Annotated in this window: 55 protein-coding genes (2 of these 55 running past the window's edge); 36 read left to right on the forward strand and 19 right to left on the reverse strand. The window is 63.7% G+C overall.

All coding sequences use genetic code 11. The features are described 5' to 3' along the window. From QCE73_RS22210 to QCE73_RS22230, 5 genes are all read left to right on the forward strand, one after another. Positions 1–462, forward strand: the 3' portion of a protein-coding gene (locus QCE73_RS22210) for a MarC family protein (protein ID WP_035504517.1). The gene continues 204 nt to the left of window position 1, outside the view; the window shows 462 of its 666 coding nt (coding positions 205–666); the start codon falls outside the window, past its left edge; the stop codon is at positions 460–462. A gap of 66 nt (positions 463–528) precedes the next feature. Continuing rightward, entirely contained in the window at positions 529–2292 is a 1764-nt protein-coding gene (araD, locus tag QCE73_RS22215) for an L-arabinonate dehydratase (RefSeq protein WP_309883599.1), read from the forward strand. A 13-nt stretch (positions 2293–2305) separates the two neighbouring features. Then, complete coding sequence (locus QCE73_RS22220) at positions 2306–3037, forward strand: ribonuclease activity regulator RraA (RefSeq protein ID WP_309883600.1); 732 nt, start codon at positions 2306–2308, stop codon at positions 3035–3037. 85 nt (positions 3038–3122) lie between these two features. After that, positions 3123–4382: an MFS transporter gene (locus QCE73_RS22225; protein WP_404989808.1), complete on the forward strand. Its 1260-nt coding sequence runs from the start codon at positions 3123–3125 to the stop codon at positions 4380–4382. 4 nt (positions 4383–4386) lie between these two features. Continuing rightward, the gene (locus tag QCE73_RS22230) at positions 4387–5427 is read left to right on the forward strand and encodes a LacI family DNA-binding transcriptional regulator (RefSeq protein WP_309883602.1); all 1041 of its coding nucleotides are present in this window, start codon (positions 4387–4389) and stop codon (positions 5425–5427) included. Here the strand turns inward: QCE73_RS22230 and QCE73_RS22235 are convergent, their stop codons facing one another. Both QCE73_RS22235 and nudC read right to left on the reverse strand, forming a co-directional pair. Continuing rightward, positions 5428–6012 carry a histidine phosphatase family protein gene (locus QCE73_RS22235; RefSeq protein ID WP_309883603.1) on the reverse strand — a complete coding sequence of 195 codons (585 nt, stop codon included), beginning with the start codon at positions 6010–6012 and terminating at the stop codon, positions 5428–5430. A 97-nt stretch (positions 6013–6109) separates the two neighbouring features. Next, positions 6110–7027: an NAD(+) diphosphatase gene (nudC, locus tag QCE73_RS22240; RefSeq protein WP_309883604.1), complete on the reverse strand. Its 918-nt coding sequence runs from the start codon at positions 7025–7027 to the stop codon at positions 6110–6112. 132 nt (positions 7028–7159) lie between these two features. On the opposite strand from nudC, the gene QCE73_RS22245 reads away from it, so the two are divergent. Further along, on the forward strand, positions 7160–7864 hold the full coding sequence (locus QCE73_RS22245; RefSeq protein ID WP_309883605.1) for a glutathione S-transferase family protein: 705 nt from the start codon (positions 7160–7162) through the stop codon (positions 7862–7864). Between the two features lie 3 nt (positions 7865–7867). On the opposite strand, the gene QCE73_RS22250 is transcribed toward QCE73_RS22245, so the two are convergent. Then, positions 7868–8575, reverse strand: a complete 708-nt coding sequence (locus QCE73_RS22250; protein ID WP_035504470.1) for an MgtC/SapB family protein — start codon at positions 8573–8575, stop codon at positions 7868–7870. 92 nt (positions 8576–8667) lie between these two features. Continuing rightward, positions 8668–9180 carry a response regulator gene (locus QCE73_RS22255; protein ID WP_309883606.1) on the reverse strand — a complete coding sequence of 171 codons (513 nt, stop codon included), beginning with the start codon at positions 9178–9180 and terminating at the stop codon, positions 8668–8670. Between the two features lie 227 nt (positions 9181–9407). Between QCE73_RS22255 and QCE73_RS22260 the strand changes: the two genes are divergently transcribed. The 4 genes from QCE73_RS22260 to QCE73_RS22275 all read left to right on the forward strand — a co-directional run bounded on the left by QCE73_RS22260 (position 9408) and on the right by QCE73_RS22275 (position 12701). Then, positions 9408–10067, forward strand: coding sequence for a glutathione S-transferase family protein (locus QCE73_RS22260; protein ID WP_309883607.1), 660 nt, complete (start codon positions 9408–9410; stop codon positions 10065–10067). A 26-nt stretch (positions 10068–10093) separates the two neighbouring features. Then, complete coding sequence (locus QCE73_RS22265; protein ID WP_238294552.1) at positions 10094–10810, forward strand: DUF899 family protein; 717 nt, start codon at positions 10094–10096, stop codon at positions 10808–10810. Positions 10811–10970: 160 nt separating this feature from the next. Continuing rightward, entirely contained in the window at positions 10971–11573 is a 603-nt protein-coding gene (locus QCE73_RS22270) for a septal ring lytic transglycosylase RlpA family protein (RefSeq protein WP_404989809.1), read from the forward strand. Positions 11574–11639: 66 nt separating this feature from the next. Next, positions 11640–12701, forward strand: a complete 1062-nt coding sequence (locus tag QCE73_RS22275) for a phytoene/squalene synthase family protein (RefSeq protein ID WP_309883609.1) — start codon at positions 11640–11642, stop codon at positions 12699–12701. Here the strand turns inward: QCE73_RS22275 and QCE73_RS22280 are convergent. After that, the gene (locus QCE73_RS22280; protein WP_035504475.1) at positions 12679–13530 is read right to left on the reverse strand and encodes a LysR substrate-binding domain-containing protein; all 852 of its coding nucleotides are present in this window, start codon (positions 13528–13530) and stop codon (positions 12679–12681) included. The two genes, QCE73_RS22275 and QCE73_RS22280, sit on opposite strands and share 23 nt — an antisense overlap. Positions 13531–13635: 105 nt before the next feature. Between QCE73_RS22280 and QCE73_RS22285 the strand changes: the two genes are divergently transcribed. After that, positions 13636–14505: an alpha/beta fold hydrolase gene (locus QCE73_RS22285; RefSeq protein WP_238210934.1), complete on the forward strand. Its 870-nt coding sequence runs from the start codon at positions 13636–13638 to the stop codon at positions 14503–14505. Positions 14506–14517: 12 nt separating this feature from the next. Here the strand turns inward: QCE73_RS22285 and QCE73_RS22290 are convergent, their stop codons facing one another. Beyond that, positions 14518–16170: a D-alanyl-D-alanine carboxypeptidase gene (locus tag QCE73_RS22290; RefSeq protein WP_309883610.1), complete on the reverse strand. Its 1653-nt coding sequence runs from the start codon at positions 16168–16170 to the stop codon at positions 14518–14520. Positions 16171–16482: 312 nt separating this feature from the next. Here QCE73_RS22290 and QCE73_RS22295 point away from each other — a divergent pair, with 312 nt between their 5' ends. Continuing rightward, positions 16483–16896, forward strand: a complete 414-nt coding sequence (locus tag QCE73_RS22295) for a hypothetical protein (RefSeq protein WP_309883611.1) — start codon at positions 16483–16485, stop codon at positions 16894–16896. A gap of 180 nt (positions 16897–17076) precedes the next feature. Further along, positions 17077–17979 carry a fructose bisphosphate aldolase gene (locus tag QCE73_RS22300; RefSeq protein WP_222946395.1) on the forward strand — a complete coding sequence of 301 codons (903 nt, stop codon included), beginning with the start codon at positions 17077–17079 and terminating at the stop codon, positions 17977–17979. A gap of 11 nt (positions 17980–17990) precedes the next feature. Here the strand turns inward: QCE73_RS22300 and QCE73_RS22305 are convergent, their stop codons facing one another. After that, entirely contained in the window at positions 17991–19220 is a 1230-nt protein-coding gene (locus QCE73_RS22305; protein WP_309883612.1) for an FAD-dependent oxidoreductase, read from the reverse strand. 259 nt (positions 19221–19479) lie between these two features. Between QCE73_RS22305 and QCE73_RS22310 the strand changes: the two genes are divergently transcribed. Continuing rightward, complete coding sequence (locus QCE73_RS22310; protein ID WP_309883613.1) at positions 19480–19797, forward strand: DUF4148 domain-containing protein; 318 nt, start codon at positions 19480–19482, stop codon at positions 19795–19797. 68 nt (positions 19798–19865) lie between these two features. Here the strand turns inward: QCE73_RS22310 and QCE73_RS22315 are convergent, their stop codons facing one another. After that, positions 19866–20807, reverse strand: coding sequence for a LysR family transcriptional regulator (locus QCE73_RS22315; RefSeq protein WP_309884182.1), 942 nt, complete (start codon positions 20805–20807; stop codon positions 19866–19868). Between the two features lie 111 nt (positions 20808–20918). On the opposite strand from QCE73_RS22315, the gene QCE73_RS22320 reads away from it, so the two are divergent. The 8 genes from QCE73_RS22320 to QCE73_RS22355 all read left to right on the forward strand — a co-directional run bounded on the left by QCE73_RS22320 (position 20919) and on the right by QCE73_RS22355 (position 29230). Further along, entirely contained in the window at positions 20919–22430 is a 1512-nt protein-coding gene (locus QCE73_RS22320; RefSeq protein WP_309883614.1) for a CoA-acylating methylmalonate-semialdehyde dehydrogenase, read from the forward strand. Positions 22431–22610: 180 nt separating this feature from the next. After that, positions 22611–23525 carry a LysR family transcriptional regulator gene (locus QCE73_RS22325; RefSeq protein ID WP_309883615.1) on the forward strand — a complete coding sequence of 305 codons (915 nt, stop codon included), beginning with the start codon at positions 22611–22613 and terminating at the stop codon, positions 23523–23525. 29 nt (positions 23526–23554) lie between these two features. Further along, positions 23555–24646 (forward strand): nitronate monooxygenase, encoded by a 1092-nt coding sequence (locus QCE73_RS22330; RefSeq protein ID WP_309883616.1) that lies wholly within the window; start codon positions 23555–23557, stop codon positions 24644–24646. A gap of 117 nt (positions 24647–24763) precedes the next feature. Next, positions 24764–25702, forward strand: a complete 939-nt coding sequence (locus QCE73_RS22335) for a TauD/TfdA family dioxygenase (RefSeq protein WP_309883617.1) — start codon at positions 24764–24766, stop codon at positions 25700–25702. Positions 25703–25742: 40 nt separating this feature from the next. Continuing rightward, positions 25743–26828 carry an ABC transporter substrate-binding protein gene (locus tag QCE73_RS22340; RefSeq protein ID WP_035504486.1) on the forward strand — a complete coding sequence of 362 codons (1086 nt, stop codon included), beginning with the start codon at positions 25743–25745 and terminating at the stop codon, positions 26826–26828. Then, positions 26829–27653: an ABC transporter permease gene (locus QCE73_RS22345; protein WP_309883618.1), complete on the forward strand. Its 825-nt coding sequence runs from the start codon at positions 26829–26831 to the stop codon at positions 27651–27653. A 10-nt stretch (positions 27654–27663) separates the two neighbouring features. Beyond that, the gene (locus tag QCE73_RS22350) at positions 27664–28446 is read left to right on the forward strand and encodes an ABC transporter permease (protein ID WP_309883619.1); all 783 of its coding nucleotides are present in this window, start codon (positions 27664–27666) and stop codon (positions 28444–28446) included. A gap of 13 nt (positions 28447–28459) precedes the next feature. Continuing rightward, positions 28460–29230 (forward strand): ABC transporter ATP-binding protein, encoded by a 771-nt coding sequence (locus QCE73_RS22355; protein ID WP_309883620.1) that lies wholly within the window; start codon positions 28460–28462, stop codon positions 29228–29230. Here the strand turns inward: QCE73_RS22355 and QCE73_RS22360 are convergent. Further along, positions 29227–29601 (reverse strand): ester cyclase, encoded by a 375-nt coding sequence (locus tag QCE73_RS22360; protein ID WP_309883621.1) that lies wholly within the window; start codon positions 29599–29601, stop codon positions 29227–29229. The two genes, QCE73_RS22355 and QCE73_RS22360, sit on opposite strands and share 4 nt — an antisense overlap. Positions 29602–29756: 155 nt before the next feature. Between QCE73_RS22360 and QCE73_RS22365 the strand changes: the two genes are divergently transcribed. The 12 genes from QCE73_RS22365 to QCE73_RS22420 all read left to right on the forward strand — a co-directional run bounded on the left by QCE73_RS22365 (position 29757) and on the right by QCE73_RS22420 (position 42876). Beyond that, entirely contained in the window at positions 29757–30566 is an 810-nt protein-coding gene (locus QCE73_RS22365) for a DeoR/GlpR family DNA-binding transcription regulator (RefSeq protein WP_309883622.1), read from the forward strand. Between the two features lie 81 nt (positions 30567–30647). After that, positions 30648–31634, forward strand: a complete 987-nt coding sequence (locus QCE73_RS22370) for a sugar kinase (protein WP_309883623.1) — start codon at positions 30648–30650, stop codon at positions 31632–31634. Next, complete coding sequence (locus QCE73_RS22375; protein WP_309883624.1) at positions 31627–32910, forward strand: D-tagatose-bisphosphate aldolase, class II, non-catalytic subunit; 1284 nt, start codon at positions 31627–31629, stop codon at positions 32908–32910. The genes QCE73_RS22370 and QCE73_RS22375 overlap by 8 nt, the downstream gene beginning before the upstream one ends. Before the next feature lie 125 nt (positions 32911–33035). Beyond that, complete coding sequence (locus tag QCE73_RS22380) at positions 33036–34040, forward strand: ABC transporter permease (protein WP_187603900.1); 1005 nt, start codon at positions 33036–33038, stop codon at positions 34038–34040. Positions 34041–34072: 32 nt separating this feature from the next. After that, the gene (locus QCE73_RS22385) at positions 34073–35020 is read left to right on the forward strand and encodes a sugar-binding protein (protein WP_035504494.1); all 948 of its coding nucleotides are present in this window, start codon (positions 34073–34075) and stop codon (positions 35018–35020) included. Positions 35021–35080: 60 nt separating this feature from the next. Beyond that, complete coding sequence (locus tag QCE73_RS22390; protein ID WP_309883625.1) at positions 35081–36622, forward strand: sugar ABC transporter ATP-binding protein; 1542 nt, start codon at positions 35081–35083, stop codon at positions 36620–36622. 36 nt (positions 36623–36658) lie between these two features. Then, complete coding sequence (locus QCE73_RS22395; protein WP_309883626.1) at positions 36659–37531, forward strand: sugar phosphate isomerase/epimerase family protein; 873 nt, start codon at positions 36659–36661, stop codon at positions 37529–37531. 262 nt (positions 37532–37793) lie between these two features. Continuing rightward, complete coding sequence (locus QCE73_RS22400) at positions 37794–39086, forward strand: gallate dioxygenase (protein WP_309883627.1); 1293 nt, start codon at positions 37794–37796, stop codon at positions 39084–39086. A gap of 25 nt (positions 39087–39111) precedes the next feature. Beyond that, positions 39112–40461, forward strand: coding sequence for an aromatic acid/H+ symport family MFS transporter (locus QCE73_RS22405; RefSeq protein ID WP_309883628.1), 1350 nt, complete (start codon positions 39112–39114; stop codon positions 40459–40461). A gap of 15 nt (positions 40462–40476) precedes the next feature. Then, entirely contained in the window at positions 40477–41502 is a 1026-nt protein-coding gene (locus QCE73_RS22410) for an amidohydrolase family protein (RefSeq protein WP_309883629.1), read from the forward strand. 1 nt (position 41503) lies between these two features. Next, a complete protein-coding gene (gene ligK, locus QCE73_RS22415; RefSeq protein ID WP_309883630.1) occupies positions 41504–42187 on the forward strand; it encodes a 4-carboxy-4-hydroxy-2-oxoadipate aldolase/oxaloacetate decarboxylase in 684 nt (227 codons plus the stop codon). A gap of 5 nt (positions 42188–42192) precedes the next feature. Then, positions 42193–42876: a substrate-binding domain-containing protein gene (locus tag QCE73_RS22420; RefSeq protein WP_309883631.1), complete on the forward strand. Its 684-nt coding sequence runs from the start codon at positions 42193–42195 to the stop codon at positions 42874–42876. A 13-nt stretch (positions 42877–42889) separates the two neighbouring features. Here QCE73_RS22420 and QCE73_RS22425 read toward each other — a convergent pair whose 3' ends face one another. Next, complete coding sequence (locus tag QCE73_RS22425) at positions 42890–43990, reverse strand: NADH:flavin oxidoreductase/NADH oxidase (RefSeq protein ID WP_238210972.1); 1101 nt, start codon at positions 43988–43990, stop codon at positions 42890–42892. A gap of 95 nt (positions 43991–44085) precedes the next feature. Here QCE73_RS22425 and QCE73_RS22430 point away from each other — a divergent pair, with 95 nt between their 5' ends. After that, entirely contained in the window at positions 44086–44997 is a 912-nt protein-coding gene (locus QCE73_RS22430; protein WP_309884183.1) for a LysR family transcriptional regulator, read from the forward strand. On the opposite strand, the gene QCE73_RS22435 is transcribed toward QCE73_RS22430, so the two are convergent. From QCE73_RS22435 to QCE73_RS22455, 5 genes are read right to left on the reverse strand one after another with little or no spacing between them, the layout of a single operon-like run. Next, positions 44998–45918 carry a dihydrodipicolinate synthase family protein gene (locus QCE73_RS22435; RefSeq protein WP_309883632.1) on the reverse strand — a complete coding sequence of 307 codons (921 nt, stop codon included), beginning with the start codon at positions 45916–45918 and terminating at the stop codon, positions 44998–45000. 24 nt (positions 45919–45942) lie between these two features. Next, positions 45943–46899 carry an amidohydrolase family protein gene (locus QCE73_RS22440; RefSeq protein ID WP_309883633.1) on the reverse strand — a complete coding sequence of 319 codons (957 nt, stop codon included), beginning with the start codon at positions 46897–46899 and terminating at the stop codon, positions 45943–45945. Positions 46900–46904: 5 nt separating this feature from the next. Next, the gene (locus tag QCE73_RS22445) at positions 46905–47906 is read right to left on the reverse strand and encodes a 4-hydroxythreonine-4-phosphate dehydrogenase PdxA (protein WP_309883634.1); all 1002 of its coding nucleotides are present in this window, start codon (positions 47904–47906) and stop codon (positions 46905–46907) included. 24 nt (positions 47907–47930) lie between these two features. After that, complete coding sequence (locus tag QCE73_RS22450; protein WP_309883635.1) at positions 47931–49229, reverse strand: MFS transporter; 1299 nt, start codon at positions 49227–49229, stop codon at positions 47931–47933. A 47-nt stretch (positions 49230–49276) separates the two neighbouring features. Next, a complete protein-coding gene (locus tag QCE73_RS22455; RefSeq protein WP_035501207.1) occupies positions 49277–50452 on the reverse strand; it encodes an L-rhamnonate dehydratase in 1176 nt (391 codons plus the stop codon). A gap of 143 nt (positions 50453–50595) precedes the next feature. Between QCE73_RS22455 and QCE73_RS22460 the strand changes: the two genes are divergently transcribed. After that, positions 50596–51519, forward strand: a complete 924-nt coding sequence (locus QCE73_RS22460; protein ID WP_035501209.1) for a LysR family transcriptional regulator — start codon at positions 50596–50598, stop codon at positions 51517–51519. A gap of 659 nt (positions 51520–52178) precedes the next feature. Here QCE73_RS22460 and QCE73_RS22465 read toward each other — a convergent pair. From QCE73_RS22465 to QCE73_RS22480, 4 genes are all read right to left on the reverse strand, one after another. Continuing rightward, positions 52179–53489 (reverse strand): MFS transporter, encoded by a 1311-nt coding sequence (locus QCE73_RS22465; protein ID WP_035501211.1) that lies wholly within the window; start codon positions 53487–53489, stop codon positions 52179–52181. 208 nt (positions 53490–53697) lie between these two features. Then, positions 53698–55254 carry a methyl-accepting chemotaxis protein gene (locus tag QCE73_RS22470; RefSeq protein WP_309883636.1) on the reverse strand — a complete coding sequence of 519 codons (1557 nt, stop codon included), beginning with the start codon at positions 55252–55254 and terminating at the stop codon, positions 53698–53700. 207 nt (positions 55255–55461) lie between these two features. Beyond that, entirely contained in the window at positions 55462–55866 is a 405-nt protein-coding gene (locus QCE73_RS22475) for a histidine kinase (RefSeq protein ID WP_309883637.1), read from the reverse strand. Positions 55867–55886: 20 nt separating this feature from the next. After that, positions 55887–56371 carry the 3' portion of a hypothetical protein gene (locus QCE73_RS22480; RefSeq protein ID WP_309884184.1) on the reverse strand. 280 nt of this gene lie beyond the right edge of the window, so only the last 485 of its 765 coding nucleotides appear in the window; its start codon lies off the right edge, out of view; it ends in the stop codon at positions 55887–55889.

Below are 56371 nucleotides of genomic sequence, written 5' to 3' on the forward strand. Positions count from 1 at the left end.
TTCTTCGGCATTTCGATTCCGGTGTTGCGCGTGGCGGGCGGCCTGGTCGTCGCGATGGCGGGCTGGAATCTGCTCCAGGCACCCGATGACGACGACGCCGCCGAAACCGCGCCCAAGCCGCGCAGCGACGCGACGCTGCGCGCGAAGGCCTTCTATCCGCTGACACTGCCGATCACCGTCGGGCCGGGCGCGATCGCGGTCGCCATCGCGCTCGGCACCGGCTCGCCGCGTCATGGCCTGCAGCCGGTGCATCTGGCGGGCGTGGCCGTCGCGCTGGCGATCCTGTGCGCGAGCATCTATGTGTGCGTGCGCTTCGCCGGGCATCTCGAACGCCTGCTCGGCACCGCCGGCACGCAGGTCGCGATGCGCCTCTTCGCGTTCGTCATCTTCTGCATCGGCGTGGAGATACTCTGGCTCGGACTGTCGGAGCTGATCGCGTCGATACATCTCACCGTCAAATAGCGCAATTCCCCGGACAAACCCCAAGCGACGCTCGCGGATGACAGCGCTACCATCTGTCGGCATCGAATGGTAACGCTACCATCAAGGAGACGCTGCTTGACTCTGATTCGCAAGAAGCCGGAAGAACTGCGCAGTCACCGCTGGTACGGCGTGAACGACCTGCGCTCGTTCGGCCATCGCTCGCGCACGGCGCAGATGGGCTACCACGCGTCCGATTACATGGGTAAGCCGGTCATTGCCGTGCTCAACACGTGGAGCGAAATCAATTCGTGCCACACGCACTTCAAGCAGCGCGTCGAGGAAGTGAAGCGCGGCATCTGGCAGGCGGGCGGCTTTCCCGTCGAAATGCCGGTGATGACGCTCGCCGAGCCGTTCCAGAAGCCGACGACCATGCTCTACCGCAATTTCCTCGCGATGGAAGTCGAGGAAGTGCTGCGCTCGTATCCGTTCGATGGCTGCGTGCTGATGGGCGGCTGCGACAAGACCACGCCCGGCCTTCTGATGGGCGCGATCAGCATGAACCTGCCCGCGATCTATCTGCCCGCCGGCCCGATGCTGCGCGGCGACTGGAACGGCCGCACGCTCGGCAGCGGCTCCGATACGTGGAAGTACTGGGCGGAACTGCGCGCGGGCAAGATCACCGAGGACGAGTGGAAGGGCGTGGAAAGCGGCATCGCGCGCTCGCCGGGCCATTGCATGACGATGGGCACCGCATCGACGATGACGAGCGCCGCCGAAGCGCTCGGCATGACGCTGCCGGGCTTCGCGTCGATTCCCGCGGTGGATTCGCGGCACGCGCAGCACGCATCGCTGACGGGACAGCGCATCGTCGAGATGGTGTGGACGGACCTGAAGCCGTCGGACATTCTCACGCCGAAATCCTTCGACAACGCGGTGACGACCGTGCTCGCGCTATCCGGCTCGACCAACGCGATCGTGCATCTCGTGGCGGTCGCGCGACGCGCGGGCGTGCCGCTCACGACCGCGCGCTTCGATGCGCTCGCGCGCGTGACGCCGGTGCTCGGCAACATCCGCCCGGCGGGCAAGTATCTGATGGAGGATTTTTTCTACGCGGGCGGCCTGCGCGCGCTGCTTGCCGAGCTGGGCGATCTGATCGATGGCTCGCAACTGACCGTCAATGGCGCGACGCTCGGCGAGAACATCGCGGGCGCGGAAATTTTCAACGACGACGTGATTCGCCGCCGCGCCAATCCGCTGGTGCCGAACGACGGCCTCGCCGTGCTCACGGGCAACCTCGCGCCGGACGGCGCCGTGATCAAGCCGGCGGCGATGGAAGCGCATCTGCTCAGGCATCGCGGGCCGGCGGTCGTGTTCAGCGATTACGCCGACATGGCCGCGCGCATCGACGACGAAGCGCTCGACGTCACCGCCGATTCGGTGATCGTGCTTCAGCACGCGGGTCCGGTCGGCGCGCCGGGCATGCCGGAGTGGGGCCAGTTGCCGATTCCGCAGAAGCTTTTGAAAGAGGGCGTGCGCGACATGGTCCGCATCTCGGATGCGCGCATGAGCGGCACGAGCTACGGCGCGTGCGTGCTGCACGTGGCGCCGGAATCGTTCGTCGGCGGGCCGCTCGCGTTGGTGAAGAACGGCGATATCGTCGAGCTGGACGTGCCCGCGCGCCGCCTGCATCTCGACATCGGCGATGACGAGCTCTCCGCGCGCAAGGCCGCATGGAAAGCGCCGAAGCGGCCGTTCGAGCGCGGCTTCGGCGTGATGCATCAACTGCATGTGACGCAGGCCGACAAGGGCTGCGATTTCGATTTCCTCGAAGAAAAGACCGCGACCGCCGGCGAGCCGGACATTCACTGAGACGCGCAAGATCATGACGACACAAGACATCGCCATTTCCGACGAAACGATCGAGCTGCTGCGCCACGTCAGCACCGCGACGCTCACGACGCAACTCTTCAAGCGCGGCCTGCGCAACGTGTTCCTGCAAGGCGTCGCGCCGCTCGTGAAACCCGCGAAAGGCGCGCCGAACATGGTCGGGCCGGCGTTCACGCTGCGCAATATTCCGGCGCGCGAGGATATCGATCACGTCGGCGTGTTTCAGGACCCGGATCATCCGCAGCGCAAGGCCGTCGAGAGCGCGCCGCCGGGCAGCGTGCTCGTGCAGGATTGCCGCGGCGATCGCAGCGTCGCGTCGACGGGCTCGATCCTCACGACGCGTCTCAAGATTCGCGGCGTCGCGGGCATGGTGTCGGACGGCTGCGTGCGCGATTCGGGCACGATCGGCGATATCGGACTGCCGCTTTTCTGCGCGGGCGCGAGCGCGCCGCTCAATCTCGCGAAGCATCACGCGGTCGATATGAACGTGCCGATCGCATGCGGCGGCGTGGCGGTGTATCCGGGCGATATCGTCGTCGGCGATGTGGATGGCGTCGTGATCGTGCCGCGCTATATGGCCGGCGAAGTCGCGAAGGACGCGACCGAGCAGGAAGTCATGGAGGAGTTTCTGTCGTCGCGCGTGGAAGGCGGCGCGATGCTGCGCGGCACGTATCCGCCGAACGAGGAAACGCTCGCGGCGTACAAGGAATGGCGCAAGCAGCGCTGATCGAGGAGACGCCGTGAATTCGCTTTCGCCAACGCACGCCAGTGTCGATGAGCAGCGCCTCATCAATCGCCTCGCATGGCGGTTGATGCCGCTCGTCGGCCTGCTGTATCTCGTCGCGTACATCGACCGCTCGAATATCGGCTTCGCCAAGCTGCAGATGCTCGGCAGTCTCGGCATGTCGGAAGTCGCGTACGGGCTCGGCGCGTCGCTGTTTTTCATCGGCTATCTGATCTTCGAGATCCCGAGCAACGTGATGCTGCACAAGTACGGCGCGCCGCGCTGGATCGCGCGCATCATGCTGACGTGGGGCATCGTCACGATTCTTCTCGCGTTCACGAAGAACGCGACGATGTTCTACGTGCTGCGCTTTCTGCTCGGCGCGTCCGAGGCGGGGCTTTATCCCGGCGTGATCTATTACCTGACGCTGTGGTTTCCGCAGCGGCATCGCGTGCGGATGCTCGGGTACTTCACGCTCGGCAGCAGCATCGGCAACATGGTCGGCGCGCCGATCTGCGGCTATCTGCTCGACAAGAACTGGTTCGATCTTCAGGGCTGGCAACTCGTGTTCATCGTGACGGGCCTGCCTTCGGTCCTGCTGACCGTGGTCGTGCTGCTGTGGCTGCCGGCATCGCCGCTGAAGGCCGCGTTCCTTTCCGACGACGAAAAAAAGTGGCTCGGCGATACGCTCGAAACCGAGCGCCTTCAGGCCGCGAAAGTCGAGAAGAGCGGCTCGCATGTGCTGCGCGTGCTCGCGGAGCCGCGCGTGATCGGCATGGCGTTGTACTACATGATGCTGTCGATGTCGGTGTACGGCGTGAGCTACTGGCTGCCGACGCTCGTGAAGGGCTTCGGCGTGACGAACACGGTCAACGGCCTCTTGAACATCGTGCCGTGGCTCGCCGCGACGATCGTGCTCGCCTGGCTGCCGTCGAAGCTGCGCAAGGGCAGTCGCACGACGGCCGCGATGCTGGCCGCCGCGCTGATCGGCGTCGTGTTCTTTCTCGGCAGCGTGTTCTTGCCGACCAATACGTTGCGCTTCATTGCGCTGTGTCTGGGCGCGCCGTGCATGTATCTGCTGCTGCCGTGCTTCTGGACGATACCGCCGAAGTTTCTCACCGGCGCGCGCGCGGCGGCGGGCATTGCGGCGATCAATTCGCTCGGCAATGTCGGCGGATTCATCGCGCAGAATCTCGTGCCCTGGGTTCGGCAGACGAGCGGCTCCGTCAAGGCGCCGATGCTCATTCCCGCCGCCTGCTTGCTGATCTTTGCCATCGTGACGATGGTTCTGATGCGGCGCGAGGCGGCTGCGCGAGCCGATGTCGCCGCGTTCGAGTCCCGGGCCTAGCATCATGGCGGCCTCGAAATCCGTCGATGCGGCGCCCACGCGCCGCGCACGCTCGGGCGCCAAAGGCGTGCGAATCACCGACGTGGCGGCCATCGCGGGCGTATCGCCCATCACCGTGTCGCGCGTGTTCAACGCGCCCGACACCGTGGCGCCCGAAACGCTCGCCCGCGTGCGCCACGCCGTCGCGGAACTGGGCTACGTGCCGAACCGGCTGGCGGGCGGGTTGTCATCGGCGAAATCGCGGCTGATCGCGGCGATCGTGCCGACCGTCGCGCATTCGCTCTTCTCCGAAACCGTGCAGGTTTTCAGCGATACGATGTCGCGCGCCGGCTATCAGGTGCTGCTCGGCCTGTCCGGCTACAGCGACGAAGACGAAGCCCCGTTGCTCGACGCCGTGCTGAGCCGCCGCCCCGAAGGCGTGTTCCTCACGGGCGTCGCGCACACGCCGACGCTGCGCGAACGCCTGCGCAAGATCGGCATTCCGATCGTCGAGACGTGGGACATGAGCGACGATCCTATCGACATGCTCGTCGGCTTTTCGCATTACCGTATCGGCGTGATGGTGGCCGAGCGCTTTCTCGCGCGCGGCACGCGTCGCCCGGCGCTCGTGTCCGCGAACGATCAGCGTGCGCTCGCGCGGCGGCGCGGCTTCGTGGAGACGCTCGCGAAACACGGCGTGAACGATGTCGCCGAAATGCTGATGCCGCCGCCCAGCTCGATCGCGCTCGGCAAGGAAGGCTTGCGGCGCGTGCTCGAGATGCGCGCGGGCGTCGATGCGATCTTCTGCAGTTCCGATCTGCTCGCGCTCGGCGTCGTGTCCGAGGCGCGCCGGCTCGCGATCGACATTCCCGGGCGCATCGCCGTGTGCGGCTTCGGCGATCTCGAATTCACCGCCGACGCGATCCCCGCGCTCACGACCGTGCGCGTGGACGGCAAGCGCATCGGCGCGACGGCGGCGCGCTGTCTCATCGACAGGCTTGGCGGCGCGACGGACAAAACGCTCGTCGATGTGGGCTTCGAAATGGTCGAGCGCGAGACGCTTTGATTACGGCAGAAGATTCCACTTGATGATCGCGCGCACGTCGCGCTCGAAGCCGAGCACGCTCATCGCGGCGGTGTCCATCGCGAGATGCGCGCCGAGCGCAGGCGAGCCCGTCGCCCATTGCGCGCCGAACACGCGCGAGAAATGCGCGTGCGAAAAGAGCGCGATGTGCGTCGCGTTCGTGGCGAGCAGCTTGTCGATGAGCGCCTGCGCGCGTCTGCCGACATCGGCGAGACTCTCGCCTTCGGGAATCGGCGATGTCCATACCGACCAGTCCGGCACGTCCTCGCGGATATCCTGCGTTTTGCGGCCTTCGTAGATGCCGTAATTCCACTCGTGCAGTTCCGGCTCGACCTGCGCGTGTTCGGAGAGACCCGCGAGGCGGCAGGTTTCGATCGCGCGGTTCATCGGGCTCGTCAGCACGAGATCGAAAGATTGCGATGCGAGCACCGGCGCGAGCGCGGTCGCCTGCTTGCGCCCTTCGTCGGTGAGCGGGATGTCGGTCGTGCCGGTGTGCTGGCCCGACTTGCTCCATTCGGTTTCGCCGTGCCGGATCAGCCAGATATGGACGCCGCCTTTCATGTTCATGTCGTTCACCCGGTGTCTGAGGAATGCGGTTGCGCGCCCGCGCGTCAGAGCCTCGAATTCTGCGCCGATCGCCGAAGTCGCGCCAGGACGCTGCCGGTCAGTCCAGCTCGCCGGTCGCGAACGCCTTCAGCAGATGATGCGCGATCGCGAACGGCTTCGGCGCCGACAGTTCCTGTTCGTGCGTGCCGTCGAGCATCGCGGCGACTTCGCGGCGCGTGAACCAGCGCGCGTCTTCGAGTTCGTTCTTGTCGACGGTGAGCTCGGTCGTGGCCGCACGCGCGAAACAGCCGATCATCAGCGACGACGGAAACGGCCACGGCTGCGACGCGTAATAGCGCACGTCCGTGCAGCGGATGCCCGCTTCCTCCAGCACCTCGCGATACACCGCGTGCTCGAAGGTTTCGCCCGGCTCGATGAAGCCCGCCAGCGCCGAATACATGCCCGGCACGAATTGCGGCTGGCGGCCGAGCAGACACCGCTCGCCATCGGTGACGAGCATGATCACGACCGGATCGACGCGCGGAAAATGCTGCGCCTTGCAATTCGGACAGATGCGCCGCCAGCCCGCGCCGGCGGAATCGGTCGGCTGGCCGCAGTTCGCGCAGAAGCGGTGACGGCGATGCCAGTCGAGCATCGAGCGTGCTTCGCCGAGCGCGCTGACGAGCGGCGGCGCGACGAGCCCTTGCATCGCGATGGGGCGAAGCTCGATCGCTTCGACTTCGCTAAGGCTTTCCGGGTTGTCGTCGAAAGAGGCTGCGAAGAGCGCGCGCTCTTCGGCGTCGCGGCCGAGAAACACCGTTTGCAAGGGCGCGCCGTGCGCCGCCGCTTGGTGTGTGCTGAAGAGCGGATCGTGCCCGTCGGCGCGCTTGAAGAGCGGCACGTTGTTCACGAACAGCAGAAAGCGCGTGGACGGATCGTCGCGCAGGCTGGCGACGAACGCATCGTCGTCGCGCTTTTCCGACACGCGATCGAGCGGATCGAGCGTAAAACCGATGGCATGAGGCGGCGTGGGCATAGTATTTTTCGTGTGTGGCGGCGCGCGCCGGGCGAATGCCGGAACGCGGGCCGCGTGACGGGAAGGTGCAAGGCCAATCGGGAATCGTAGCGAAGTTGGCGCGTCCTTGCAGGGCGACGCCCGGAGACGTCGATGATCACGCTCTATTCGTATCCTCAGTTGTTCGGCCTCGAAGACAACAATCCGTTCGGGTTGAAAGTGTTCGCGTTTCTGAAGCTCGCGGGGCTGCCGTTCGAGCATCGTCATGTGCTCGACACGAGCGCCGCGCCGCGCGGCCAGCTTCCGTATCTCGTCGATGACGATGAAACCATCGGCGACAGCGATGCGATCATCGCGCATCTGAAACGCAAACACGCGCTGACCCTCGACGACGCGCTCGCCGGCGCGCAACGCGATCTCGATCTGCTGATTCGCCGCACGCTCGACGATCTCTACTGGGTGATGTCGTATTCGCGCTGGCGCGACGACCGCTACTGGCCGCAGTTCCGCGATGCGCTCATGCGGCAGCATCCGGATATCGGCGGGGAAGCGCTGGAAGGCGCGCGCAAATACAACTTCGAGCGCTATCGGTATCAGGGCATCGGGCGATACGAGCCGGACGCCGCGTATGCGCGCGGCATCGCGAGTCTTCAGGCGCTGGCGAATCTGCTCGGCGACAAGCCGTTCATGTTCGGCGATGCGCCCGCGAGCATCGATTGCGCGTTGTACGGGTTCGTCGCGAGTATCTGGTTTTATGAGATCGATACGCCGCTCAAACGATTCGTGGCCACGCAGCGCAATCTCGTCGCGCATTGCGGCGCATTGCGCGAGCGCATGGGGCAAAGCGCGGCGCCGTGAGCCTCACTCCGGCGCCGTCTCCACCTCCTTGCCCGCCCAACTGATGCTCGACACGCCGCGCTCCATGCTCATGCGGCTCGCCATGCGTTCGAGCTTCGCCTGATCTTTCGGATGCATGCGCACGGTCGCCGTGACCTTGATGCGCGGCGGCTCGCTGTCGACGTCCTCGCTCGTGAGGCTCTGAAACGAAAGCGGCTGCGCGTCCATCGCGTTCGAAAGCAGCGTGCGGATGTGAATCTCGTCTTCCTGCCGTCCGATCACGGTCAGCACGTATTCACGCACGATGTCCGCGCTCGATACGGGCGTCGCGTTGATCGCGCGGCTCACTTCGCGCAGCAGCGTGTTGGTCGCGAGCACGACGCCCGTGCCCGCGATCGCCGGGCCGTAATGCCCGGTGCCGCACAGCACGCCGACGGCCGCCGAGCACCACAGCGTCGCCGCCGTGTTGATGCCCTGAATCGAGCCCTTGTCGCGCATGATCACGCCGCCGCCCAAGAAGCCGACGCCGGACACGACATACGCGGCGATCTGCGTGACGCCCGCGACGCCGTTGCCCGTCAGCATGCCGAGCGTGACGAAGAGGCACGCGCCGCTCGCGACGAGCGTGATCGTGCGCAATCCCGCCGTACGCTGGCGCAACTGCCGTTCGAGACCAATGGCGACGCCGCACGCGAACGCGGCGAAGAGACGCAAGGCGAAATCGACGCTCATCGGCTAAAGGCGATGCCTTTTCTGGACATAAACCGAAAAGCATCTCACCGGCGGATGTCGCTGGTGTGAAAGCGGGATCGGATTTTCGCCCGTCAGGGAACGACAATGAACTGCCGCACGCTCATGCGCACGGGATCGTAATCGGGCGCCGCATCGAACGAAACCGTGGAACCGGCGGCATTGCAGCAGCTTGCGATACGCGGCGAGACGATCTTCTCCGCGCCGGAAAGCACGCGCTCGCACACGCGTTCGAACGCGCGCGCTTCCTCGCGCGGACTCACAAGGCCCGACGCGCCCGCATGCTGCATGTCGACGAGCGTGTGCGCGTCGGTTTCTTCGGTGAAGACGACGACGGGCGTCTCCGGAAACGACCGGCGCAATTCGCGCAGAAGCGCGAAATCGTCCGCATGGGAGCCTTCCAGGCCGCGGCCCAGCACGATCACGTCGTGGCGCGCGGCCTTCAGCCTCGCGAGCAGTTGACCGGCGTTCTTGACGCATGCCGTCACCCGAAACCGCTCGTGTGCCTCGAACCAGCTTTGCAGCCCGTATAGAACGACGGGGCGATCGTCTGCAACGACGATACTAATTTTATCTGTGCGCTTCATTCTCTTCGGCCGGCGCGACGGACAATGTATCCGGCGGCGGCGCATCGGTTGCCAGGGGCCGCGCACGTTAGCAAATCGTCAACCGTCACGCTGCGCCGCACAACAAAATATATCGATTCGTTGTCGATTGGCCGCGTCTTCGCTCGTCGTTCAGGTATCCGGCGCTGCAATCGTCGTCTGCGCATCGCGCCGCGTTCCGAACTGCTCGACGACCTGGAGGCTGTCAGATGAGCTTGCAACTCTACGCACACCCGTTTTCCTCTTATTGCCAGAAAGTTCTCGTGGCGCTGTATGAGAACGGCACGCCTTTCGAATGGCGCGCGCTCAGGCCGGAGACGCCGCAATCGATGGCCGAACTCACCGAAATCTGGCCGATGAAGCGCTTTCCCGTGCTCGTCGATGACGGCCGGCCGGTGATCGAATCGACGGTGATCATCGAATATCTGGGACTGTTTCATCCTGGCCCGGTGCGCCTCATTCCTGACGATCCGCGCGCCGCGCTCGAAACGCGCTGGATGGATCGATTCTTCGACAACTATCTGTCGACGCCGCAGCAGAAGATCGTGTTCGACGCGATGCGCGATCCGAACGAACGCGATGTGCGCGGCGTCGCCGATGCCCGCGCGATGCTCGACACGTCCTACGCCTTTCTCGATCGCAAGATGGCCGCGCGCGAATGGGCGGCGGGCGACGCGTTCAGCCTCGCCGATTGCGGCGCCGCGCCGTTCCTGTTCTATGCGGACTGGTGTCATCGAATCGGGGACGCGTATCCGAACGTGATCGCGTATCGCAAGCGCCTGCTCGCGCGGCCGTCGTTCGCGCGCGCGGTCGATGAGGCGCGGCCGCATCGGGCGCTGTTTCCGCTCGGCGCGCCGGATCGCGATTGAGCTACCTGAGCCAAAGGAGATCGGATATGAGCACGACCACGAACTACGTTCCCGCCGATGAACTCGCGAAGCGCGCGACGATGAGGTTTCCGAACGAAAGCGCCGAATATCGGCAGGCGCGCACCGCGTTGCTCGCGGAGGAAATCGAACTGCGTCGGCACATCGAGCGCGTCGCGCAGATGCGTCGCGCGCTACCGCCCGGCGGCGAAGTGAAGGGCGATTATCGATTCGAAGGCGAGCGCGGCGCGGTCGATTTCGCGGGTCTTTTCGGCGACAAGGACACGCTCGTCACCTATAGCTACATGTTCGGGCCGCAGCGCGAACGGCCGTGCCCGATGTGCACGTCGCTCTTGTCGGCGTGGGAAGGCGAGGCGCGCGACATCGAGCAGCGCGTGGCGCTCGCGGTGATCGCGCGCTCGCCGCTCGCGAAGCTCTTGGCGTTCAAGACGGAGCGCGGCTGGCGCGATCTCCGGCTTTTTTCCGATACGAACGGCGCGTTCAGCCGCGACTATCACGCGATATCGAAGGAAGGCGGCGACGATCCCGCGCTCAACGTTTTCACGCGACGCGACGGCGTGATCCGGCATTTCTGGAGCGGCGAGATGGATTTCGGTACCGCCGATCCCGGCGAGGACCCGCGCGGCGCGCCCGATCTGATGCCGCTCTGGACCGTGCTCGACATGACGCCCGAAGGGCGGGGGACGGACTGGTATCCGAAGCTGGATTACGGGCCGAGAGGCTAGGCGAATTCGGCGCGACGACAGCGGAAGTGTCGTCTGTAAAGATGAGTCATATCTTCGCCGCACAGGTCAACTTCGAACCGAGGCAGACGTTGTGAGCGAGTCGATGGAATGCGTCGGCATTTCATGGAGAGACTCGCTCATGCAGGACAACAGACCCATCATGCAGTGGCAGGCGGCCGGCGTGGCCGCCATCGCGGCTTCCGGCGCGTGCGCGACGCTCGGCGGATGCGCCGTTCATCCGCACGAGGCGCCGAAGGAAGCGGGCACGCCGTCGGTGCTGACCGAAGGCGCGCGCATCGCCGATTCGATGCGCGCTCATGAAAACCATTCCCTCGACGGCCAGCCGCTCGACTACCGCGACGCCACGACGAAGACCGTTCCGAATATCGGCTGGGCGTCGTATTACGGCAAGAAGTTTCATGGGCGCAAAACGGCCAGCGGCGAACGCTACGACATGCACGCGTTCACGGCGGCGCATCGCACGTTGCCGCTCGGTTCGTATGTGCGCGTCAGCAATCTCGCGAAGACGCGGTCGGTCGTCGTGCGCATCAACGATCGCGGTCCTTTCACGAGAGGCCGCATGATCGATGTGTCGTTCGCGGCGGCGGTCGAACTCGGTCTGCAACGATCGGGAACCGCGCAGGTGATCCTCGAACCGGTCGATCGACCCATCGCGCTCGCGTCGACGTCACGCGCGCCCGAACGCATGATGCTGCGCATCGCGCCTCATCCGCGACACAAGAAGCACACGCATCGTCATTGACGCCGGACGGATACAATGCTGCGGCGCGCGATCATCGCGCCTCAAGCCGAAGCCATCCGCCAAGTCATGAACAATTCGCCCCGGGCCTTTTTGCTGGGCCCGCTTCTCAAGCGCGTGTCGCGTTCGTTCTACCTCACGCTGCGCATTCTGCCGACGGCCATGCGCGATCCCATCGGGCTCGCGTATCTGCTGGCGCGCGCCGCCGATACGATCGCGGATACATCGCTGATCTCGCCGCAACGTCGTCTGGAACTGCTGCTCTCGCTGCGCGCGCAAATCAACGGCGCATCCGATGACGGCGCGCTCGCGCGCATCGCGGGCGAAGTCGCCGGGCAGCAGGCGCAGCCGGACGAGCGCGCGTTGCTCGAAAGCCTGCGCGACGCGCTCGCGATCCTGCCGCAACTGGGCGTGCAGGATCAGGCAGCGGTTCGCGATATCGTCACGACGCTCAGCACCGGCATGGAGTTCGATCTGCGCACGTTCCCCGACGAGACGTCGGGCGAGATCGTCGCACTGAAGGAATTCGAAGAGCTGGACCGCTACACGTATCTCGTCGCGGGCTGCGTCGGCGAGTTCTGGACGAAGATGACGTACGCGCATATGCCCGGCACGCTCAAGGCCGCGCCCGATACGATGCTCGCGCTCGGCGTGCGCTTCGGCAAGGCGCTGCAGATGACCAACGTGCTGCGCGATTGCGCGCGCGATCTGCGCATCGGCCGCTGCTATCTGCCCGAATCGATGCTCGCGCGTCACGGCCTCACGCCGCAGGATTTGTTGCGGCCGGAATCGTCGGCGCGCGCGCGGCCCGTGCTCTTCGAATTGCTGCGCACGTCGCTCGCGCTGTTTCGCGATGCGGTCGATTACACGCTCGCGATTCCCTCGGGCGCCATCCGTCTGCGGCTCGCCTGCCTCTGGCCGATCATGATCGGCCTCGACACGCTCGTGCTGCTCGCGCGTAACGATGCATGGCTCGATCCCGACAAAATCTCGAAGGTCCGGCGCAACGACGTGTATCGGATCATGGCCGCATCGTTGCCGATGGTCGCATCGAACGGCATGCTGCGCGCGTGGACCTCGCGCCGCATCCGCGCGATAGAAGCGGAAATCAGCGCCGCAGTTCGGCCATGATGCGTTCGGCGAGAAAGTCGCAAGGCGGGCGTTTCGACGCCGCGCTGCGCGCGAGCACCACTTCGAGCGTGCCGATATCCGGCAGACCCTGCGCCGGCCCGAGCAGCGTGAAGTGAGACGGCACCGCGCATTTCGCGAGCGGCGTCACGGCGAGGCCCGCTTCGGCCATCGTCAAGAGACCGAGCAGACTCGGGCTTTCATACGACGTGCGATAGCCGATACGCGCGCGTTCGAGGCTCCGGATCGCGTTCTCGCGAGCGACGCTGCCCGGCAAGAACACCGCGATCGGCAAGGGCCGCTCCTTCCAGATTTCGGTTTCGCCGGGCGCGGCGGCCCAGACCATCGGCTCATGGCGCAGAAATTCGCCGGATAAGCCCTTCACGCGCGTCGCGCAGACGAGATCGACCGAGCCGTCCTTCACCATCGGCGCGAGCGCGAGGCTCGGCAGGCCGACCACCTGAATCTCGACCTTCGGATACGTCGCCGAAAATTTCTTGAGGATCGGCGGAAACAGCGACGACGCGTAATCGTCCGGCACGCCGATCACCACGCGCCCGGTCACATCCGGCCGCACGACCGCCGCCCACGCCTCGTCGCGCAGCGCGATCATGCGGCGCGCGTAGGTGAGCAGCACCTCGCCGTCCTGCGTCGGCACCACGCTGCGCGGCTTGCGCACGAAAAGCGGCTTGCCGAGCGCGGTCTCCAGCGTCTTGATCTGCATGCTCACCGCCGATTGCGAGCGATGCACGAGCTCCGCCGCGCGGCTGATGTTGCCCGTGTCCGCGACGGCGACGATCATCGAGAGGACATCCAGATCCAGCGCTTTCATGGGTGAACGACCGTTTGGTATCAGAAAATCTGAACGATTCTATCAAAATTATGCGTTTTTCTTTTGCTTCGGCGCGGCGCATAGTCGCATCCAAGGAGCTTATTCATGAACGCGCGAACCGATCTTTCCGTCCTCACCGCCGTGCAAGGCCTGCCCGAACCGTCGTTCGCCACGACGGCGTCGGGGGTTTCGGTGCCGTATATCGAGTGCGGCGAGGGCGAGCCGCTCGTGTTCGTGCATGGGTCGCTGTGCGACTACCGCTACTGGAACGCGCAGATTCTGCCGCTTGCGAAGCAGTTTCGTTGCATCGCGCCGAGCCTGTCGCATTACTGGCCCGCCGTCGATGCCTTCGTGCAAGGCGAATTCGGCTGGGAAACGCATGTCGCGGAAATGGCCGAGTTCATCGTCTCGCTCGATCTCGCGCCGGTGCATCTCGTCGGGCATTCGCGCGGCGGCTGTATCGCGTTTCATCTGGCGCGCGAGTATCCGCGGCTCGTGAAGACGCTCACGCTCGCCGATCCGGGCGGCCCGCTGCAAACGACGCCGCAGCCCGTGCCCGCCACGCTGCCGCCCGCGACCAACGCATTGCGCGCACGCGTGGCCGAACTGATCGAACAGGGCGAGTTCGATCGCGGGCTGGAACTGTTCGTGGATTCGGTCAGCATGCCCGGCTTCTGGAAGAAGAGCACGGAGAGCTTCCGGCGCATGGCGCTCGACAACGCGCTCACGCTGCCCAGGCAATTCCGCGATCCCTTGCCCGCCTACACGCGCGAGGCGGCGCGCGACATCAAGTGCCGCACGCTGCTCATCGACGGACAGAAGAGCCCGCGCATGTTCCGCAACAACGTCGAGAAGCTGGAAGAGTGGATCGAGTTCGCCGAGCGTCAGACGATCGCGGGCGCATCGCACGGGATGAACGCCGCCAGCCCCGGCGCGTTCAATCGCGCGGTGCTGGCGTTCGCCGGCGCGTGGTGAAGCGAACGCGGCTTATTGCAGCTTCCAGATATTCGCCGCGATCGTGCCCTGGTCGTTGAACACGTTGAGGATGTCGGGCACGCTGGCGATCGGCACGTTGTTCACCATCAACGCAAACGCGAGGCGCCGTCCGCTCTTCGCGTCGATATAGCCCGCGAGCGCCTGTCCCTTGAGCGTCGTCTGCACCTGACCGTTCGGCAGTTCGGTGCCGGTCGCGTAAGTGCCCGTTTTCGCGTAGACCTTGCCTTTCGCGCCCGCGAGCGTCGGATCGTTTTCGAAGTCGGTCGTGCTCGCGAGCGAGCCATCGACGCCGAGGAACGGCATCGAATCCACATACGCCGGGAAGGCCGGACGGCCGTTCATCGCGCGCAGCATGGCGATGACCGCGAGCGGCGTCGCTGTCGTCTCGCCGCCGCCGCTGCCGTCGATGAAATGCGTCTGGGTCATCGGCACACTGAACGGCGCGGCCGACAGCTTCGCGCTCTCCGCGGCCAGCGCCGCATTCAGCGTGGTCGAGCCGTTGTTCGCGACGCCGAAGAGCATCAGGCTCGTGTCCGCGCCGATGTTGTAGCTCACCTTCAAAATCCACTTCGAATATTCGCCGTACGGCTGCGACGTGAGTTGCGCGACGCGCGTATCGGCGGAATACGAGTTCTTCGCGGGCAGCAGTTGCACCGGGTTGCTCTCGACGGCCGTCGCCGTCGCCGTGACGCCCGCGCGCGCGAGCGCCTCAATGAGCACCGTGCGCGCATAGTTCGACGGCTGCGTGATGCGGAACGTGCGGATCACCGGGAAGCTGGGCACGATCGGCGGCACGTAATCCGCCGGAATCGAGCCGCTCAGCACGCCGCCGCAGGGCAGCGTGCCGAAGCAGGTCGGGTCGGTCGGCGTGACCGTGATCGTCGCGGGCGTGCCCGCCGCGCCCGTCGTCAGCGTGGACTGAACCGTGAACGCCGATGACTTCGGCCGGTAATCCACCGGCGACGCCGAACCCGCGCTGCCCTGACCGATGATCGTGTCGATCACGTCGTCGTTCACGAAGATCGGCCGCAGGTCGAATTCGTCGCGGAAATCGAAGGGATCGAAGAGACGGTCGTCGATCACCACTTCGCCGTTGATCTTCTTGATGCCCGACGCCGCCACCTGCGCCGCGAGCGAGTTGTAGCCCGCGAGCGGATCGGGCGCGGTGATCTGCGCGTTGCCCAGACTGTTTGCCTCGTTGTGGTCGAAGTTCGTCCAGGCGAGCGTGCCGTCGGGATTCGTGCGGCCGCCCATCGCGAGATCGCCGCTCGCGACGAGCACGAGATTGCCGTTGAGCGTGCCGGTCGCATCCACGGTGCCGAGTCGATAAACCGGCGTCTGGAACTGATGATCCGCGCCGTATTGATCGAGCGCCGCGCCGAGCGAAAACACCTTGCGCACCGATGCGACATACACCTGTGCGTTCGAATTCATGTCGTAGATGAGATCGCCCGAGTTCAGGTCGACGACGCGCAGCGCCCATGTCGAGCCCTGATACATGGGCTTTTTCATGATCTGGGTGATGGCGTCGGGGACGGACGTATTGTTCGAATCCGATCCGCCGCACGCGGCGACGGATGCGACGAGCGCGCACGAGAGCGCGAGAGCGGCAACGCGTGCCGGACTTCCTGAAAGCGGGTACATGACGCGGCTCCGATAAAGGCACATCGCGCTCCACCTGGAGCGAACATCCAATACGTCGGGACTGCTTCACAGCGCAGACAGGAGATGTCGGCGGCCGTCCACCATTCTTCGAGGCGGCGGCTGAGTGAATTAAATACCTTGCGCGGGCCTTGTCAAGCGAGGACTATCGCGAATTCAGTGCTTTAGGCAAGCGCTTTTTGTACGATTTCATGCGCGCTTTTGATCTGCTTGTTGTGACGCGACAACGGAAAAACGTTTGGCGCGGGCTAACATCTTCGGCACCTCATCGCGAAGAAGAGGACATCCGTGAGCATGGGCCAAGACGATCTCGATGCATGGAAACGCCGGCGCACGCTTGAACTGGCGTTCGAACTGGCCGATAGCGGCCGCCATGAGGACTTCACCGACATCGCTTATGCGCTGCAGTTCGAGCGCGGCATGGCGACCGCGCAAGCGCTCATCGACGACCCCGAGATGCGCCGCGTGCTCAATCAGCGTTGCGGCGATGCGCGCGAGAAGCTCCAAAAGGTCGCGCCGCTTCCCGAGCCTGAAGTGATCGAAGCCGAACCTTTGCCGGTCGGCGAAGCGATAGCGGAACCATCGAACGATCATGCGCAAATGCCGCAGTCCGAAGACTTCGCACGCGCGCCATCGGTTCTTCGCCGCGCCCTGAACTTCATCTGGCGATCCGGCAACGCGGGGGATCTCAATTCCGCCGCTTCCTGAGCTTTTCTATCGCAGGCCGTGCGTCAACGCACGGCCCGAACCCATTCGCGCCCCCTTTGCGCACGAATGGCGGATTTGCACGACTTGAGCGCCCGCCAAAACCATTACACTTGAGGAAGCTGAACCATAAGCCCGGACTATGCATGCGCGCAGGTCCGGAGTTTGAACTTCGAGGAGGAAATGTTCGTGGCTAACGAAAAGATGCTCGCGCAAATGGCTGAGAAGGATGGTTTCATTGCCGCTCTGGATCAGAGCGGTGGTTCGACGCCCGGCGCGCTAAGGCAATACGGAATTCCGGATGACGCCTACAACGGCGACGCCGAAATGTTCAAGCTGATGCATGAAATGCGCGTGCGCATCATGACCGCGCCTTCGTTCACGGGAGACAAGGTGATCGGTGCAATTCTATTCGAGCGCACTATGGACGGCGAAGCGGAAGGCAAGCCGGTCCCCACGTTCCTGTGGGAAGACCGTGGCATCGTGCCGTTCCTGAAGGTCGACAAGGGCCTCGAAACGGAAGCCGATGGCGTGCAGGTGATGAAGCCGATCTCCGGCCTCGACGATCTGCTCGCGCGCGCCGTGAAGCTCGGCGTGTTCGGCACGAAGATGCGCTCGGTGATTCATCAGGCCGATGAAAAGGGCATCGCGGCGGTGGCGAAGCAGCAGTTCGAAGTGGGCGCGCAGATCATCAAGCATGGCCTCGTGCCGATTCTCGAACCTGAAGTCTCGATCAAGAGCCCGGACAAGAAGGGCGCGGAAAAGATTCTGCGCGATGAACTGCTCAAGGGCCTCGACGCGCTGCCGGAATCGAGCAAGGTGATGATCAAGCTGACCATCCCCGACGAGGCGGATTTCTACCGTCCGCTGATCGAGCATCCGCGTGTCGTGCGTGTCGTCGCGCTGTCGGGCGGCTATACGCGCAGCGACGCATGCAAGAAGCTGGAGCAGAACCACGGCATGATCGCGAGCTTCTCGCGCGCGCTCATCAACGAGCTGAAGAAGTCGATGAGCGACAGCGAGTTCGACAAGACGCTCGAACAGTCGATCGACGAAATCTACAACGCGTCGGTGAAGAAGGCCTGATTCTTCGGCGCTTATCCGCGTTCGGTTGGCGGCGGCGTTTGCACGACAGGCGCCGCCGCCCGAAAGAGATCCTCGCGCGTGCCGCTTTTCGGCGGATAGATGCGCTCGCCGTTGATCGTGCGCTTCGTCGCCTTCGCCGTCTCGCCTTCGGCGACGAGCTTCCTGTCCCATCCTTCCGTATACACCGCGCCCCACGGCCCGAGATCGCAGATGGTCGTGTACCAGTCGATCGATAGCGGCAGCATCTCCAGTCCGAAGAGATCGCAGACGGCGTTGTTGCCCGCGTAACGTCCCATCGGCCGGCCATGCTGGCACGACATCACCGATGGCCGCGTGCCGTCGATCAGAATGCGCGCGCAATCGCCCGCCGCGAACACGCCCGGCACGCCTTCCGCGCGCAGGAACGCATCGACCGGCACGCGGCCGAGCGGATCGAGCGTGACCGGCAGTTGCGCCGCGAGCGCGTTCGCATGCATGCCGCCGCACCAGACGACCGTCGCCGCTTCGATGCGCTCGCTCGTGGCGCCGTCGTGGAGCGTCACGCCCTGGCCGTCGAGCGATTCCAGCGATACGCCGGCACGCGTCTCGACTTCGAGCGTCTTCAGCGCGCCTTCGATGACATGCTGCGCGCCGCCCATCGACTGCCCGATCTTCGCCGAGCGATCCGCAAGCACGACGCGCACCTTGCCGCGATCGCCTTCCGCGACGATCTCGCGCAGCCGCGCGGGCAGTTCCGCCGCGAGCTCGATGCCCGTCAACCCCGCGCCGACGACGACTGCCGTATAGCGGCCCGGCGTATCGGGCAGCGCGGGCAGCGTCAGCAAATGCGCCTGCAGCTTGCACGCGCCCGCGTAGGTATCGACATCGAACGAGAAGCGGTCGAGGCCGGGAATCGGCGGGCGCACGAGCACGCTGCCCGCCGCGAGAATCAGCCGATCGTAAGCGAGCGATTCGGCCGCGCCGTCGCGCTCGATCGTCACGCGACGGTTCGCGCTGTCGATATCGGTCGCCTTCGCCTGGATCAGCCGCACGCCCGCGGGACCGAGCACGGTGTCGAGCTGCACGAGCGTCGGATCGAGCGGCTGCTCGTAATTGCGCACACGGACGCTGTGAAAGGGCACCGGATTGACGATGGCGACTTCGGCTTCATCGGTGCGATCGAGTTCGTCGAGCTTGCGCGCCGCCGACAGCGCGCTCCACAGACCGGCGAAGCCAGCGCCGATCACAAGGATCTGGTTCAAGGTCATTCCCCTGAATAAACGATCGTTCGTGCTATGAGCCGAGTAAAGCGGCCGCTCTGTTCTTGGTTATAGGCGATTCGCAAGGCATTGGTTCCCATCGTATTCGCCCGGATTAGTCCACTTTTCGCCAAAAGTGATTTCGCCGTTTAGGTATTTACCCTAGATCGTGCGATACCTAAACTCTCTTCAACGGTCGCGAACGAGCAAAACACAGCAACGTAAGCGGCAATTCAAAAACTTCTGTACGGAGGAAAGCATCATGAACAAGCTCATCGGTATCGCCGCGGTCGCTCTCGCTTTTGCCGCTCCGGTCGCATCGTTCGCGCAGTCGAATCAACCTTTGACGCGCGCGGAAGTTCGCGAGCAAATCGTGCAACTGGAAAAGGCCGGCTATAACCCCGGCGTGATCAGCGACTCGAAGTACCCCGCAGACATTCAGGCCGCCGAAGCACGCGTCGCAGCGCAAAACGGCGCGGCACAAACCGCCTTCGGCGGCGCGACGGAAGGTTCGGCGCAATCGGGCGCGCGCGTGAATCCGATTCAAGGCGACGTGTTCCCGACGTTCGCGCATCACTAAGCAGCAAGGGTCTAACGAAACGCGCCCGCATGAAAGCGGGCGCGTTTTGCCGTTTACGGAAGTCCGCTCTAAAGCGGAAACCCACCCGCAAAAGTCTCGCGCAAATATCCGATGAAAAGCGCGACCGCACGCGGCACATGCGGCGCATAAGGCCGCACCACGAATAGCTGATCGGCGAAAGCGCCGACCGGTCGCCACTCCGGCAACAGCACGACAAGCTTGCCCGCCTGCACGGCGGCCTGCGCGGTGAAATCAGGCAGCAGCGCGATGCCGAGATCGTCGAGCGCGGCATCGCGCAAAACCTCGCTGTTGTTCGCCGCGAACGGGCCGTTCACCGCGAGCGTATAAGGCCCGGTCGAACTCTTGCGCCCGCCCTTTCGCTGAAACGACCAGATGCTCGACGCCTGCGGACGCGGATAGACGAGGCAATCGTGCGTGGCGAGATCGTTGGGCGTCGCGGGCGTGCCGCGCCGTTTCAGATACGCGCGCGTCGCGACGATCACCGAATAGGTATCGCACAGCTTCCACGCGACATGCGTGTCCGGCACCTGCGCGCTGTGCCGCACCGCGAGATCGAAGCCTTCCGTCGCGATCGAACTCAGCTTGTCCGACGCCTCCAGTTGCACCCGCACGTCAGGATGCGCATGCAGAAATCCCGACATGCGCGGCACGAGTTGCTGCCGAGAAAAAGCCATCGGCGCGGTCACGCGGATCAAACCGCGCGCCACGCCCGCCATTTCCTTCACGCTCAGGAAACTCGACGCGATGCGCTCGTACTGCCCGCGCGTATCGTCGACGAGTCTGCGGCCCGCCTCCGTGAAACGCACGCTGCGCGTCGTGCGCGTGACGAGCGGCACGCCCGCCGCGCGCTCCAGTTCCGCGATGCGCTGGCTCATCGCCGCTTTCGACACGTTCAGGCGCGCCGCCGCCGCCGTGTAGCTGCCTTGCTCCGCGAGCACCGTCAGCCAGTGCAAATGGGTCCAGAGAGCTTCGATCTTTTGCTCGTCCATCAGCCGATTGTTTGCCGATATAAACAATGAGTTCAATCATAACGCCTTTGCACGGAGCGCGACCGTTCCTACACTGTGTCCATCGCCAAACAATCAGTGAGAGGAGTCGAGATGCAAGCGTTCAACGATACGGCCGACGTGGTTCATTACATTCACGGTGAGCGCACGCACGGCTCGGCAACGCGCACGCAGCCGGTGTTCAATCCGGCGACGGGCGAGCGTCCGCGCAAGCTCGTGCTGGGCGAAGCCGCCGATGTCGATACCGCCGTCGCGAGCGCGAAAGCCGCGTTCCCGGCCTGGCGCGATACGCCGCCGATCCGCCGCGCGCGCGTCATGCTCAAGTTCCTCGAACTCATGAACAAGCATCGCGACGAACTCGCCGCGATCATCACCGCCGAGCATGGCAAGGTGTTTTCGGATGCGCAGGGCGAGGTGTCGCGCGGCATCGACGTGATCGAATTCGCGTGCGGCATTCCGCAACTGCTGAAGGGCGATTACACCGAACAGGTTTCGACCGGCATGGACAACTGGACGATGCGCCAGCCGCTCGGCGTCGTCGCGGGCATCACGCCGTTCAACTTCCCGTGCATGGTGCCGTGCTGGATGTTCCCGGTCGCGATCGCGGCGGGCAACGCGTTCATCCTGAAGCCGAGCGAGCGCGATCCGTCGGCGTCGCTGTTCATGGCCGATCTGCTGAAGCAGGCCGGCCTGCCCGATGGCATCTTCAACGTCGTGCAGGGCGACAAGGTCGTGGTCGATGCGCTGCTCACGCATCCGCAAGTGAAGGCGATCAGCTTCGTCGGCTCGACGCCGATCGCGAATTACATCTACGAGACGGGCGCGAAGCACGGCAAGCGCGTGCAGGCGCTCGGCGGCGCGAAGAATCACATGGTCGTGATGCCCGACGCGGATATCGAGCAGGCCGTCGATGCCTTGATCGGTGCGGGCTACGGCTCGGCGGGCGAGCGCTGCATGGCGATCTCGGTCGCGGTGCTCGTGGGCGATGTCGCCGACAAGATCGTGCCGATGCTCGCCGAGCGCGCGCAGCAGCTCAAGATCAGGAACGGCATGGAGTCCGACGCGGAGATGGGCCCGATCGTCACGCGCCAGGCTCTGGAGCGCATCGAAGGCTACATCGCGCTGGGTGTCGATGAAGGCGCGAAGCTCGTCGTCGATGGACGCGGCTACAAGGTGCCGGGCCATGAAGACGGCTTCTTCACGGGCGGCACGCTGTTCGATCACGTCACGCCTGACATGCGCATCTACAAGGAAGAGATCTTCGGCCCGGTGCTCGCGTGCGTGCGCGTGAAGGACTTCGGCGAAGCGGTCGAGCTCGTCAATGAACACGAGTTCGGCAACGGCGTGGCGTGCTATACGAGCGATGGTCATATCGCCCGCGAATTCGGCCGACGCATCGAAGTGGGCATGGTCGGCATCAACGTGCCGATCCCGGTGCCGATGGCATGGCACGGCTTCGGCGGCTGGAAGCGCAGTCTCTTCGGCGACATGCATGCGTACGGCGAGGAAGGCGTGCGCTTCTACACGAAGCAGAAGTCGATCATGCAGCGCTGGCCCGAAAGCACGGAGAAGGGCGCGGAATTCGCGATGCCGACCGCGAAGTAACGCATACATGAGCGCATGAATATCGCCCGCTTTTTCCCGTGTGGAAGAAGCGGGCGATTGCTTTTGGGGCGACCGCGATCGATCTGTTCCCGTGCGTCACAACTCAAATGAACTGGCGTCGGTTGACCGTGCGTCCGCAAGCGCGGAAGATGCACCGAAAACGACGCGAAGCCATTCGACATGCAGCGGCAATTCGACGATCTCCTTCTCGGCAGCATCGAACTCTTCTGCCTCGCGGCGGAGTTGGGCAGCTTCACGCTGGCGGCAACCGCGGCGAGCGTCACGCCCGCGGCGGTGAGCCGCTCCGTCGCGCGGCTCGAAAAACGCCTGGACGTGCGGCTTTTCGTGCGCACGACGCGCCAGATTCGACTGACCGATGCGGGCCGCCGCTACTTCGAGCAATGCCGCGACGCGCTCAATCGTCTTGCGGAAGCTGAACGCGAAGCCACCGGCCAGCAGACGACGCCGAAGGGCGTGCTGCGCATCAGCATGCCGACGCCTTACGGCCACTATCGCATGCTGCCGATCCTCGCGGAGTTTCGAACGCGTTATCCGGATGTCACCGTCGAAGCGCATCTTAGCAATCGCAACATCGACTTCGCCGACGAAGGTTTCGATCTGGCGATACGCGGCCGCGCGCCGCGCGATTCCGGCTTGATCGCGCGCAAGCTGGAGGATGCGGAACTGGTCGTCGTGGGCACGCCGGCTTATCTGAAGCGCACCGGTATGCCGAAAAGCATCGAGGACCTGCTCGAACACGAGTGCATTCAGTTCGAGATGCCGAGCACCGGACGCCCCGTGCCGTGGCTATTCATGCAGAACGGCGAACCGGTTGAGATCACGACGCAAGGCGGCTACGGCACGTCCGGCGATGCGCTCGCGGGCATTCCGCTCGCGTGCCACGGCGCGGGCCTTTTTCAGACCTATCGATTCACCGTCGAAAACGAATTGCGCGCGGGCACGCTCACCGAAGTGCTGCGCGAGTTCGGTGGCTGCAGCAGACCGTTCATCCTGCTGTATCCGCATGGCAGGCATTTGTCGTCGCGCGTGCGGGCTTTCGTCGACTTCGTCGTCGAGAGGCTCGCGAAGCGTTGAATCACGCAATGTTTAAAGGATGCATATCCATGAGCAAGAACGCATTGACCTCGTTACTCGGCATCGACAAGCCGATCATTCAGGCGCCGATGGCCGGCGTGAGCACGCCCGCGCTCGCGGCGGCCGTATCGAATGCGGGCGGCCTCGGCTCGCTCGGCGTCGGCGCGATGAACGCACAAGGCGCGCGCAAGGTGATCCGCGAGACGCGCGAGCTCACCGGCAAGCCGTTCAACATCAACGTGTTCTGTCATGCGCCGGCCAGCGCCGACGCGGCCATCGAAAAGGCGTGGACCGAATGGCTCGCGCCCGTATTCGCGCAATACGGCGCGACGCCGCCCGCGAAGCTGAGCGAGATTTACACGAGCTTCGTCGTCGATAAGGCCATGCTCGACGTGTTCGTCGACGAGAAGCCGGCCATCGTGAGCTTTCACTTCGGCCTGCCGTCGAAGGAATATATCGATGCGTTGCGTGGGGCCGGCATCAAGCTGATTGCATCCGCAACTAACGTGCGTGAGGCGGAGCAGCTCGTCGCGGCGGGCATGGATGCGATCGTCGCGCAGGGCATCGAAGCGGGCGGGCATCGCGGCATCTTCGACCCGCAAGCCGACGATGACAACCTCGGCACTTTCGCACTTACGCGCCTTCTCGCAAGCAAGTTCGATGTGCCGGTGATCGCGGCGGGCGGCATCATGGACGGCGCGGGCATCGCGGCGGCGCTGGCGCTCGGCGCGCAGGCCGCGCAACTCGGCACGGCGTTCGTGCCGTGCACGGAGACGTCGATCGATGAAGGGTATCGTCGCGCCATCCTCGGGGACGCGGCGAACCACACCACATTCACCGCGGCCATCTCGGGCCGCAGCGCGCGCGGCCTCGTCAACAAGTTCACCGAACTGGGGCGCGGCGGAGAGGCGCCCGCGATTCCCGCCTATCCCATCACCTACGATGCGGGCAAGTCGCTGCACGCGGCCGCCAAAGCGAAGGGCGAATTCGGTTACGGCGCGCAATGGGCGGGACAGGCGGCCGCGCTCGTGCGCGAATTGCCCGCAGCCGAACTGATGGCGCGGCTTGAAGCGGAACTCCAGCAAAGCATCGCGGGCCTGCAGCAATACATATCTCGCTGAGCGCTATAAAGCTTAGTCGAAACGCTTCGTTGGTCGGGCGTCCTGTCGATGCTTCAATGATTCCGTCGCATTCACTGCGGCCTGCATCCGACAAACGCATACCAACGGAGATTTTCGATGTCCGATATCCCCACGCTCGCCGCCGAGTCCACGCTTGCCCCCGTCACGTCGAACGAACCGTTCCAGGTGCGCCCGATAGGCGGTCGCATCGGTGCGGAAGTGCGCGGCGTGACCCTTTCCGCCGATCTCGACGCCGCCGCGATCGCCGCGATCAATCAGGCGCTGCTCGAACATAAAGTGCTGTTTTTCCGGGGCCAGTCGCATCTCGACGATGCCGCGCAGGAAGCCTTCGCCGCGCGCTTCGGCGAGACCGTCGCGCATCCGACGGTGCCGTCGCTGTCGAGCGGAAGCCGCCTGCTCGAACTCGATTCGAAGCACGGCACACGCGCGAACTCCTGGCATACGGACGTCACGTTCGTCGATGCCTATCCGAAGATCTCGATTCTGCGCGGCGTGGTGATTCCGCCCGCAGGCGGCGACACGGTGTGGGCCAACACCGCCGCCGCATACGCGAATCTGCCCGACGCCCTGCGCGATCTCGCCGACAAGCTGTGGGCGCTGCATTCGAACACCTACGACTACGCAGCGACACGTCATGCGCCCGACACCGAAACCGAGCGCGAGTATCGCAAGCAGTTCACTTCGACGCTCTACGAAACGGAGCATCCCGTCGTGCGCGTGCATCCTGAAACGGGCGAGCGCACGCTCGTGCTCGGGCACTTCGTGCAGCGCTTCATCGGCCTGTCGCAGCGCGATTCGGATCGCCTGATCGAACTCTTCCACGACCACGTCACGCGGCTGGAGAACACGGTGCGCTGGCGCTGGACGCAAGGCGACGTCGCGATCTGGGACAACCGCGCGACCCAGCACTACGCCGTGGCCGATTACGGCGACGCGCATCGCGTCGTGCGCCGCGCGACCGTGCATGGCGACGTGCCCACGGGCATCGACGGGCGCAGAAGCCGCATCGTTAGGCAGGAAACGCGCAGCGCCTGACACGCTCCGCTTTCGCTCTTCACTCTTTCTCGATTGCACGATGACACTACGATTCAAGCTCCTCGTCGGCGCCGCGACGTTGTTCGCCGCGCTCATCGGTCCCGCGCATGCCGCCGATCCGGCTGTGGTCCGCATCGGCGTCGCGCAGCAGGGCAGCGGCGATCCGCCGACGTTCGGCGGCTCGCCGGCCGCGACCGCGCAGTTGCAGCATCGTGTCGAGGATGCATTGCGGCCCGCGCAGGTCAAGGTCGAATGGATCTTCTTCAAAGGCGCGGGACCGGCCGTGAACGAAGCGCTCGCGAACAAGCAGATCGATTTCGCGTATCAAGGCGATCTGCCTGCCGTGATCGGCCGCGCGAACGGTCTGAAGACGCATTTGCTGGTGGCGTCGAATGTGCGCGCGGGCGTCTATGTCGCCGTGCCGCCCGACTCCGATATCAAGAGCGTGAAGGATCTCAAGGGCAAGCGCGTGGGCATCTTTCGCGGGACGAATCTGCAACTCGTCGCCGATAACGTGCTCAAGCAAAACGGCCTCACCGAGCGCGATCTGCGCGTGATCAATCTCGATACCGCCGCTGCGCAGGCCGCGCTCGCATCGAAGGGTGTCGATGCGGTGTTCCTCGACTACTCGCTCTTCAAGCTGCAGCGTCAGGGGCTCGCGAAGATCGTCTATGCATCGCGCGACGACGGCTTGCAGCTCACGCGACAGGCGCATCTGCTCGTGCTCGACGACTTCGAAAGCGCGCATCCCGATACGGTGCAGAAGGTCGTGACCGCGGTCGTGCAGGCGGCGTACTGGTCGTCCGATGAAGCGAACCGCAACGCGCTCTTCACGCTGTGGTCGAAGAGCGGCGTTCCGACCGAATCGTGGGCCTCGGAGTATGCGAATCAGCCGTTGAAGGATCGCAACTCGCCGCTCATCGATCCGTTTCTCGTCGCGCGCTATCAGGCCGTCGCCGATGACGCTTTGCGCCTGAATCTGATCCGCCAGCCCGTCAGCGTGAACGGATGGTTCGAGCCGAAGTATCTCGATCAGGCCTTGAAGTCGCTGAAGCTCGAAGCATACTGGCCGCGTTTCGATGCATCGGGCAAGCCTGCCGGCGAACGTCTCGCGGAGAATCGATAGATGGCCAATGCCCTGACGCGTGTATTTCTGCCCGCGTATCGCGCACGCGGGACGTGGTCGAGCGATACGTGGCGCACGATCGGCTGGACCGCGTTGCCGTGGATCGTGCCCATCGCTCTGGCCTTGCTGTGGATGCTCGGTTCGCGCTACGGCTGGATTTCCGCGCAGGTGTTGCCGCCGCCTGCGCTCGTGTTCGAAACGCTCGGCGCGCTCCTGAAAAGCGGCGAGTTGTGGATGCATGTCTCCGCGAGCATGACGCGTGCTGCTGTGGGTTTCGGCGGCGGCGTGGCGCTCGGCATCGTGCTGGGCGGTTTGCTGGGGCTGTCGCGCACGCTGGAGGCTTACGTGCTGCCGAGCTTCAATGCGATCGTGCAGGTGCCCGTGCTCGGCTGGCTGCCGTTTCTGATGATCGTCGTCGGGATCGGTGAGCCGTTGAAGTATCTGCTGATCGGACATGCTGCGCTCGTTCCCGTCACGCTGTCCACGTTGCAGGGCTTTCGCGGCACGCCGCGCGCATTGCAGGAAGTCGCGGCGGTGTATCGCTATTCGCGCTGGCAGGTGATCACGCGCGTGACGTTGCCTTCGGCGATTCCCGTCATCGGCACCGGCGTGCGGCTCGCGTTCACGAAGGCGTGGCTGACGCTGGTCGTCGTCGAACTCGTCGCGTCGTCGGAAGGGCTGGGGTATCTGATCGTGTACGGACGGCAGCTCTTTCAACTCGATCTCGTGCTGGCTGCGGTGCTGATCGTCGGTGCAATCGGCTATGTGGCCGATCGTCTGCTCAATGTTTTCGAGCGCAAGCTTCAGCGCAGCCGTTCCGTTTGAGGATCAACAGATGTCGACTCTGGATTGGGAAGCGGGATCGGTCAAAGGATCGTGGCGCGGCGTAGTGCTGCCGATCGCCGCGCTCGGCGTGTGGTGGTTCGTGTCGCGCGGCGCGCAACTCGGGCACGGCGTGATGGTGTCGCCCGCGCAGGTCTGGGCCACCGCCGTGGAGCAGGTTCGAAGCGGCGCGCTCGTGCGTGCGCTGTCCGCGTCGCTTGCGCGCGAACTGACGGGATTTGCGATCGGCACGAGCCTCGGCCTTGCGCTCGGCGCGTTGCTCGGCATCTCGAAGCTGGCGAATCGCGCGATCGCGCCGAGCTTCAACACGTTCAAGCAAGTGTCGCTGTTCGCGTGGATTCCGCTGATTTCCGTCTGGTTCGGTCTGGGCGATGTCGCGAAGGTCGTGTTCCTGTCGCTCGCGGCGCTCGTCCCGGTCGTGATGCACACGAACGACGGCATTCGCGCCGTGCCCGTCGATTTGCTCGATGTGGCGCGCGCCTACCGCTATGGCAAGTTGCAGACGCTGGCGTATGTGGTGTTGCCCGCCGCGTTGCCGTCGATCTTCACGGGCGTGTATCTCGCGCTCATCTATTCGTGGCTCGCGACGCTCGGGGCGGAGTATCTGCTCGTCGCGGGCAGCGGGATCGGCAATACGCTCGTGGATGGCAGCGAGCAGTTTCGCATGGATCTCGTCGTGTTCGGCGTGATCGTGGTCGGTTTGACGGGGTGGGCGCTGAATGCCCTCGCGCGCGGCGTGCAGCGGCGCTGGTTCGATACGTCGCGCGCGGCTTGAGGAGAATCCAGGAATGACGACGTTAGTTGAGCAAGACAGCGGTCTGACGCTGCGGCATGTGAGCAAGCGCTTCAACGACGATGCGGCGCCTCCGGTACTGGATCGAATCGACTTGTCGATCGCGAGTGGCGAGTTCGTCAGCATCGTCGGGGCGAGCGGATGCGGCAAGTCGACCTTGCTTCGGCTTATCGCGGGACTCGACGGCAGTCACGAAGGCGAGATCGAGTTCGATGGCAAGCGTACCGTGACGACCGATCTGTCGCGCGGCATCGTGTTTCAGGATCATCGGCTGTTTCCGTGGCTCGATGTCGAGCAGAACGTGGCCGTTGCGTTACGCAATGCGCCGCTCTCGAAAGCGGCAAAGGCGCGGGCGGTGGCGGAGCATATCGAGCTTGTCGGGCTTACGGGATACGAGCGGCATTATCCGCATCAGTTGTCGGGCGGGATGGCGCAACGCGTGGCGATTGCGCGCGGGCTCGTCAATCGGCCGCGATTGCTGCTGCTCGACGAGCCGTTCGGCGCGCTCGATGCGCTTACGCGCAGTCGTTTGCAGCTCGAATTGCAGCGCATATGGGAGCGCGAGCGGATCACGATGGTGCTCGTCACGCACGATGTGGAAGAGGCCGTGCTGCTTTCGGACCGGATCGTGGTGATGCAGGCGCGGCCGGGGCGGATCGGCGAAGTGATCGATGTGAGTTTGCCGAGGCCGCGCAAGGTGGGACATCGCGAGGTCGCGCGCTTGCGGGACGATATCGTCGATACGTTCTTCACGGAAGCCGCCTAAAGCTGCGCCTCGATCGCGGCTTTGTCGATGACGGACCAGACGTTGTCGATCTTTCCTTCACGGAACTCATAGAACACGTTCTCGCAAAAGACGACGCGTTTTCCGTCCACGCGCAGTCCCATGAAAACCCCTTTCGGCGCGCACTCGAACCGCAACCGGCACGCGATGCGCGGCGGCTCCTCGATCAACATTTGAATGTCGAAAAAGAGATCGGGTATCTCGCGGAAGTCCTTTATCAGCATCTCGCGATAATCGTCGAGCGTCAGCGCGCGGCCGTTGTAGTGCAGCGCGTCATGAACGAACGTGCCGAGATTCGGCCAGTCTTGCGCGTTCAGACAGGCGATGTAGCCGCGATAGATTTCTGAAAGCATCGGACACGCTCTGCAAGAGTCGGCGATCCGTGCATCCTCTCATAGCGCGACACGGCAATCTCTCACGGGAAAACCATGACGAGATTCGCTTTGAACTTCTTTCGTTTCGAAACTAGACTCTTCCGTGACGAAAGAGCGTATGGAAGCGGCCCCCGATGCTCACCAACAAGAGTTCATTGAAGCGACGCCTTCAAATCGTCGAACTCGTTCGCAAGCGAGGCGAGGTTTCCGTCGATGAACTCAGTCACGCTTTCGAGGTTTCGAGCGTCACCATCCGCAGCGATCTGACGTACCTGGAGCAGCAGCGCTATCTTCTGCGCTCGTTCGGCAAAGCCCGCTATCTCGCGCAGAAGGCCGGAGACGACATACTCGTGCCAGCGTCCGACGCCGCTGCACGCAAGGCCTCCGAAACGCTTCTTGCCCGATTCGCGGCAGAGCGGGTGGCGGATAGCGAAGCGGTCATGTTGGGCGCGGGGGAGATCGTTCATAAGATGATTCCCTTCCTCGCCGACCGTGCAAACCTTTCGTTGCTGGTGCAGGACGTTTCGGTTGCACAGACGGTTCAGCGGTTTCTGCACTGCGAGGTGCTTTTGACTGGCGGGCAACTGGAACACGGCTCGACCGTGATGACCGGACCTGACGCCGAAGCTTCCGTCGGGCGACGCGCGATCGATTTGTGCGTCCTGCAAGCAACCGGTGTCGATCGTGACGGCAACCTGCTGACGGCGAATCTGGCCCTGGCGCGTGTGGCGCAGGCAGCGCGCCGTGCTGCCAGGCGCACGATCGTCGTCGCGTTCCAGCCGACGCTCGACGAACGCAGCGGCGAAGTGTTTGCAAGCGCGCAAGAGATCGACACGCTTCTTATCGACGATGGAATCGATCCGCCGACGATGGAGACGGTCATGCGCAAAGGTCTTCAGCTACAAAGGCGCGACACTGGAATTCTGGAGTTTCGCGCTTCCTGACAGGACGTATTGAGAAGTAGAAAACCCGAAAAACGCGTGCTGTCTGGTGCCTCGTGCATCGTTATCCTAATGAAAACCGCCATGGCGAAATCTGAAGCGAAACCGGACGCTCGTCCCGGCTGCATCCTCACGATGGGCGAGATTCTCGTCGAGATTCTCGCTACGGAAATCGGGCAGTCGTTTCGGCGGGCGGGAACGCTGATCGGACCGTTCGCGAGCGGCGCTCCGGCAATTTTTATCGATCAGGTCGCGAAATGCGGTAGTCCGTGCGCCATCATCGGATGCGTCGGCGATGACGATTTCGGCGCGCTCAATGTCGAACGCCTGCGCGAGGACGGCGTCGACGTCTCCGGCATATCCGTCATCAAGGCGGCTACCACCGGCAGCGCGTTCGTCACCTATCGCAAGGACGGCGACAGAGATTTCATCTACAACATCGTCAACAGCGCGTCGGGACATCTCTCCGTCAGCGAGATTCGCGAATCCTTGCTGAAGGATTGCAGGCATTTCCATGTGATGGGCTCGTCGCTCTTCTCGTTCCGCATCATCGAGGCGATGAAGAGCGTCATCGAAACGGTGAAGGGCAACGGTGGCACGGTCAGCTTCGACCCGAACATCCGCAAGGAGATGCTGCGCATTCCGGAAATGCGTGAAGCGCTCGACTTCATCCTCGACTACACCGACGTGTTCCTGCCGAGCGGTCACGAAGTGATGTTGCTCGCGAGCGCGAGCACCGAGAAGGCGGCGATCGACGAGTTGCTGGGCAGAGGCGTGCGCGAGGTCGTGGTGAAACGCGGCAAGGATGGTTGCAGCTACTACGACGGAAAAGACGAGCGCCACGTGCGGGCGTTGTCGGTGACCGAAGTCGATCCGACGGGCGCCGGGGATTGCTTCGGCGGTACGTATGTCGCCTGTCGCGCACAGGGATTTGCCGTCGAACGCGCGTTGACGTACGCCGGCGCCGCGGGCGCGCGTGCCGTGACGTATCGCGGACCCATGGAAGGCACCGCGACGCTCGCGGAACTGGACAAGTTCATTCAGGAGAGATCCGAGGTGAGCCATGACTGAAATTGTCACGCGGCTCACGGGCGACGCACGATTCGCGTCCCGGCTGAGGGGAATCTACTCGGTCTGCTCGGCTCACCCTTGGGTGATCGAAGCGAGCATGAGGCAGGCGCTCGATGACGGCACGCCGTTGTTGCTGGAGTCGACCTCGAACCAGGTGAACCAGTATGGCGGCTACACCGGTATGCGGCCAGCCGACTTCGTGCGATTCGTCCACGGCATCGCCGACAGCGTCGGTTTTCCTCGGGCAAGCTTGCTTCTCGGCGGCGACCATCTCGGCCCGAACGCCTGGAGCAATCGTCCGGCCGATGAAGCGATGGACCACGCGGACGCCCTGATCGATGCGTACGCCGCGGCAGGATTCCGAAAGCTTCACCTCGACACGAGCATGAGTTGCGCCGATGATCCCCCGCGCCTCTCGGACGAAGTTGTCGCCCGGCGTGCGGCCCGATTGTGCGCGGTCGCGGAGCAGGCAGCCGGACGCGCGGGACTGCGCGAACGCCCGGTCTACATCGTCGGTACGGAAGTCCCCGTGCCCGGGGGCGCATCCGAAGCGCTTTCCGCGGTCGAGGCGACGAGCCCGCGTGCGGCGCTCGAAACCGTCGCGGTGCATCGTGCGGCATGGCACGCATGTGGCCTGGACGCGGCGTGGCAGCGTGTCGTGGGTCTCGTCGTTCAGCCGGGCGTGGACTTCGACCATACGAAGGTCGTGGACTACGACGCGTCGTCCGCTCGCGAACTGTCGCATATTCTCGAAGACCTGCCTGACATGGTCTTCGAAGCCCATTCCACGGACTATCAGAAGCCCGAAGCGCTTTCGGCGCTGGTTCGCGATGGCTTCGCCATTCTGAAAGTCGGACCGGGCGCGACCTTCGCGTTGCGGGAAGCGCTCTATGCGCTCGCGGACATCGAAGACGAACTGGTCGCGGCGGATGCGCGCTCCGATCTGCGCGCCGTGGTCGAGCGCGTGATGCTGGAGAAACCCACGAATTGGGAGAAGTACTACCACGGCAGCGAACAGGAAAAGCGGCTCTTGCGCACGTTCAGCTACAGCGACCGGATTCGCTACTACTGGGCCGATCCGGCGGTCGGCGCCGCAACGCGAAAGCTGGTGTCCAATCTGGAACGCGTCGATATAAGCGAAAACCTCATCAGTCGATACCTCCCGAACCAGTACTGGCCACGCCGGCGCGGTCTGATCGACGGTTCGCCGATGAGCCTGATCTTCGGTAAGGTCCGGGAAGTCATCGGCATGTATGCGGCAGCCTGTAGAAAGTAGAGCGTCTTTCTTACCTGTGCAGGGAAAACCCGCTTTGTTGGGCTTTCGACTCGAAACTAGAATTTTTCACGGTAAAAGCGGCTCGCCATTCCATGGCGAGCGCCGAGGCGTACTGGAGGCGACATATGAGCAAGGTGACCCCGGTCAACAATGAGCAGCCTAAGCCTCGCAAGGGTTTCGCGTCTCAAATAATGCACTCGCGCGAGACCGGCATCGTGGGTGCGCTGGCCATCATGATCGTGCTGCTATCGATTTTCGCGCCGGACTTCGCCAGTAAGGGCAATCTGCTCAACGACGCGCGCAATCTGTCGTTCATCGGCATCGTGGTGCTCGGTCAGGCTGCGGTGATGATCACCGGCGGCATCGACCTTTCGGTCGGCAGCGTGTGGGGCCTTGCGGCGGTCGCGTCCGCCGCGATGATGCAGTCGGGCATGGGTGTCGTTCCGGCGTGCGCGCTCACGCTTCTGATCTGCGCCGCCGTCGGCTTCTTCAATGGCTTCTGCGTGACGAAGCTGCGCATGCTGCCGTTCGTGCCGACGCTCGCAACCATGAGCATCGCGCGTGCGCTCGCGCTCATCATCACACGCGGCAAGGCAATCGACGGATTCCGGCCCGACGGCGACGCGTTCTTCGCGCTCGGCGGCGGCGACTTCCTCGATTTGCCCGTTCCTTTCATCATCTTCGTGGTGCTGGCGATCATCTCCGCGATCGTGCTCAAGAGAACGGTCTACGGCCGCCAGTTGTACGCGGTCGGCGGCAACGAACGCGCGGCGATGCTCACCGGCCTGAATGTGGACCGGCTCAAGATGAGCGTCTACATCATGTCCTCCGTCCTGGCGGGTGTCGCGGGCATCATCGAAGTGAGCTACCTTTCGTCCGCGATTTCGAATCAGGGCCTCGGCAAGGAGCTGAGCGTCATCGCAGCGGCGGTCATCGGCGGCACGGCCCTGTCCGGCGGCGAAGGCACCGTGATCGGCGTGTTCGTCGGCACGGTCATCCTCGAAGTGCTGCGCAATGGTCTCGTCTTGCTGGGAACGGACGCTTATTGGCAAGGGGTGTTCGTTGGTTCCGTCATCGTGCTTGCCGTCTTTATCGACCAACTCAGAAAAGGCGTCTGGCGACGTCGATGAGCGCTGTAACCATAACAACCCTTGGAGAAGACATGACACGCACCATGATCAGCGCAGTAGCAGCCGCCGTCCTGTTCGGGCTCGGCATCTCGCAATCGCAGGCAGCCGACAAGAAGGTTTTCGCCGTCGTGCCGAAGGCGCTCGGCGTCGCGTTCTACGCCGATGCGGAGAAAGGCTGCAAGGAAGAGGCGGCGAAGCTCGGCGCCGAGTGCCTGTTCACGGGCCCGGCGCAACTCGATGACGCCGAGCAGGGCCGCATCGTCAGGGATCTGATCACGAAGAAGGTCGCCGGTATCGCGATTGCGCCGAATAACGCCGACTCCATCGGCAACGTCATCAGCGCGGCTGTCGCGAAAAATATCCCGATCGTCACATTCGACTCCGATGCGCCGAAGTCCAAGCGGGCCGCGTTCATCGGCACGAACAACGAGGCTGGCGGCGAGGCCGCCGGTGAAGCGTTCGCGAAAGCGCTTCCGAAGGGCGGCACGTACGCGATTCTGACGGGCGGCCTGTCGGCGGCGAACCTGAACGAGCGGATCAAGGGCTTCAAGTCCAAGCTCGGCGGCAGCTTCAAGGAAGTGTCGGGTTCGCCCTTTGCGTGCAACGACGATTCCAGCACGGCGGTGCAACTGATTCAGGACATTCTCGCCAAGAATCCGAATCTCGACGGCATCTTCTTTGCAGGCGGCTGGCCGATGTTCGCGCCTGAGGCCTACATCCGCGCGGTCAAGAACAAGGCAGCCGACATCAAGTCCGGCAAGTTCGTGATCGTCTCGTTCGACACGTTGCCGTCGCAAGTCAAGCTGTTGAAGGAAGGCTACGCGACCACGCTGATCGGCCAGCGACCGCTCGCGATGGGCATCGAGTCGGTGAAACAGCTCGATGAACTTTCCAAGGGCGGCAAGATTCCGCCGATCACGGATACCGGTGTCGACATCGTGAATTCGTCCAACGTGGACAAGTTCGTCGGCGGCAAGTAATCCATCCGCCCGGGACCGGGATGCCCACGGTCCCATGCTTTCCTTGCGAAGAGTGCCCCCATGACCGTTCTATTGAGCGTTGAGCAGATCACCAAGACCTATCCGGGTGTCAAGGCGCTGCAAGAGGTCTCCTTCAGCGTCGAGGCGGCGACCGTGCACGCGATCATGGGCGAGAACGGCGCGGGCAAGTCGACGCTGATGCAGGTCATCGCCGGGGCGCATTCGCCGACTTCCGGGCGGCTCATATTCGACGGACAGGAGGTCGAGTTCACCGGCACGCGCGACGCAGCGAAGAAAGGCATTTCCATCGTGTTCCAGGAGCTCATGCTGGCTCCGAACATGACCATCGCCGAGAACATATTCCTCGGCACGGAGCCGCGCATGGCGCGCGTGCTGGTCGACCGCGGCACGCTGCTGGAGAAGGCGAAGGCCGCCATGCTGCGTCTGGGCATTTCGCTCGACCCCGACACGCGCCTGGGCGACCTGACCATCGCTCAGCAACAGTTCATCGAAATCTGCAAGGCGTTGATTCACGAGCCGCGCCTGCTCATCCTGGACGAGCCGACATCGAGCTTGTCCGAAGCCGATTCGCTGACGCTCTTCAAGGTCGTTCACGAATTGCGGGACCGGGGCGTGACCATCTTGTACATCTCCCATCGGATGCGGGAGGTGTTCGACAACTGCGACGCCGTAACCGTCTTGCGCGATGGCAAGCACGTGCGCACCGCGCGGCTTGCCGATACCTCGCCCGACGAGGTGGTCCGCCTCATGGTCGGCCGCGACCTTGCGGAGGTGAAGCGCGTTCGACCGGAACACGCGGGCAAGCCTGTGGTGCTTTCGGTGGAAGGCCTGGGCGATGACCATCGATATCGCGACGTCTCGTTCTCGCTGCGACAGGGCGAAATCGTCGGCCTCGCGGGTCTGATCGGAGCGGGTCGCTCGGAAGTGGCGATGGGGATTTTCGGCGCGCCTCCGCCGAAACACGGGACCGTCTCCATCGCCGGCAAGCCGGTCAAGATTTCCCGGCCGCGCGATGCGATGCGGCTCGGCATCGCGCTCGCCCCCGAAGACCGCAAGGATCAGGGACTGGTTCTGGGCATGTCGGTGGGGAGCAATCTTTCGCTCGCTGCGCTCGGACTCGGCCGCCTGTCGAAAGGACCGGTCGTGCGGCCCATGCAGGAGGCGCGGCTGATCGACACCTACGTCGGACGATTCAAGATCAAGACGCCGACGGTCGAGCAACTGGTGCGGCTTCTGAGCGGCGGCAACCAGCAGAAGGTCGTGCTGGCGAAGTGGCTGGCATCGAGACCGCGCGTGCTCATCGTGGATGAGCCGACGCGAGGCGTCGACGTGACGACGAAAGCGGAAATCTATGCGCTGATGCGCGAGCTCGCTCACGAAGGACTGGCGATACTCGTGATTTCGAGCGACCTGCCCGAGATCCTCACCATCTCGGACCGTATTCTGGTCATGCGCGCGGGGCAACTGGTCGGCGAGGTCGGCTTCGATGAAGCGTCGGAGGAGCGGATCATGTCCCTGGCCGCGCTCGAACACGCCGACCCCGCGCATCCGGAGGTCAAGCCGACTGGATTCGTTTCCTGAGCTGACTTCGAGACGCTCTCATAGAGGAGTTTCGCCGTGAACAAGGTTGGCATGTTCTACACCTACTGGTCGACCGAGTGGATGGTCGATTTTCCCGCGACGGCAAAGCGCATCGCCGGGCTCGGCTTCGACATGATGGAAATCTCGCTCGGCGAATTCCACAACCTTCCGGATGCGAAGAAGCGCGAACTGAAAGCGGTCGCCGACGATCTTGGCCTCACGGTGATGTGCTGCATCGGGCTGAAGCCCGAGTACGACTTCGCCTCGCCGGAACAGAGCGTGCGCGACGCCGGCACCGAATATGTGAAGCGTCTGCTCGACGATTGCCACATGCTCGGCGCGCCGGTCTTCGCCGGCCTCACGTTCTGCGCGTGGCCGCAGTCGCCGCCGCCCGGCATGAAGGACAAGCGGCCTTACGTCGACCATGCGATCGACAGCGTCCGACGCGTCATCAAGGTTGCCGAAGATTACGGCATCATCTATGCGCTGGAAGTGGTGAACCGCTTCGAGCAATGGCTATGCAACGACGCCAAGGAAGCACTTGCCTTCGTCGACGCAGTGGACAGCCCGGCTTGCAAGGTGCAGCTCGACACCTTCCACATGAACATCGAGGAGCATTCCTTCCGCGATGCGATCCTCGCGTGCAAAGGCAAGCTCGGGCACTTCCATCTCGGCGAAGCGAACCGTCTGCCGCCCGGCGAAGGCCGTCTGCCGTGGGACGAAATCTTCGGCGCACTGAAGGAAATCGGCTACGACGGGACCATCGTGATGGAACCCTTCATGCGCAAGGGCGGCTCCGTAAGCCGGGCGGTCGGTGTCTGGCGTGACATGTCGAATGGTGCGACGGATGAGCAGATGGACGAGCGTGCTCGCCGCTCGCTGCAGTTCGTTCGCGGCAAGCTGACCTGACCGCGAGGCCGCCAGAACGGCCATTCTTGCGTCCTGCTTCACGCGCCATCAGTTTTGCTTATCGGCATATCGATGGCGCGAATCCGGCGCACACCTCGCCGCGCCCGTCCCGGCGGGCTTCCCGCACGCCGAAACCCCATGCATATAAACAGATTACTGGTTAACGCGTAGTACCTGCGCCGCTCCCTTCGTCGCTACCCTTCGGGCTTCAGTTTCTCTAAAGCAAGCCCGCTCGGCCACGCATTCAGAAGGAGTAGCGCACATGGCACGGATCATCGGAGGCATTGCCGCCTCGCACACACCGACTATCGGTTTCGCGTTCGACAAGAACAAGCGCGACGATCCCGTCTGGGCGCCGATCTTCGAGAATTTCGCGCCGCTCGCGAACTGGCTCGCGGAGAAGCAGCCCGATGTCATCGTCACGATCTACAACGACCACGTCACGTCGTTCTTCTTCGATCACTATTCCGCGTTCTCGCTCGGCGTAGGCCCGGAATGGCGCGTCGCGGACGAAGGCGGCGGCGCGCGCGATCTGCCGCCGATCAAGGGTCATCCGACGTTCGCCGCGCACATCGGCACGTCGCTGATGTCCGATGAATTCGACATGTCGTTCTTCCAGAACAAGGCGCTCGATCACGGCTGCTTCTCGCCGCTCTCGATGCTCTGCCCGCACAAGCCCGAATGGCCGGTGAAGCTCGTGCCGCTGCAAATGGGCGTGCTGCAATTGCCCGTGCCGAGCGCGCGCCGCTTCTACAAGCTGGGTCAGGCGCTGCGCCGCGCGATCGAAAGCTATCCGGAGGACATCAAGGTCGCAATTCTCGCCACGGGCGGTCTCTCGCATCAGGTGCACGGCGAACGCGCGGGCTTCAACAACACGGAATGGGACGCGCGTTTCCTCGATCTCTTCGAGCGCGATCCCGAACAGCTCGCGGACATGACCATCGCCGAATATGCGGCGCTCGGCGGCTACGAAGGCGCCGAAGTGATCATGTGGCTCACGATGCGCGGCGCGTTGTCGTCGAATGTCGTGTGCAAGCATCGCAGCTATTACCTGCCGTCGATGGCGGGCATCGCGACCGCGATCTATGAAGGCGAGGACAGCGAGACCGAACCGGCTATCGTCGAGCGTCATCGTCAGAAGATGGCCGTGCAGCTCACCGATGTCGAGAAGCTCGAAGGCACCTATCCGTTCTCCATCGAAACGGCCGTGCGCGCATATCGCATCAACGAGTATCTGCATCGCATGGTCGAGCCTGCGCATCGCGAGGCGTTCAAGGAGAACGAGGAAGCGAGCTTCGAGGCGGCCGGTCTCTCCGAACAGGAGCGCGATCTCATTCGCCGGCGCGACTGGCGCGTCCTGCTTCATTACGGCGTGATCTTCTTCATGCTGGAGAAGCTCGGCGCGGTGACCGGTGTATCGAACCTGCATATCTACGCCGCGATGCGCGGTGAAACGCTCGAAGAATTTCAGAAGACACGCAACGCGCCCGGCGCGCTGTACTCGGTCGCGGGCAAGGGCGCGGGCAAGCTCGACTGGGACAAGTCGAAGAACTGAATAAAAGAGGAGACAGGAGACAAACATGGCTATCGGTAAAACCATCGACATCAAGGGCTTCATCGACGAACGCCCGATTTCCGCCTACCAGTGGTTGCTGGTGGCGCTGTGCTTTCTGATCGTGACGGCCGATGGCATGGACGTCGCGATAATGGGCTTCATCGCGCCTTCGATCATCGCGGACTGGCATATCTCGCGGCCCGCGTTCGGCCTCGTGATGAGCGCGGCCCCGATCGGTCTCGTGATCGGCGCGCTCGCGGCGGGACCGGCATCGGATCGCATCGGACGCAAGTGGGTGCTGATCACCTCGGTGTTTCTCTTCGGCGTGTTCACGATCGCCACCGCGTTCACGAATTCGCCTTCGAGCATGGCGTTGCTGCGCGTGCTGACCGGCATCGGCCTCGGCGCCGCGATGCCCAACACGACGACGCTCCTCTCCGAATACGCGCCGCAACGCAAGCGCGCGCTACTCATCACGATCATGTTCACGGGCTTCAATCTCGGCTCGGCGCTGATCGGTTTCCTCGCGGGCGGTTTGATTCCGGCGCATGGCTGGCGCGCCGTGCTGATCTGCGGCGGCGCGCTGCCGCTCCTGCTGATTCCGCTGCAAATCTGGCTGCTGCCCGAATCGGCGCGTCTGCTCGCGGTGCGTGGCGCGACCTCGGCGCGTATCGGCAAGGTGCTCGGCCGCGTGTGCGGCGCACGCTTCGACGGCACTGAAACGTTCGTATCGAACGAGCCGCCGCTGCCCACGAAGAAGCCCATCGGCGTATTGTTCTCGCAGGGCTACGGCCTGATGACGGCGGCGCTGTGGATCACGTATTTCATGGGCCTGCTCGTGATCTATCTGCTCACCGGCTGGCTGCCGACGCTGATGAAGGACGCGGGCCTCACGGTGTCCTCGGCGGCGAACATCACGGCGATGTTCCAGATCGGCGGCACGATCGGCGCGATCATCGTCGGCTGGATCATGGACAAGGTTCGCCCGGCGCCCGTCATCAGCGCGGCGTATCTCGGCGGCGCGGTCTGCGTGCTCGGGCTGGCGTGGATCGGCGCGTTGTCGTCGTCGCTTGCCGTGCTCGTGTTCGCGGCGGGCTTCTGCATGAGCGGCGCGCAAACGGGCCTCAACGCGTTCGCGCCGAGCCGCTATCCGACGGTTGCGCGTGCAACCGGCGTGAGCTGGATGCTCGGCATGGGCCGCTTCGGCAGCATCTTCGGTTCCGCGTTCGGCGGCGCGCTGCTCGGCCTCGGCTGGGAGTTCGGCGCGATCCTCGCGATGCTCGCCGTGCCCGCGACGCTCGCCGCGATCTCGATTCTCGTCGCGCAACGCACGCGTGCCGACGAAGCGCACGCACAAACGACCGCAGCACATTAGTACCTGGAGTAAAGGATGATCATCGACATTCACGGCCACTACACGACCGCGCCGAAGGCGCTGGAAGCGTGGCGCAACCGGCAGATCGCCGCCATCAAGAGTCCTTCGGAGATGCCGGGCGCATCGGAGCTGCATATCGGCGACGATGAACTGCGCGAATCGATCGAAGCGAACCAGCTTCGTTTGATGCGCGAGCGCGGCCTCGATCTCACCGTGTTCAGTCCGCGTGCGAGCTTCATGGCGCATCACATCGGCGACTTCGAAGTGTCGAGCACGTGGGCCGCGATCTGCAACGAGCTGTGTTATCGCGTGAGCGAGTTGTTCCCCGACAGCTTCATTCCGGCGGCGATGCTGCCGCAGAGCCCGGGCGTCGATGTCTCGACGTGCATTCCCGAGCTAGTGAAGTGCGTCGAGCAATACGGCAATGTCGCGATCAACCTGAATCCGGACCCTTCGGGCGGGCACTGGACGAGCCCGCCGCTCTCGGATCGCTACTGGTATCCGATCTACGAGAAGATGGTCGAGTACGACCTTCCCGCGATGATCCACGTGAGCACGAGCTGCAATGCGTGCTTCCATACGACGGGCGCGCATTATCTCAACGCGGACACGACCGCGTTCATGCAGTGCCTCACGTCCGATCTGTTCCGCGACTTTCCGACGCTCAAGTTCGTGATTCCGCACGGCGGCGGCGCGGTGCCGTATCACTGGGGACGTTTTCGCGGTCTCGCGCAGGAGCTGAAAAAGCCCTTGCTGAAGGATCATCTGCTGAACAACGTGTTCTTCGATACCTGCGTCTATCACCAGCCGGGCATCGACTTGCTGACGCGCGTGATTCCCGTCGACAACATTCTGTTCGCGAGCGAGATGATCGGCGCGGTGCGTGGCATCGATCCTGAAACCGGGCATTATTTCGACGACACGAAGCGCTATGTCGAGGCCGCGCAGATCGAGCCCGAAGCGCGCTACAAGATTTACGAAGGCAACGCGCGCCGCGTGTATCCGCGCCTCGATGCGGCGCTCAAAGCAAAGGGACGTTGATATGTACGAACTGGGAGTGGTGTATCGCAACATCGATCGCGCGAATGCGGATGCGGCCGACAAGCTCGGCGCGCTCGGCTCGGCGACCGTGCACGAAGCGATGGGCCGTGTCGGCCTCATGAAGAACTACATGCGGCCGATCTACACGGGGGCGCAGGCGAGCGGCACGGCTGTCACCGTGCTGCTGCAACCGGGCGACAACTGGATGATGCACGTCGCGGCCGAGCAGATTCGTCCGGGCGATATCGTCGTGGCCGCATGCACGACCGACAACACCGATGGCTTTTTCGGCGACCTTCTCGCGACGAGCTTCAAGGCGCGCGGCGCGCGGGCGCTCATCATCGACGGCGGCGTGCGCGACGTGCGCATATTGACCGAGATGAACTTCCCGGTCTGGAGCCGCGCGATCTCGGCGAAAGGCACGGTGAAGGCGACGCTCGGTTCGGTGAACATTCCCGTCGTGTGCGCGGGCGCATGGGTCACGCCCGGCGATGTGATCGTCGCGGATGACGATGGCGTTGTCGTCGTGCCGTCGGCATCGGCGCAACAGGTGCTCGACAAGGCGGTGGCGCGCGAAGCGTTCGAAGAAGAGAAGCGCGCGAAGCTCGCGAGCGGCGTGCTCGGCCTCGACATGTACAAGATGCGCGAACCGCTGGAGAAAGCGGGCTTGCGTTATATCGACTGACGCGTATGAGCATGAACGGCATTTCTTCGATGGCCACGCGCCAGGTGCTCAACGATCTCGCGTCCGCTTTCGAAGCGAAGTCGGGCGAGCGTGTCGCGATCGAATCGGTGGGCGGCGTCGCGGCGCTGAAGCGAATCGAAGAAGGCGAGGTGTTCGATATCGTCGTGCTCGCTTCGGACGCGATCGACCGGCTCGCGGCGTCGGCGCGCATCGATGCAGCGAGCCGCGTGCGCATCGCGCGCTCGGGCGTGGCGATCGCGGTGGCGAAGGGCGCGCCGCGTCCCGCTATCGACGATGAAGCCGCCGTGCGCGAGGCCGTGCTCGCGGCACGCAGCATCGGCTATTCGACGGGACCGAGCGGTGTTTATCTGACGCGTCTGTTCGAGCGCTGGGGCATTGCGGAACGCGTTGCAGCGCGCATCGTGCAGGCGCCACCGGGTGTCGCGGTGGGCACGCTCATCGCGCGTGGCGAAGTGGAACTGGGCTTCCAGCAGACGAGCGAGATGATCGGCGTCGAAGGCATCGATGTGCTCGGCATGTTGCCGCCGCAGATTCAGACGCTGACGGTGTTCGAGGCCGCGATTTGTGCGAACGCGAACGCGCCGCAACTCGCGCGCGCGTTCCTTGCGTTTCTCGCTTCGCCCGATGCCGACGGCGCGAAAGTGCGCCACGGCATGGAGCCTTGCTAGTCACATCGATACGTCATTCGGCCACGGCATAACGTTCGAGCCAGTGCGCATACGGCGCGGGCAACGCCCAAGACGGCTTCTCCACCTTCAACTGCTTCGCGGCGTGATACGGCCAGTGCGGATTCGAAAGATGCGCGCGGCCGACCATCACGAGATCGAGCTGACCCGACTCGACAGCACGTTCCGCATTGGGCGGCGAATCGAATCCCCATGCCGATGCAACCGGAATTTCCGCTTCGCGGCGCACACGCTCCGCGATCGGGCCGAGGAACGCCGGTCCCCACGGAATGCGCACATCGGGCGTCGAGAAGCCGACGCTCACGCTCATCAGATCGAGTCCCTTGCGACGCAGCGTCTTCGTCAGTTCGATCGATTCGTTCAGCGTGACTTCATCGCGGCCATCGTATTCGATGACACCGAAGCGCGCCGTCAGCGGCAAATTCTCCGGCCACACTTCGCGCACCGCATCGAAGGTCTCGACGATGAAACGGCTGCGCCCCGCGAGATCGCCGCCGTATTGATCGTCGCGCTGGTTCGCATCCACCGAGAAGAAGCTCTGCGCAAGATAGCCGTGCGCGAAGTGCAGTTCCAGCCATTCGAAGCCCGCTTCGCGCGCACGGCGCGTAGCCGCCGCGAAGTCCGCCTTCACGCGCTCGATATCTTCGAGCGTCATGGCCTTGGGCATCTTCGGCAGCCCCGCGCCGAAAGCGACGGCCGAAGGCGCGAGCGTGTCCCAGCCGCGTGCGTCGTCGGGGGAAATGTGATCGTCGCCTTCCCACGGACGGTTCGCGCTCGCCTTGCGGCCCGCGTGCGCGATCTGGATGCCGGGCACCGCGCCCGCCGCCTTGATCGCCGTGGCGATCTTCTTCATGCCTTCGATGTGCGCATCGTCCCAGAGGCCCGTGCAGCCGGGCGTGATGCGGCCTTCCGGCGACACGCCCGTCGCTTCGACGATCACGAGGCCCGCGCCGCCGCGCGCGAGGCTCGCGTAATGGCTGACGTGCCAGTCGTTGACGAAGCCGTCGATGGCGCTGTACTGGCACATCGGCGGAATGGCGATGCGGTTGCGCAACGTGACGTCTTTCAGTTTGAACGGAGTGAAAAGTGCTGACATACGGGTTTTCTCGAATTGAGTTGAGGCCTGCAATTTAACCGTTCAGTGCCATAATGAAAACTATCTGGAGATTATCGATTCGATAAAATTTTGTGATACTCAATCCGCAATGGCTGCGCACCTTTCTTGCGCTCGTCGATCTCGGCAACTTCACGCGCGCCGCCGAACGGCTCGATTTGACGCAGGCGGCCGTGAGCCAGCACCTTCGCCATCTCGAAGACGCGCTCGGCGTGCTCGTGATACGCCGTCCGCGCGGCATCGAACTGACGCCGGCGGGCAGGGCGCTGATCGACTATTGCGAAGAGATGGAACTGGCGGGCAAGCGTCTCGCGTCGCGTCTGTCGGATAGCGAGGACGAAGCCGGCGAGATCGGCCTCATCACGCCGGGCAGCATCGGGCTCGTGCTGTTTCCGCTATTGCTGGACTTGCAGCAGCAGCGTCCCGAATGGAAGATGCGTCATCGGTTCGGGCCGGATTCGGAAGTGCTCGAAGCCGTATTGCAGAGCCGCTACGATCTGGGCATCGTCACGTTGAAGCCCGACGATCCTCGCCTTGCCGCGAGCAAGTTCATCGAAGAGCCGCTCGAACTCGTCGTGCCCGCGAATGCGGATGTGCATGAATGGAGCGATCTGGAACGGCTCGGCTTCATCGATTATCCAGACGGGCATATGATGGCGAGCCGCTTGCTGAGCCGGCGCTTTCCGGGCAATCCGGGCGTCGGCAGTCTGCGCCGGCAAGGCTTCAGCAATCAAATAAGCCTCATCCTGGAATTCGTCGCGCGCGGGCTCGGCTTCACGGTGATACCGCGTTATGCGCGCATCGCGTTCGGCAAGCCGGAAGCGATAGGCGTCGTGGAATGCGGCGCGCCTGTCGTCGATACGCTGTGGCTCATTCGTCGCGCGGAATGGCCGCTGCCCGCGCGTTGCGCGCGATCCGTGGAGTATCTGCGGGAACGTGTCGGCGTTCCCGCCATGCAGGCCGATACGAAAAAGAAGCGCCGCCGCTAGTCAATGCCCCCAGCGCAGCACGAGCGGATCGAGCTTGCGCGCGACCTTGAGCAAGCCTTCGCGCACGGCGGGCGACATCGGCGCGAGCGGATGACGCACCGCATCGGAGCGAATCACGCCGCCTTCCTTCATCAAGGTCTTGCACGCGGTGAGTCCGCATTGCCGGTTTTCGTAGTTGATGAGCGGAAGCCATTGTTGATACAGATCGGCGGCTTTGTCGGTGTCGCCCGCGAAGTAGGCATCGACGATCTTGCGGATGCCGTCCGGATAACCGCCGCCGGTCATCGCGCCGGTCGCGCCCGCGTCGAAGTCGGGGATCAGCGTGATTGCCTCTTCGCCGTCCCACGGACCCACGATCGCATCGCCGCCGAGCTCGATCAGTTCGCGCAGCTTCGATGCGGCCTGCGCCGTTTCGATCTTGAAGTACGACACGTGCTCGACATCGCGCGCGAGCTTCGCAAGAAACGATGCTGAAAGCGGCGTGCCCGCGACGGGCGCGTCCTGAATCATGATCGGAATGTCGATCGCATTCGACACTTCGCGATAGAACTCGTGAATGCCGCGCTCGCCGACGCGGATCGTCGCGCCGTGATACGGCGGCATGATCATGACCATCGCCGCGCCCGCGTCCTGCGCGGCGCGGCTGCGCTCGGCACAGACGCGCGAGCTGAAATGCGTCGTCGTGACGATCACGGGCACGCGGCCCGCGACATGTTCGAGCACGGTGCGCTGAACGGTATCGCGCTCGGCATCGGATAGCGCGAACTGCTCGGAGAAGTTCGCGAGTATGCAGACGCCGTGCGAACCGGCGTCGATCATGAAATCGATCGCGCGCTTCTGGCCTTCGAGATCGAGACGGCCCTGATCGTCGAAGATGGTCGGGGCGACGGGAAATACGCCGCGATAAGCAGGTGCAGCCATTGAAGTGTGTCTCCTGTGATTGGTCTAGATGCGATAGAGCGCGCTCGCATTGTCGAAGAATAGCGCGAGGCGTTCTTCCCGCGTGCGATCCGCGACGATGGTCTTGAAGCCCACGAAAAGATCATCGAGCGTGACGACGAGACTATCGACCGGAAAATTGCTCGCGAACATGCAGCGGCCCACGCCGAAGCTTTCGATCGCATCGCGCACGATGCGTCCGTTGCGCGCGACGCTCCAGCTTACGCCAGCTTCGCCGATGCCCGATATCTTGAGCCATACGTTCGGCCATTGCGCGAGCGCATCGAGCGCGGCGCGCCATGCGGCGAGCGCTTCATCGCTGCGATCCGCGGGCAGGCCCGTATGGTTCACGATGATTTTCATCTGCGGAAAATCGCGCGCCAGTTCCGCCGCTTCGCTGAAATGCCACCACGGCGCCTGCAATTCGAACATCAGGCCGCTTTGCGCGAGCAATGCATAGCCGCGTCGCCAGCGCGCGCAGCGCATCGAGCCGGGCGCAGCGAAATCCGCGCGATGCGCCGCGCGTGCAACGGTCTTCGGCTTGTGACGCACGCTGCGCACGAGCGGCATCTCGCGATACGCGGCGATCGTATCGGCGACATCGTCGCGATCGAGCCAGATTTGCGCGGCCATCGCGTTCGGCAAGCCGGTGCGCTCGTGCAATGCGGTGGCCCAGCGCGCCTCGCCGAGCACGTCGCGCGGGTCCCATTCGCCTTCCATCATCACCGTCTTCACGATGCGATGATTGCCCGCCTGCGCGAAGTAATCGTCGGGCAGGAAGTTCCGGCAGATCGCGGCGTAATCGCCATAGCGAAACGGAATGCGCGGCAGATCGCGCAGCCACGGATGATAGTTGCGCGCCACGTCCCAGAAGTGATGATGTGCGTCGACGATGGGCAGGTCCGCGTCGTCGCCGCTTTCCAGGAAGCGCTCGCGCAAGGCTTCGATGCGCTCTTGCATCATGGCGTTCAGCTCAGGCGGTCTTGCGCCATGCGCACGACGATGTCGAACGCTTTCTGCGTTGCGCCGACATCGGCACGGCCCTGGCCGTGGATATCGAACGCGGTGCCGTGCGCGGGCGTCGCGATCGGCACGGGCAGGCCGCCGTGCACGGTGACGCCGCGCCAGAAGCCCATCAGCTTCATCGCGATCTGACCTTGGTCGTGGTACATCGTGACGACGCCGTCGAAGACTTTCTGATCGCGTGCGCGCACGAAGATGGTGTCGGCGGGGAAGGGGCCTTGCGCGTCGTAACCTTGCGCGCGCGCGTGTTCGACGGCGGGCGCGATCACGTCGATTTCCTCGCGGCCGAACGCGCCGTTATCGCCGTTATGCGGATTGAAGCCGCAGACCGCGATGCGCGGCGCTTCGATGCCCGCGCGTTTGAGGCCATCGTGAATCAGTTGCACCGCGCCGACGATGCGCTCCTGCGTGAGCTTCGCGCTCACGTCCTTCAACGCGATATGCGAGGTCACGCGCGAGGTCCACAGTTCGTCGAGCACGTTGAATTCGCAGAATGCGCCGCTGAAATCGAGCTGGCGCGCGAACCATTCCATTTCGTCGTTCGTCTCCATGCCGGCCATGTGCAGCGAGGTCTTGTTGACGGGCGCGAAGAGCATCGCCTGCGTGCGGTTCGCGCGCGTCGTCGCGAGCGCCTGTTTGAAGGCTTCGAGGCTGTAGCGGCCGCCGCGTTCGGTCGATACGGCGCGCTCGTAGGGGGCGTCGTCGGGCAGGCGGAAGTCGATGAGCGAGGGCACGTCGGTATCGCGCGCGGCGGCATCGACGCTATCGACCAGTTCATAGTCGAAACGTTGCTGCGCGATCTCCATGCCGTGATCCAGCTCACGCTTGTCGCCGATGATGACGAGATCGGCGCGCGCGCGATTCTCCGGCTTCGCGACGAGGCGCGCGATCAGTTCGGGACCGATGCCGGCGGGGTCGCCGAGAAGCACTGCGATGAGAGGTTTCATGTGTATAGGGTCTCGTGATCGTTGTTAGCGGGTGCGGCGCAGATCGATGGCGATCGAACCGAAGATATACACCAGCGCGCACGCGCCGTAAAAATGCAGCACCGCATCGAAGGAACCGGTGCGCTGAAGAATGAAGCCCGTGATGAGCGGAATCGAAATCCCGCCGACGCTGCCCGCGCAGTTCATGCACGCACCGAGCAGGCCGACGCGTCCGGGGCTTGCGAGCAACGAAGGCAGGCTCCAGTAGAGGCTGCCCCACATCAGCAGGAACGATGCGCCGCACAGCACCGCGACCGCGACGACAGGCGACGTGATGCTCGGCAGCGTGGCGAACACGGCGAGCGTGACGAGCCCCGACACGGCGATCATGCTCTTCACGACCTTGCCGCGCGAGAAATTCATTGCGCACAGCGCATCGCACAGAAAGCCGCCCGACAGCGAGCCGAGTGCGCCGGCGAGGAAGATGAAGAAGGTCGCCGCGCCGATCTGCGACAGGCTCAAACCGCGCGCCTGCGTCAGATAGCTCGGGCCCCACGTGAGCAGGCCGAAGAAGATCATCGCCCAGCTCATGCGGCCGACGCACATCGCGATGGTCGAGCGCAGCGGCAGCGGCGCATCGTCCAGGCTTGCGCGCGCCGCGCTGGATACGGACGGCGCGCCGTCGCGGATATGCGCGAGTTCCGCGCCGTTGACGCCCGGATGTTTCGCGGGATCGTCACGCAGATAGCGCCATGCGAGCCAGCCGCACGCGATGGTCGCAAGTCCCGCGACGACGAACGCGGTGCGCCATGAGCCGAACATGAGGATCAGGTTGGAGATCGCGAGGCCGCCGATCGCCGCGCCGAGCGGCGAACCCGCGTCCATCAGCACCGCGCCGCGCGCGCGTTCGGTGCGCGACAGCCAGAGCGCGTTGAGCTTGCTGCCCGCGGGAAAGAGCGGGGCTTCCGCGCCGCCGAGACCGACGCGTAGAAACAGCATCGACAGGCCGCCGGTGGCCGCGCCCATCAACGTCTGAAAGATTCCCCACAGAACGGTTGCGCCGGCCACGACCTTGCGCGGCCCCAGTTTGTCGATGAGCCAGCCGCCCGGAATCTGCAGGAGCGCATACGACCAGAAGAAGCTCGACAGCACGAGCCCCTGCATCGCGGGCGAAAGTGCGAATTCTTTCGCGATGGTGGGCATCGCGATGGAAAGCGAGATGCGGTCCACGAGGTTGATCAGCGTGATGAGAAATACCACGCCGAAGATGCGCCAGCGTACGCTCGTCGCGTGTTCGGACGAGGCGGCGTCGCGCGCCGCGTGTGATTCGATCCTGCTCTCCATGTCTGTCTCCTGATGGTGTCGGGCTGCATTGGCCCTGCATCATTGCGTCATTCGATGATGTTGAAGTCGCTCAGATGCTTGTCGGACAGCGTGATGCCGAGGCCCGGCGTTTCATCGGAGAGTTGCAGATAGCCGTTCTCCGGCTGCGGCTCGCCGTCGAAGATGTAGTAGAAGAGTTCGTTGCCCACTTCGACGTCGAACACGGGGAAGAACTCGGACATCGGGCTCGCGGTGCTCGCCATCGTCAGGTGATAGTTGTGCATCTGGCCCGCGTGCGGAATCACGGGAACGGACCACGCTTCAGCCATCGCGTTGATCTTGCGCGCGGCGGTGATGCCGCCCACGCGGTTCGTGTCGTACTGAATGACATCGACGGCGCGGCGTTCCAGCAGATCCTTGAAGCCATAGCTCGTGAACTCGTGCTCGCCGCCGGATATCGGCACGATGTTCATCTTTTTAAGCTCCTGATAACCTTCGACATCGTCGCCGATCACGGGCTCTTCGAGCCAGCGCGGGTTGAACTCGGCGAGACGCGGCAGCATGCGGCGCGCGTATTCCAGCGTCCAGCCCATATAGCATTCGAGCATGATGTCCACATCGTCGCCTGCGAGTTCGCGCAACAGGCGGACCTGCTCCAGATTCTTCGCCATGCCTTTCGGGCCGTCTTTCGGGCCATAGCCGAAGCGCATCTTCATCGCGGTGAAGCCCTGATCGAGATAGCCTTGCGCTTCCGCGAGGAATGCATCGCGGTCGTCGTTGTTATAGAGCTTCGACGCATAGCACCAGATCTTCTCTTTCGTGCGGCCGCCGAGCAGCTTGAAGACGGGCTTTTTCACGGCTTTGCCCATGATGTCCCACAGCGCGATATCCACGGCGGAGATCGCCGCCATGCCGATGCCCTTGCGTCCCCATGCGAGCGTGCGCCGATACATCTTCTGCCAGATGTATTCGTGATCGAACGGATCTTCGCCGATGGCGATGGGCGCGAGATATTCATCGACGATCTGTTTGGCGACGCGCGGCGCGAGCGCGCAATTGCCGATGCCGACGGTGCCGTCGTCGCATTCGATCTCGACGACGAGCCAGCCGTGAAAGCGGAACGAGCCCATTGCGTCGCCGCGTTCGTAGAGTACATCGACGGCGTTCGTGCAGAAGTGCGATTGCGGCGGCACGACCTTGCCTTTCCATTCGAAAACGCGTGCGCGGACATGCTTGATCTTCATCTTCGGTGTCTCCGGTCTATTCGGATTGGGCCGCTGAAACGAGGGTTTGCGCGGCTGTATCGGGTAGCGCTAGTGTGCGAAACTCCGCGATAACTGACCATTGAATTATTTGCATCAGGCTATTTCCTGGAGTTATCGCTCGCATGATCGCGCCCGCCCCGACCATACGCAAACGCCTGCGTCTGCGTCATCTGCAATTGATGATGGCGCTCTCGGAGACCGAATCGCTCAGAAGCGCCGCCGACGAACTCGCGATGACGCAGCCCGCCGCGACCAAGGCGCTGAAGGAACTGGAGGACACGATTGGCGCGACGCTGTTCGTGCGTCATGCGCGGGGCATGGAGCCGACGATTTACGGCGAAGCGGTGATGCGATACGCGCGGGTCGTCTTCGAGGATCTCGATGAGCTGCGCGAGGAACTGGCGGCGATCGAGGCGGGCGATATCGGCAAGGTGCGCATCGGCGCGGTGATGGCGCCGGCTCCTGATTTGCTGACGAAGGTGATCGTGGAGTTGAAGGAAGCGCATCCGCGCTTGCAGATCAGCGTGCAGATCGATACGAGCGATGTGCTCGTGCAGGCGTTGCAGCAGGATCAGCTCGATATCGTGGTAGGGCGCATTCCTTATGGCTTTTCCGCGCTCGATTTGACGTTCGAGACCTTGTCGGAGGAGGCGCTGACGATCGTCGCGCGGCCGGAGCATCCGGCTGTCGGGATGGCGGCGCGGCCGAAGCTTGCGGATCTGGCGAAGTATCCGTGGATCGTGCAGCCGCATCCGAGTCCGATGCGGCAGATCATCGATCAGACGTTTCGCGAATCGCGGGTTGCGCCGCCGGTTAGCACCGTCGAGACTTCTTCGATTCTTACTACCTTGTCGTTGTTGCGGGATTCGGACATGCTGGCGGTGCTGCCGAGTTCAGTCGCGGATTATTATTCCGCGTTGGATACGATTGCTTCATTGCCTACGGGGTTGAGGGGGCGGCTCGCGCCTTATGGGTTGATTCTCAGGAAGAACAGGCGGATCAGTCCGGCGACGCAGTTGGTGATTGAGGCGATTCGGAGGGCTTGAAGGGTTGGCTTTTGGTTTTCGCTTGTGCTTTTGTGGAGTCCTGAATTCGTGTCGGTTTATTAGCACTGCCCCTGTGCGGGGCGGCAGTCACTTTCTTTGCTGCTGCAAAGAAAGTAACCAAAGAAACAGCTCTCCCCAGCCTAAGCACTTCACACCGGCCGCGGCACAGACGATTGGCTGAATGGCCCGGCAATAGCGAGTGCCCCCACAAGCAGATAACGGCTTGGACCGCGCACGGTCTGACTCGTCGCACCACACAACAGACTGGTTCAGCACCAAATAGCTCCAGCCCGCTACGCGGCCGATGGGTCAATCGGGTGCGCGTGCGCTTCTTCCTCGACGGTTTCCCTCGCATATCCCGCGGCAGCGCGTAGCGCTGTGCCGATGCTCTTTCGTGCTGAACCAGCGCTCTAAAACACCTAGCTTGTCAGACCGTGCGCGAGCCAAGCCCCAATGGGCCTTTGGGGGCGACACTTAGGCGAGTGCCACCGCGGGCTGGCAAGCATGGCCAACGTGCGTGTGACCGCGGGCCTGAACGAGCTGCTTTCTTTGGTTACTTTCTTTGCAGCAGCAAAGAAAGTGACTGCCGCCCCGCACAGGGGCAGTGCCAATAAACCGACACGAACCCGGGATCCGGCGGCAACCAACGCGAAGGAACCCTACCTCCCAAACTCCAACTCCTCCCGCGCAGTACCATCATCCGAAGCAGAACCCGCCCCTCGATCCAACGCAATATCCGGCCGCATAAAAAACGTCATCACGATCCCGACAGCGAGCAACCCAAGCGACCCTGCAAAAGGCAACGTCCAGCTCCCGGTCCGATCGACAACAAACCCGAACACGATCGGCGAAAAAATCCCTGCGATAGCAGATCCCGCATTCACGAGCCCACTCGCGATCCCGACGTGCTTCGGCGTAATGTCCATCGGCACGGCCCAGATCGGCCCGATCGTCATCTCCAGAAAGAAGAACGACAAGCTCAACGACGCCGCCATGACCGGCAGCGACTTCACCACCATCACTGGCGCGAGAAACACGAGCGCACCGAGAAACGCGACGATGATCATATTGCGACGCGCCGAAACCACACTGCCCGTGCGCTTCAGAATACGATCCGAAATCACCCCGCCCGCCGTATTGCCGACCACGCCCGACAGAAACACACCCGCCGAAAAAAGCGCCGAACTCTTCAGATCGAGTCCGCGTCCGTGCATGAAGAAAGTCGGCAGCCACGTGAAGAACAGCCAGCCCGTCCAGCCATAACAGAAGTAGACGATCATCGTCGGCGAAATGCGCTTGAGCAGGCGGCCCCAGGGCGTCGGCTCGCGCGTCTTGTCGACGGCGACCTTGTCTTCAGGCGGCAACTCGGCCTCTTCCTCGGCCGTCATATGCCGATGCTTGCGCGGGTTATCCGCGAAGTACCACGCATAAACGACGACCCACACGGCCGTCAACGCGCCGACGAGCACGAACGACGCACGCCACGAAGCAAACGCGACGAGCAACGCGATCAAAGGCGGCGTGAGCGCATTGCCGAGTCGCGAGAACGAATGCGTGAGACCCTGCACGAAACCGCGCTTGCTCGCCGGATACCAGTTGACGAGCGCGCGCGCCTGCGCAGGCAGCGCCGCGCCTTCGCCGACGCCGAGCAACATGCGCGCACAGAACAGCGACACGACACCGCCCGCGAATCCCGTTGCGATCGTCGCGACGATCCAGATCGATGCGCACAGCACGAGTGTCGTCTTCGCGCCAAAGCGGTCGCTGAACCATCCGCCGATGACCTGGCAGATCGCATACGTGTAAGCGAAAGCACCGAACACGAGGCCGATGTCGGTATTGGTGAGATGAAGGTCGTCGCGTATCAGGCCCGCCGCAGCGGACAGGTTGACGCGATCGAGATACATGATGAAGGACATCGCGCACATCAGCGCGAGAACGGAGCGTGTAACTCTGGGGCGATGCAGCATCTCTTATGTCTCCTCCGAGGCTTGTTGCGCTCTTGTTCGAGGACGGACCGCATGTCGATCCGACGCATCGCAGTCTCGCGAAAACAGCGATAGCCGTCTATTGAATTCGCCTCATGAGGTGATTACCGGCGGTTATGGCTCGCGCAAAAGCACGCGGCTCGCGTCCCGAAGGATCGCGAGCCGCGCATCGTCCAACCGCGAAGCTGCTTCAGGCCGCCGCGCGCATGCCTTCGTCGTGAAGACGGAAAGTCTCCACCGCCGTGCGCAACGCGCCCGCCTGATCTTCCAGCGACTGCGCCGCCGCCGCCGCTTCCTCGACGAGCGCCGCGTTCTGTTGCGTCACTTCGTCCATCTGCGTGACGGCGCGCGCCACTTGCTCGATGCCGCTGCTCTGCTCTTCCGAAGCCGCCGCGATCTCGCCCATGATGTCCGTCACGCGCTGCACCGCCGTGCTGATCTCGGTCATCGTGCGGCCCGCTTCGTCGACGAGCGCAGTGCCCGATTGCACGCGCTCGACCGAGTTGTCGATCAGTTCCTTGATCTCCTTCGCCGCCGCCGACGAACGTTGCGCGAGCGAGCGCACTTCGCCCGCCACGACCGCGAAGCCGCGTCCTTCCTCGCCGGCGCGCGCCGCTTCGACCGCCGCGTTCAACGCGAGAATGTTGGTCTGGAACGCAATGCCTTCGATGATCGTGATGATGTCCGCGATCTTCGAGGAGCTCTGGTTGATCTCGCCCATCGTCGTTACGACTTGCGACACGACATGGCTGCCCTTGCCCGCGATCTCCGACGCGTTCGCCGCGAGCACGCTCGCCTGACGCGCATTGTCGGCGTTCTGCTTGACCGTGCCCGTCAGTTCATCCATGCTCGACGCCGTTTCCTGAAGCGCCGACGCCTGCTGTTCCGTGCGCGAGGAAAGGTCTACGTTGCCCGCCGCGATCTGCTTGGTCGCGGATGCAATCGATTCGCTGCCGCCGCGCACCGTGCGAACCGTATCGATGAGGCTCGATTGCATCGTCGCAAGACCGCGCAACAACTGGCCCATTTCGTCGTTCGATGTCACGGTCACGTTGCGGCGCAGATCGCCGGTTGCGATCGCATCGAATTGCGCGAGTGCGGCATCGAGCGGACGCGAAATACGGCGACGCAGCGAGATCCACGTATAGAAGGCCGAGGCGACGCCGAGCAGAATCGCAACGATGCAGCCGGCGCGAAACGTGCCGAACACTTCCTCTCCGTGGTCATACGAAGCCTTCGCCTGTTCGAATTGCAGCTTGCGCAGCAGCACGCCCGTCTTCGCGAACTCGGTGAACACGGCCTGCATCGCGCTTGCGTCGTCGATGATCTTCGCCTGATCTTTCGCGCGGACATCGGCATAGCCCGTGTCGATCAGCTTTTGCAGCCCGAGACGCTGCTCGTTGAACTTGTCGGCGAGCGCTTTTTCTTCGGGGCCTTGCGGCAGGCTGGAATACTTCGTCCATGCGTCGTCGGAGGTTTTGCGCATCAGCGAGCCGCGTCCGATCGCTTCTTCCGCCGCGGGCGTGCCGACGTTCAGCGCCGCGCGATCGAACGAGAGGCGCTCGCGCGCCATGAACATTTCCGCATTGCCGACCGACACCGCGCTCGGCATTTCATTCGTGAAGAGGTCGTACGTGACCGCGTTGGACCGGCCCATGCCGATCACTCCGACGAGGCCGATCGCGATCAGCAGCGCGCTCAGAAGCGTCATGGCCAAGGCCAGTCGGCCTTTTATTGTCGAAAACATAGCTCTCTCAAGGTGGCTGCATCGCAAAGGCGCAAGCGCGCTCGGGCGGCGATGCTTCGCCTGCTGCGCGGCCGCTGGAATCCATCGGCTGGCCTGTATAACGACAGCAGGACAAGGTCCTTTAGTGAGCATTTAGTGAGCGAGTAAAACGTTTTTCAAAACGCTTACGAAGAAAAAGCCCTGTTTGCAGGGCCTTTTCGCGGTGGGTCAGGGTTTGCCGCCGATCCGGTCGAATGTCGTCAGCAAATCGGCGAGTGATTGTTTACAGGCTGCTTGCTGCGGCGTCTTCGCGCGCAGCGCTTCCAGCGCACGATCGATCGCTTTGTCTACGACATGCCAGTCGCTCGCGGCACGCGGCTTGAGCGACGGCTCCGCTTCGTCCCACGAGACTTCGAGGTCCTTGATGCGCGCTTTCGCGCCGGCGAGATCACCCTTGTCGACGAGCGTCGCCGTATCGGCGGCGATCGTGCGAAACGGCGTCAGGTCCCCGAGCTTCGATGCAGCATGCGCCGCGCCGATCGCTTCGAATCCGGCCGACGTGATCGAGCCTGTGAAGGCGCTGATGGCGACGGCCGCGCAAAGCGCCGCGCCCGCGATATGACGGGATTTCATGGTCTTCTCCTTGGATGAGGTCAGGCAGGATGCGAACCGCCGCGCCGGCGCCGTGCCTGGCTCGTGTGATCGAGATAAGTCACATAGGCGACGAGCGCGACGATGATCGCGAGAAAGAGGGCGCTGGTGTAGATCGTGCCGAATCCCATGCCGCCGTAAGTACGCGGCTGCGACATGAGATCGCCGAGCGATGCGCCGAGCGGGCGCGTCAGGATGTAGGCGATCCAGAACGCGGCGACGCGATTCATGCCGAGAAACGCCGCCGCGCCCGTGATCGCAATGAGCGCGGCGAAGATCAGCACGCCGAGCGGGAAGCCGAGACCGAGCGCTTCGGTGGCGAGATCGCCTGCCGCGGTGCCGAGCGCGAAGGTGCAGAGAATCGCGCACCAGTAGAAGAGTTCGCGCCGTCGCGTGTCGATCGAACGTATGGAGAGCGAATGCTCCGTGCGATGCCAGATCGCGAACATGAAGGCGAGCAGCACGGCGAAGCACGCGGTGCTCGCGT

The sequence above is a fragment of the Caballeronia sp. LZ029 genome (genome assembly GCF_031451275.1).
Classification (GTDB): domain Bacteria; phylum Pseudomonadota; class Gammaproteobacteria; order Burkholderiales; family Burkholderiaceae; genus Caballeronia; species Caballeronia jiangsuensis.

What these genes read in the sequence shown, in the direction of transcription:
- QCE73_RS22370 (WP_309883623.1), top strand. Translation starts at nt 30,648, where the DNA reads ATGGCGAAATCTGAAGCGAAACCGGACGCTCGTCCCGGCTGCATCCTC.
- QCE73_RS22460 (WP_035501209.1), top strand. Translation starts at nt 50,596, where the DNA reads ATGATCGCGCCCGCCCCGACCATACGCAAACGCCTGCGTCTGCGTCAT.
- QCE73_RS22220 (WP_309883600.1), top strand. Translation starts at nt 2,306, where the DNA reads ATGACGACACAAGACATCGCCATTTCCGACGAAACGATCGAGCTGCTG.
- QCE73_RS22405 (WP_309883628.1), top strand. Translation starts at nt 39,112, where the DNA reads ATGGCTATCGGTAAAACCATCGACATCAAGGGCTTCATCGACGAACGC.
- QCE73_RS22390 (WP_309883625.1), top strand. Translation starts at nt 35,081, where the DNA reads ATGACCGTTCTATTGAGCGTTGAGCAGATCACCAAGACCTATCCGGGT.
- ligK (WP_309883630.1), top strand. Translation starts at nt 41,504, where the DNA reads ATGTACGAACTGGGAGTGGTGTATCGCAACATCGATCGCGCGAATGCG.
- QCE73_RS22355 (WP_309883620.1), top strand. Translation starts at nt 28,460, where the DNA reads ATGACGACGTTAGTTGAGCAAGACAGCGGTCTGACGCTGCGGCATGTG.
- QCE73_RS22330 (WP_309883616.1), top strand. Translation starts at nt 23,555, where the DNA reads ATGAGCAAGAACGCATTGACCTCGTTACTCGGCATCGACAAGCCGATC.
- QCE73_RS22455 (WP_035501207.1), bottom strand. Translation starts at nt 50,452, where the DNA reads ATGAAGATCAAGCATGTCCGCGCACGCGTTTTCGAATGGAAAGGCAAG.
- QCE73_RS22345 (WP_309883618.1), top strand. Translation starts at nt 26,829, where the DNA reads ATGGCCAATGCCCTGACGCGTGTATTTCTGCCCGCGTATCGCGCACGC.
- QCE73_RS22245 (WP_309883605.1), top strand. Translation starts at nt 7,160, where the DNA reads ATGATCACGCTCTATTCGTATCCTCAGTTGTTCGGCCTCGAAGACAAC.
- QCE73_RS22230 (WP_309883602.1), top strand. Translation starts at nt 4,387, where the DNA reads ATGGCGGCCTCGAAATCCGTCGATGCGGCGCCCACGCGCCGCGCACGC.
- QCE73_RS22285 (WP_238210934.1), top strand. Translation starts at nt 13,636, where the DNA reads ATGAACGCGCGAACCGATCTTTCCGTCCTCACCGCCGTGCAAGGCCTG.
- QCE73_RS22385 (WP_035504494.1), top strand. Translation starts at nt 34,073, where the DNA reads ATGACACGCACCATGATCAGCGCAGTAGCAGCCGCCGTCCTGTTCGGG.
- QCE73_RS22470 (WP_309883636.1), bottom strand. Translation starts at nt 55,254, where the DNA reads ATGTTTTCGACAATAAAAGGCCGACTGGCCTTGGCCATGACGCTTCTG.
- QCE73_RS22425 (WP_238210972.1), bottom strand. Translation starts at nt 43,990, where the DNA reads ATGTCAGCACTTTTCACTCCGTTCAAACTGAAAGACGTCACGTTGCGC.
- QCE73_RS22295 (WP_309883611.1), top strand. Translation starts at nt 16,483, where the DNA reads ATGGGCCAAGACGATCTCGATGCATGGAAACGCCGGCGCACGCTTGAA.
- nudC (WP_309883604.1), bottom strand. Translation starts at nt 7,027, where the DNA reads ATGCCCACGCCGCCTCATGCCATCGGTTTTACGCTCGATCCGCTCGAT.
- QCE73_RS22270 (WP_404989809.1), top strand. Translation starts at nt 10,971, where the DNA reads ATGCAGTGGCAGGCGGCCGGCGTGGCCGCCATCGCGGCTTCCGGCGCG.
- QCE73_RS22275 (WP_309883609.1), top strand. Translation starts at nt 11,640, where the DNA reads ATGAACAATTCGCCCCGGGCCTTTTTGCTGGGCCCGCTTCTCAAGCGC.
- QCE73_RS22445 (WP_309883634.1), bottom strand. Translation starts at nt 47,906, where the DNA reads ATGAAACCTCTCATCGCAGTGCTTCTCGGCGACCCCGCCGGCATCGGT.
- QCE73_RS22300 (WP_222946395.1), top strand. Translation starts at nt 17,077, where the DNA reads ATGTTCGTGGCTAACGAAAAGATGCTCGCGCAAATGGCTGAGAAGGAT.
- QCE73_RS22280 (WP_035504475.1), bottom strand. Translation starts at nt 13,530, where the DNA reads ATGAAAGCGCTGGATCTGGATGTCCTCTCGATGATCGTCGCCGTCGCG.
- QCE73_RS22250 (WP_035504470.1), bottom strand. Translation starts at nt 8,575, where the DNA reads ATGAGCGTCGATTTCGCCTTGCGTCTCTTCGCCGCGTTCGCGTGCGGC.
- araD (WP_309883599.1), top strand. Translation starts at nt 529, where the DNA reads ATGGTAACGCTACCATCAAGGAGACGCTGCTTGACTCTGATTCGCAAG.
- QCE73_RS22360 (WP_309883621.1), bottom strand. Translation starts at nt 29,601, where the DNA reads ATGCTTTCAGAAATCTATCGCGGCTACATCGCCTGTCTGAACGCGCAA.
- QCE73_RS22325 (WP_309883615.1), top strand. Translation starts at nt 22,611, where the DNA reads ATGCAGCGGCAATTCGACGATCTCCTTCTCGGCAGCATCGAACTCTTC.
- QCE73_RS22475 (WP_309883637.1), bottom strand. Translation starts at nt 55,866, where the DNA reads ATGAAATCCCGTCATATCGCGGGCGCGGCGCTTTGCGCGGCCGTCGCC.
- QCE73_RS22255 (WP_309883606.1), bottom strand. Translation starts at nt 9,180, where the DNA reads ATGAAGCGCACAGATAAAATTAGTATCGTCGTTGCAGACGATCGCCCC.
- QCE73_RS22265 (WP_238294552.1), top strand. Translation starts at nt 10,094, where the DNA reads ATGAGCACGACCACGAACTACGTTCCCGCCGATGAACTCGCGAAGCGC.
- QCE73_RS22335 (WP_309883617.1), top strand. Translation starts at nt 24,764, where the DNA reads ATGTCCGATATCCCCACGCTCGCCGCCGAGTCCACGCTTGCCCCCGTC.
- QCE73_RS22225 (WP_404989808.1), top strand. Translation starts at nt 3,123, where the DNA reads ATGCCGCTCGTCGGCCTGCTGTATCTCGTCGCGTACATCGACCGCTCG.
- QCE73_RS22380 (WP_187603900.1), top strand. Translation starts at nt 33,036, where the DNA reads ATGAGCAAGGTGACCCCGGTCAACAATGAGCAGCCTAAGCCTCGCAAG.
- QCE73_RS22310 (WP_309883613.1), top strand. Translation starts at nt 19,480, where the DNA reads ATGAACAAGCTCATCGGTATCGCCGCGGTCGCTCTCGCTTTTGCCGCT.
- QCE73_RS22375 (WP_309883624.1), top strand. Translation starts at nt 31,627, where the DNA reads ATGACTGAAATTGTCACGCGGCTCACGGGCGACGCACGATTCGCGTCC.
- QCE73_RS22350 (WP_309883619.1), top strand. Translation starts at nt 27,664, where the DNA reads ATGTCGACTCTGGATTGGGAAGCGGGATCGGTCAAAGGATCGTGGCGC.
- QCE73_RS22365 (WP_309883622.1), top strand. Translation starts at nt 29,757, where the DNA reads ATGCTCACCAACAAGAGTTCATTGAAGCGACGCCTTCAAATCGTCGAA.
- QCE73_RS22410 (WP_309883629.1), top strand. Translation starts at nt 40,477, where the DNA reads ATGATCATCGACATTCACGGCCACTACACGACCGCGCCGAAGGCGCTG.
- QCE73_RS22340 (WP_035504486.1), top strand. Translation starts at nt 25,743, where the DNA reads ATGACACTACGATTCAAGCTCCTCGTCGGCGCCGCGACGTTGTTCGCC.
- QCE73_RS22450 (WP_309883635.1), bottom strand. Translation starts at nt 49,229, where the DNA reads ATGGAGAGCAGGATCGAATCACACGCGGCGCGCGACGCCGCCTCGTCC.
- QCE73_RS22320 (WP_309883614.1), top strand. Translation starts at nt 20,919, where the DNA reads ATGCAAGCGTTCAACGATACGGCCGACGTGGTTCATTACATTCACGGT.
- QCE73_RS22435 (WP_309883632.1), bottom strand. Translation starts at nt 45,918, where the DNA reads ATGGCTGCACCTGCTTATCGCGGCGTATTTCCCGTCGCCCCGACCATC.
- QCE73_RS22465 (WP_035501211.1), bottom strand. Translation starts at nt 53,489, where the DNA reads ATGCTGCATCGCCCCAGAGTTACACGCTCCGTTCTCGCGCTGATGTGC.
- QCE73_RS22290 (WP_309883610.1), bottom strand. Translation starts at nt 16,170, where the DNA reads ATGTACCCGCTTTCAGGAAGTCCGGCACGCGTTGCCGCTCTCGCGCTC.
- QCE73_RS22260 (WP_309883607.1), top strand. Translation starts at nt 9,408, where the DNA reads ATGAGCTTGCAACTCTACGCACACCCGTTTTCCTCTTATTGCCAGAAA.
- QCE73_RS22440 (WP_309883633.1), bottom strand. Translation starts at nt 46,899, where the DNA reads ATGATGCAAGAGCGCATCGAAGCCTTGCGCGAGCGCTTCCTGGAAAGC.
- QCE73_RS22420 (WP_309883631.1), top strand. Translation starts at nt 42,193, where the DNA reads ATGAGCATGAACGGCATTTCTTCGATGGCCACGCGCCAGGTGCTCAAC.
- QCE73_RS22315 (WP_309884182.1), bottom strand. Translation starts at nt 20,807, where the DNA reads ATGGACGAGCAAAAGATCGAAGCTCTCTGGACCCATTTGCACTGGCTG.
- QCE73_RS22235 (WP_309883603.1), bottom strand. Translation starts at nt 6,012, where the DNA reads ATGAACATGAAAGGCGGCGTCCATATCTGGCTGATCCGGCACGGCGAA.
- QCE73_RS22400 (WP_309883627.1), top strand. Translation starts at nt 37,794, where the DNA reads ATGGCACGGATCATCGGAGGCATTGCCGCCTCGCACACACCGACTATC.